The 55,144-nt window shown below is 43.1% G+C and carries 46 protein-coding genes; 19 read left to right on the top strand and 27 right to left on the bottom strand.

The window, feature by feature from the left end; translation table 11 throughout:
* Positions 1–609: 609 nt before the first annotated feature.
* The 4 genes from floA to ACUNWA_RS17860 form a co-directional block, all read right to left on the bottom strand.
* Complete coding sequence (gene floA, locus ACUNWA_RS17875; RefSeq protein WP_445593292.1) at positions 610–1,590, bottom strand: flotillin-like protein FloA; 981 nt, start codon at positions 1,588–1,590, stop codon at positions 610–612.
* Positions 1,590–2,063, bottom strand: a complete 474-nt coding sequence (locus tag ACUNWA_RS17870) for an NfeD family protein (RefSeq protein WP_445593291.1) — start codon at positions 2,061–2,063, stop codon at positions 1,590–1,592. The genes floA and ACUNWA_RS17870 overlap by 1 nt, the downstream gene beginning before the upstream one ends.
* A 10-nt stretch (positions 2,064–2,073) precedes the next feature.
* Positions 2,074–2,355 (bottom strand): ATP-dependent Clp protease adaptor ClpS, encoded by a 282-nt coding sequence (locus tag ACUNWA_RS17865; RefSeq protein ID WP_445593290.1) that lies wholly within the window; start codon positions 2,353–2,355, stop codon positions 2,074–2,076.
* A gap of 66 nt (positions 2,356–2,421) precedes the next feature.
* Entirely contained in the window at positions 2,422–3,735 is a 1,314-nt protein-coding gene (locus tag ACUNWA_RS17860; protein ID WP_445593289.1) for a tetratricopeptide repeat protein, read from the bottom strand.
* A gap of 163 nt (positions 3,736–3,898) precedes the next feature.
* Here ACUNWA_RS17860 and bcp point away from each other — a divergent pair, with 163 nt between their 5' ends.
* From bcp to thrC, 5 genes are all read left to right on the top strand, one after another.
* The gene (bcp, locus tag ACUNWA_RS17855; protein ID WP_445593288.1) at positions 3,899–4,366 is read left to right on the top strand and encodes a thioredoxin-dependent thiol peroxidase; all 468 of its coding nucleotides are present in this window, start codon (positions 3,899–3,901) and stop codon (positions 4,364–4,366) included.
* 2 nt (positions 4,367–4,368) lie between these two features.
* On the top strand, positions 4,369–5,391 hold the full coding sequence (recA, locus tag ACUNWA_RS17850) for a recombinase RecA (RefSeq protein ID WP_445593287.1): 1,023 nt from the start codon (positions 4,369–4,371) through the stop codon (positions 5,389–5,391).
* Between the two features lie 123 nt (positions 5,392–5,514).
* Positions 5,515–7,944, top strand: coding sequence for a bifunctional aspartate kinase/homoserine dehydrogenase I (gene thrA / locus ACUNWA_RS17845; protein WP_445593286.1), 2,430 nt, complete (start codon positions 5,515–5,517; stop codon positions 7,942–7,944).
* 84 nt (positions 7,945–8,028) lie between these two features.
* Positions 8,029–9,237, top strand: a complete 1,209-nt coding sequence (locus ACUNWA_RS17840) for a cofactor-independent phosphoglycerate mutase (protein ID WP_445593285.1) — start codon at positions 8,029–8,031, stop codon at positions 9,235–9,237.
* A 136-nt stretch (positions 9,238–9,373) separates the two neighbouring features.
* Positions 9,374–10,675: a threonine synthase gene (thrC, locus tag ACUNWA_RS17835; protein WP_445593284.1), complete on the top strand. Its 1,302-nt coding sequence runs from the start codon at positions 9,374–9,376 to the stop codon at positions 10,673–10,675.
* Between the two features lie 114 nt (positions 10,676–10,789).
* Here thrC and ACUNWA_RS17830 read toward each other — a convergent pair whose 3' ends face one another.
* Positions 10,790–11,371 carry a methyltransferase family protein gene (locus tag ACUNWA_RS17830; RefSeq protein ID WP_445593283.1) on the bottom strand — a complete coding sequence of 194 codons (582 nt, stop codon included), beginning with the start codon at positions 11,369–11,371 and terminating at the stop codon, positions 10,790–10,792.
* A gap of 2 nt (positions 11,372–11,373) precedes the next feature.
* Positions 11,374–12,705 (bottom strand): SO_0444 family Cu/Zn efflux transporter, encoded by a 1,332-nt coding sequence (locus ACUNWA_RS17825; RefSeq protein ID WP_445593282.1) that lies wholly within the window; start codon positions 12,703–12,705, stop codon positions 11,374–11,376.
* A 133-nt stretch (positions 12,706–12,838) separates the two neighbouring features.
* Between ACUNWA_RS17825 and ACUNWA_RS17820 the strand changes: the two genes are divergently transcribed.
* Complete coding sequence (locus tag ACUNWA_RS17820; RefSeq protein ID WP_445593281.1) at positions 12,839–13,327, top strand: cupin domain-containing protein; 489 nt, start codon at positions 12,839–12,841, stop codon at positions 13,325–13,327.
* A gap of 36 nt (positions 13,328–13,363) precedes the next feature.
* Here ACUNWA_RS17820 and ACUNWA_RS17815 read toward each other — a convergent pair whose 3' ends face one another.
* Complete coding sequence (locus ACUNWA_RS17815) at positions 13,364–14,776, bottom strand: NfeD family protein (protein ID WP_445593280.1); 1,413 nt, start codon at positions 14,774–14,776, stop codon at positions 13,364–13,366.
* A 145-nt stretch (positions 14,777–14,921) separates the two neighbouring features.
* Positions 14,922–15,449 (bottom strand): lipocalin family protein, encoded by a 528-nt coding sequence (locus tag ACUNWA_RS17810; RefSeq protein ID WP_445593279.1) that lies wholly within the window; start codon positions 15,447–15,449, stop codon positions 14,922–14,924.
* A gap of 414 nt (positions 15,450–15,863) precedes the next feature.
* Between ACUNWA_RS17810 and ACUNWA_RS17805 the strand changes: the two genes are divergently transcribed.
* The 4 genes from ACUNWA_RS17805 (at position 15,864) to ACUNWA_RS17790 (ending at position 17,915) form a co-directional block, all read left to right on the top strand.
* Entirely contained in the window at positions 15,864–16,355 is a 492-nt protein-coding gene (locus ACUNWA_RS17805; protein WP_445593278.1) for an RNA polymerase sigma factor, read from the top strand.
* A complete protein-coding gene (locus ACUNWA_RS17800; RefSeq protein ID WP_445593277.1) occupies positions 16,339–17,004 on the top strand; it encodes a hypothetical protein in 666 nt (221 codons plus the stop codon). The genes ACUNWA_RS17805 and ACUNWA_RS17800 overlap by 17 nt, the downstream gene beginning before the upstream one ends.
* Before the next feature lie 101 nt (positions 17,005–17,105).
* On the top strand, positions 17,106–17,558 hold the full coding sequence (locus ACUNWA_RS17795; RefSeq protein WP_445593276.1) for a hypothetical protein: 453 nt from the start codon (positions 17,106–17,108) through the stop codon (positions 17,556–17,558).
* 63 nt (positions 17,559–17,621) lie between these two features.
* On the top strand, positions 17,622–17,915 hold the full coding sequence (locus tag ACUNWA_RS17790; protein ID WP_445593275.1) for a hypothetical protein: 294 nt from the start codon (positions 17,622–17,624) through the stop codon (positions 17,913–17,915).
* Here the strand turns inward: ACUNWA_RS17790 and ACUNWA_RS17785 are convergent.
* Positions 17,896–18,606: a hypothetical protein gene (locus ACUNWA_RS17785; RefSeq protein ID WP_445593274.1), complete on the bottom strand. Its 711-nt coding sequence runs from the start codon at positions 18,604–18,606 to the stop codon at positions 17,896–17,898. The two genes, ACUNWA_RS17790 and ACUNWA_RS17785, sit on opposite strands and share 20 nt — an antisense overlap.
* Before the next feature lie 1,088 nt (positions 18,607–19,694).
* Between ACUNWA_RS17785 and ACUNWA_RS17780 the strand changes: the two genes are divergently transcribed.
* Together ACUNWA_RS17780 and ACUNWA_RS17775 are read left to right on the top strand one after the other, a co-directional pair.
* On the top strand, positions 19,695–20,345 hold the full coding sequence (locus ACUNWA_RS17780) for a hypothetical protein (RefSeq protein ID WP_445593273.1): 651 nt from the start codon (positions 19,695–19,697) through the stop codon (positions 20,343–20,345).
* 78 nt (positions 20,346–20,423) lie between these two features.
* A complete protein-coding gene (locus tag ACUNWA_RS17775) occupies positions 20,424–20,591 on the top strand; it encodes a hypothetical protein (protein ID WP_445593272.1) in 168 nt (55 codons plus the stop codon).
* A gap of 197 nt (positions 20,592–20,788) precedes the next feature.
* Here ACUNWA_RS17775 and ACUNWA_RS17770 read toward each other — a convergent pair whose 3' ends face one another.
* Positions 20,789–21,700 (bottom strand): glycerophosphodiester phosphodiesterase family protein, encoded by a 912-nt coding sequence (locus ACUNWA_RS17770; protein ID WP_445593271.1) that lies wholly within the window; start codon positions 21,698–21,700, stop codon positions 20,789–20,791.
* Positions 21,701–21,842: 142 nt separating this feature from the next.
* Positions 21,843–24,509, bottom strand: a complete 2,667-nt coding sequence (locus ACUNWA_RS17765) for a glycoside hydrolase family 3 C-terminal domain-containing protein (RefSeq protein ID WP_445593270.1) — start codon at positions 24,507–24,509, stop codon at positions 21,843–21,845.
* Positions 24,510–25,012: 503 nt separating this feature from the next.
* Here ACUNWA_RS17765 and ACUNWA_RS17760 point away from each other — a divergent pair.
* Entirely contained in the window at positions 25,013–25,831 is an 819-nt protein-coding gene (locus ACUNWA_RS17760) for a metallophosphoesterase (RefSeq protein WP_445593269.1), read from the top strand.
* A 170-nt stretch (positions 25,832–26,001) separates the two neighbouring features.
* Here the strand turns inward: ACUNWA_RS17760 and ACUNWA_RS17755 are convergent, their stop codons facing one another.
* From ACUNWA_RS17755 to ACUNWA_RS17745, 3 genes are all read right to left on the bottom strand, one after another.
* Positions 26,002–26,730, bottom strand: a complete 729-nt coding sequence (locus ACUNWA_RS17755) for an energy transducer TonB (RefSeq protein WP_445593268.1) — start codon at positions 26,728–26,730, stop codon at positions 26,002–26,004.
* Between the two features lie 341 nt (positions 26,731–27,071).
* Positions 27,072–29,192, bottom strand: coding sequence for a helix-turn-helix domain-containing protein (locus ACUNWA_RS17750; RefSeq protein ID WP_445593267.1), 2,121 nt, complete (start codon positions 29,190–29,192; stop codon positions 27,072–27,074).
* A gap of 545 nt (positions 29,193–29,737) precedes the next feature.
* Complete coding sequence (locus ACUNWA_RS17745; RefSeq protein WP_445593266.1) at positions 29,738–32,044, bottom strand: glycoside hydrolase family 20 protein; 2,307 nt, start codon at positions 32,042–32,044, stop codon at positions 29,738–29,740.
* 451 nt (positions 32,045–32,495) lie between these two features.
* On the opposite strand from ACUNWA_RS17745, the gene purB reads away from it, so the two are divergent.
* The 3 genes from purB to ACUNWA_RS17730 all read left to right on the top strand — a co-directional run bounded on the left by purB (position 32,496) and on the right by ACUNWA_RS17730 (position 36,592).
* Complete coding sequence (purB, locus tag ACUNWA_RS17740; protein ID WP_445593265.1) at positions 32,496–33,842, top strand: adenylosuccinate lyase; 1,347 nt, start codon at positions 32,496–32,498, stop codon at positions 33,840–33,842.
* 32 nt (positions 33,843–33,874) lie between these two features.
* The gene (locus ACUNWA_RS17735; RefSeq protein ID WP_445593264.1) at positions 33,875–35,698 is read left to right on the top strand and encodes an ABC transporter ATP-binding protein; all 1,824 of its coding nucleotides are present in this window, start codon (positions 33,875–33,877) and stop codon (positions 35,696–35,698) included.
* A 66-nt stretch (positions 35,699–35,764) separates the two neighbouring features.
* A complete protein-coding gene (locus ACUNWA_RS17730; protein ID WP_445593263.1) occupies positions 35,765–36,592 on the top strand; it encodes an alpha/beta hydrolase in 828 nt (275 codons plus the stop codon).
* A gap of 10 nt (positions 36,593–36,602) precedes the next feature.
* Here the strand turns inward: ACUNWA_RS17730 and ACUNWA_RS17725 are convergent, their stop codons facing one another.
* From ACUNWA_RS17725 to ACUNWA_RS17715, 3 genes are all read right to left on the bottom strand, one after another.
* The gene (locus tag ACUNWA_RS17725; protein ID WP_445593262.1) at positions 36,603–37,916 is read right to left on the bottom strand and encodes a glycosyltransferase family 4 protein; all 1,314 of its coding nucleotides are present in this window, start codon (positions 37,914–37,916) and stop codon (positions 36,603–36,605) included.
* 201 nt (positions 37,917–38,117) lie between these two features.
* Positions 38,118–38,309 (bottom strand): hypothetical protein, encoded by a 192-nt coding sequence (locus ACUNWA_RS17720; protein WP_445593261.1) that lies wholly within the window; start codon positions 38,307–38,309, stop codon positions 38,118–38,120.
* A gap of 367 nt (positions 38,310–38,676) precedes the next feature.
* Positions 38,677–39,405 carry a (Fe-S)-binding protein gene (locus ACUNWA_RS17715; protein WP_445593260.1) on the bottom strand — a complete coding sequence of 243 codons (729 nt, stop codon included), beginning with the start codon at positions 39,403–39,405 and terminating at the stop codon, positions 38,677–38,679.
* 368 nt (positions 39,406–39,773) lie between these two features.
* Between ACUNWA_RS17715 and ACUNWA_RS17710 the strand changes: the two genes are divergently transcribed.
* Both ACUNWA_RS17710 and ACUNWA_RS17705 read left to right on the top strand, forming a co-directional pair.
* Entirely contained in the window at positions 39,774–40,460 is a 687-nt protein-coding gene (locus ACUNWA_RS17710; protein WP_445593259.1) for a TrmH family RNA methyltransferase, read from the top strand.
* Positions 40,457–42,382: a dipeptidyl-peptidase 3 family protein gene (locus tag ACUNWA_RS17705; RefSeq protein ID WP_445593258.1), complete on the top strand. Its 1,926-nt coding sequence runs from the start codon at positions 40,457–40,459 to the stop codon at positions 42,380–42,382. Before ACUNWA_RS17710 ends, ACUNWA_RS17705 begins: the two co-directional genes overlap by 4 nt.
* On the opposite strand, the gene ACUNWA_RS17700 is transcribed toward ACUNWA_RS17705, so the two are convergent.
* Positions 42,369–43,229 carry a restriction endonuclease gene (locus ACUNWA_RS17700; RefSeq protein ID WP_445593257.1) on the bottom strand — a complete coding sequence of 287 codons (861 nt, stop codon included), beginning with the start codon at positions 43,227–43,229 and terminating at the stop codon, positions 42,369–42,371. The genes ACUNWA_RS17705 and ACUNWA_RS17700 overlap by 14 nt on opposite strands.
* A gap of 148 nt (positions 43,230–43,377) precedes the next feature.
* Entirely contained in the window at positions 43,378–46,953 is a 3,576-nt protein-coding gene (locus ACUNWA_RS17695) for a PAS domain S-box protein (protein ID WP_445593256.1), read from the bottom strand.
* A gap of 465 nt (positions 46,954–47,418) precedes the next feature.
* On the opposite strand from ACUNWA_RS17695, the gene ACUNWA_RS17690 reads away from it, so the two are divergent.
* A complete protein-coding gene (locus tag ACUNWA_RS17690; protein WP_445593255.1) occupies positions 47,419–48,588 on the top strand; it encodes an MFS transporter in 1,170 nt (389 codons plus the stop codon).
* Positions 48,589–48,641: 53 nt separating this feature from the next.
* On the opposite strand, the gene ACUNWA_RS17685 is transcribed toward ACUNWA_RS17690, so the two are convergent.
* The 8 genes from ACUNWA_RS17685 to ACUNWA_RS17650 all read right to left on the bottom strand — a co-directional run bounded on the left by ACUNWA_RS17685 (position 48,642) and on the right by ACUNWA_RS17650 (position 54,814).
* Positions 48,642–49,145, bottom strand: a complete 504-nt coding sequence (locus tag ACUNWA_RS17685; protein WP_445593254.1) for a YkgJ family cysteine cluster protein — start codon at positions 49,143–49,145, stop codon at positions 48,642–48,644.
* Entirely contained in the window at positions 49,108–50,034 is a 927-nt protein-coding gene (locus tag ACUNWA_RS17680) for a DMT family transporter (protein ID WP_445593253.1), read from the bottom strand. Before ACUNWA_RS17680 ends, ACUNWA_RS17685 begins: the two co-directional genes overlap by 38 nt.
* Before the next feature lie 59 nt (positions 50,035–50,093).
* Positions 50,094–51,521, bottom strand: coding sequence for a sodium:solute symporter family protein (locus ACUNWA_RS17675; RefSeq protein ID WP_445593252.1), 1,428 nt, complete (start codon positions 51,519–51,521; stop codon positions 50,094–50,096).
* Positions 51,521–51,742 carry a hypothetical protein gene (locus ACUNWA_RS17670; RefSeq protein WP_445593251.1) on the bottom strand — a complete coding sequence of 74 codons (222 nt, stop codon included), beginning with the start codon at positions 51,740–51,742 and terminating at the stop codon, positions 51,521–51,523. The genes ACUNWA_RS17675 and ACUNWA_RS17670 overlap by 1 nt, the downstream gene beginning before the upstream one ends.
* A 2-nt stretch (positions 51,743–51,744) precedes the next feature.
* Positions 51,745–51,960, bottom strand: a complete 216-nt coding sequence (locus tag ACUNWA_RS17665; RefSeq protein ID WP_445593250.1) for a hypothetical protein — start codon at positions 51,958–51,960, stop codon at positions 51,745–51,747.
* On the bottom strand, positions 51,957–52,820 hold the full coding sequence (gene ablB / locus ACUNWA_RS17660; RefSeq protein WP_445593249.1) for a putative beta-lysine N-acetyltransferase: 864 nt from the start codon (positions 52,818–52,820) through the stop codon (positions 51,957–51,959). Before ablB ends, ACUNWA_RS17665 begins: the two co-directional genes overlap by 4 nt.
* Positions 52,792–54,102 (bottom strand): lysine 2,3-aminomutase, encoded by a 1,311-nt coding sequence (ablA, locus tag ACUNWA_RS17655; protein WP_445593248.1) that lies wholly within the window; start codon positions 54,100–54,102, stop codon positions 52,792–52,794. The genes ablB and ablA overlap by 29 nt, the downstream gene beginning before the upstream one ends.
* 226 nt (positions 54,103–54,328) lie before the next feature.
* A complete protein-coding gene (locus ACUNWA_RS17650) occupies positions 54,329–54,814 on the bottom strand; it encodes a MarR family winged helix-turn-helix transcriptional regulator (protein ID WP_445593247.1) in 486 nt (161 codons plus the stop codon).
* Between the last annotated feature and the right edge of the window lie 330 nt (positions 54,815–55,144).

Here is a 55,144-nt window from a genome sequence, read left to right as displayed (position 1 = left end):
TGCTTACTGGGGGCAAGTAAAACAAGAACTGATTATTAAATTTGAAGAACGATGCCAACTAAAACTGTAATAGCAAAGAACACTACCAACGATTTTTGTTTTTCAACGAACTTTACGGGCAAGTAGTAGTTTGTGTTTACTTAACAGCTATGATTTGCTTTGATGTGGAGTTCAGTTTAGAGCAAAAAAAAGAGTAGATCTCTATCTACCCTTTTCTAACCTAACTAAACCAATAAAACTAATCAAACCTAAACTTATGAAATAAAATCTTCGACAAAGATATGTTGAAAAACACAAAGATGTGTTAAGTAAATATTAAAATTGTGTTAGAGAACATGTTTTTTAAGAAGTATTATTCGTAAGCGGGAATAAAAAAAAGAGTAGATCTTCATCTACCCTTTTCTAACCTAACTAAACCAATAAAACTAATCAAACCTAAACTTATGAAATAAAATCTTCGGCAAAGATATGTTGAAAAACACACTTGTGTGTTAAGCCAATATTAAAATCCATGCTGAAGAACATTTTTCAACTATTGGATTATTCAATAACAAAAAAGAGAGGCTGACTCAAACGAGTCAGCCTCTCTTTTTTACAGGCGTTTAGCGCTTATTTTTTTCGGCCTTTGCTCTTTTCGTCTTGAGCAAGAGAGTCACGCATGGATGTGTCCGCCATGATGTTCTTGTATTTCATGTAATCCATGATACCAAGGTTTCCGGAGCGGAAGGCTTCAGAGATAGCCAAGGGTACCTGGGCTTCGGCTTCGATTACTTTAGCACGCATTTCCTGTGCTTTGGCAATCATTTCCTGTTCTAAAGCAACAGCCATGGCGCGGCGTTCTTCGGCTTTGGCCTGTGCAATGTTTTTATCCGCATCGGCCTGGTCAATTTGTAGTCCGGCGCCGATATTTTTACCGATGTCGATATCTGCGATATCAATTGATAAGATCTCGAAAGCAGTCCCTGCATCTAGTCCTTTGTTTAGCACGACTTTTGAAATAGAATCGGGGTTCTCCAATACGGCTTTGTGAGTATGCGAAGAACCGATGGACGAAACAATACCTTCGCCTACACGAGCCAGGATGGTGTCTTCGCCGGCACCACCAACCAGTTGTTTGATGTTGGCACGAACGGTTACCCTTGCTTTGGCAATGAGCTGAATTCCGTCTTTGGCAACTGCGGCAACGGGAGGTGTGTCAATCACTTTGGGGTTTACCGACATTTGGACGGCTTCAAAAACATCGCGTCCGGCCAGGTCAATGGCTGTAGCCATGTTGAAAGTCAGGTCGATGTTTGCCTTTTCGGCTGAAACCAGGGCATGAACAACCATGTCAACCTTTCCGCCAGCCAGGTAGTGGGCTTCAAGTTTGTCGCGATCCAGCTTGATGCCGGCTTTGGTTCCTTCGATCAGGGCGCGAACAATTACCGAAGGAGGTACTTTCCTGAAACGCATCAGGAAAAGTTGCATAAGTGAGATACGAACACCCGATACTAAGGCGGAAAACCAGAGTCCGATCGGGATAAAATACAGGATAATAATGAGCAGGACAAAAATCCCTACAACTAATCCTAAAGTTCCAAAATATTCCATTATTCTTGATTTATTGGTTCAACGAGTACTTGTGTTCTGTAAACTTCAATGACCTTGATTTTGACATTCTGATCGACAAAGCCGGTTGCTGATTTTGCTTCCATGCTGAGGTTGTTAATTTTCACACGGCCGGTTGGAGCTAATCGCCCAAGGGTAATCCCTTCATCGCCAACCTGGATTAGTTGATCATCTATTTTTTCAACATGTCCGTCAATTTCCGAATTTAGCAGTAAACGCTTTCCGGACCGGCTTTGAAACAAGCGGTAGATGATGATGGGAACGACAATAATGACAAAGGCTAGTGTGATAATTCCGGCCAGCACTCCATAGGAGTCAAAGGCTAAATAAACACTGGCTCCAAGTAGGCCCACTCCGCCAATTCCGGCGATGGTAATTCCGGGAATAACAACAAATTCCAAAAGGAGGAGTAAGATTCCCAGAAAGATGAGAAACAGAATAATTAGTATGGTCATTTATTTTTGCTTAATCAATGGTTGCTCTTAATTCTCGCTCCACCAAGGCTTTCTTCATTGGACTAAGATAGGTAAAACTTCCCTTTTTGACATCACATTTCCCTTTATAATGTGTAATTAAGGTGCATTGTGTCGCTTGTTCCGGGGCGTGTTCGCATACATTCATCAAGGCTTCAATCACATAGTCAAAACTATGATGATCATCATTGTGAAGAATGAGAAAGCGTTCGTTTCTTGTTTTTTCTTTCTCTTCCTGATCCGTTTGTTTTTTGGTGTTCTCGTCCGCTTTCATGGCTTCCTTTTGTTTGCGTTATAAATGTACTACAGATTCACGCTTTTTCATGTCTTTTTCTCAGTTTTATTCGCCTGCAATTTGCCGTGCTTCCTCTAGCGGAATACGTTCACCGTCTTTATAGGCCGCAATAAACGCATCGCTGACTCCTTCGGTGCGCACTTGCGATTGCATTTGAAGAGCATCCTGGTATGATTTTAATTCACCAACAGTATAAACGGTTACGCCATTCTCGTCTGTATATTGATCAATCCGACGGATGATGGATAGTTTCTTGAAAAGACGCTGTACCCAGTCGGGCGGGGTTCGGCTGTAAGCACCAATCTGAATTTTATACACGATTCCGGTGTTGACGACTGCTGGTTCTTCCGGAATCAGATTTTTGACCAGATTATCGGGTAAGACAATCGGTTTTTGGGCTTCCAGCTTTTGGAGTCGCTTTGCCTCTTTGGCCTGCCGGATACTGTCTTCCATGGCTTGTGTTTTCTCGCTAAAGGAATGAATTGTTTCCGGGCTGGCTTTTTGCCAGTAATCTTTTTCGCCGAGCCGCGCTTCGGTGTAATTTTGGTTGATCTCCTGGTTCTTAGTGTACGCTTCTTTTTCAAGAAGAAGGATTGTATTGGCAATTTCCTGTTTCTCGTCAGCAAAAGCCGAATTGTACTTGGCTCGCAGCTGGCTGGTTTTTTCGGTTATTCCTTGCAGCTCCTGCTCGGCTTGCCAGGCGCGAACAAAGGCATTGAGTGAACTCGCATTTTTAAATTGGTCAATCTTCAGGTATTTAATGGTGGAGTTGACTTGAAATTGAATCAGGCTGTCTTCTAGCCCTTCCGGAATTTCTACTTCTTCGGGTTGAATCGCGATGGCTTCTTCGAGAGGTGTTGCCGGCATTTCTTCGGTTTGTTCATTCTCGACTGCAGTAACAGGTGCGGAGAATGGGTTGATCTGTTGCTCGCACAGGTTTCTCAGCTCCTCAAGCCTGGTGTCTCTTTTTTCCTTTTTGCGGGCTTCATCGTCAAACTGCTTGTAGTAGTTTATGGCCTCTAGAAAATTATTGTTTGCATGGAAGCATTGTGCCAAATAATAAAGACTTTTGACGGGCGTATCATTACCCAGTGACTTCTGTAAGGCTGTTTTGGCTTGTTCTGTCGGCTGTTCTGTTTCAACCAGACACATGCCCAAATAATAGTTCAAGGTTTTGTCTTCCGGATAAAGATGAACCAAATCCTCAAAGTACGGAATTGCTTCAGTGTATTGTCCATTCTCAACCATGTCTTTGGCCTGTTGTTCCGGATCATTTTGCGCATGAGCCGTTTTTTCGAATAAACCGGGGTTGAGCACAAACAATAAAAGAAATGCAGTTGTTTTCAAAAATAATGTCATGTTTTCGCGCATAATTGTTAAATCGTTTTCGATATAAAATTACAAAAATAGTTGAAAGCTAATTTTTCTTTAACTGTTTAGTTTTTGTTAGCTTTTCACGCGAAATTAGTCTGATATTTATCATTAATTCAAGTATATTTGTCTAATTAAACAAAAAAAATGTATGGGACTGTTGCAAAAAGGTGATGCGGCTCCTGGTTTTAAGGGGCTTAATCAAAACAACGAAACAATTTCATTATCGGATTTTAAAGGGAAGAAATTAATTTTATACTTCTATCCCAAAGACAATACTCCGGGCTGCACGGCTGAATCCTGTAATTTGAATGACAACTACGACGCCTGGATTGAGAAAGGTTATGAAGTGGTTGGGGTAAGCCCGGATGGGGTGGCATCGCACAAGAAATTTGCCGATAAGTTTGGCTTCAAATTTAACCTAATTGCAGATACTGAAAAGGAAATTTTGCAAGCCTATGGCACCTGGGGTGAAAAAAGTATGTATGGGAAGAAATACATGGGTGTACTTCGGACAACTTATGTGATTGATGAGCAGGGTGTTGTTGAGGAAGTTTTTGAGAAAGTAAAAACAAAAGATCATACAAATCAAATAATCAAATCGTTAGATTTAGGATAACTATGGCAAAAGAAGATTCGAATGTAAATAAAGAGAAGCTGAAGGCCCTTCAGCTTACAATGGATAAAATTGAAAAGAGTTACGGCAAAGGTTCAATCATGAAAATGGGCGAACGCGTCGTTGAAGATGTTCCGGCGATTTCTTCCGGATCAATTGGACTGGATATTGCCTTGGGAGTTGGTGGATTTCCTAAAGGACGTATTGTTGAAATTTATGGTCCTGAATCATCGGGTAAAACAACTTTGGCCATCCACGCCATTGCTGAGGCGCAAAAAGCCGGAGGTATTGCTGCTATCATTGATGCAGAGCATGCTTTTGATCCCTACTATGCCAAAAAATTGGGTGTTGATACGGATGAATTGCTGATTTCGCAGCCAGATAACGGCGAGCAGGCCTTGGAAATTGCCGACAACCTGATTCGTTCAGGAGCAGTAGATATTGTGGTGATTGACTCGGTAGCGGCCTTAACACCAAAAGCTGAAATTGAAGGCGAAATGGGGGATTCAAAGATGGGCTTGCAGGCCCGCTTGATGTCGCAGGCTTTACGTAAGCTTACAGCCAACATTAACCGGACAAAAACGTGCTGCATTTTTATCAATCAGTTGCGCGAGAAAATTGGTGTCATGTTTGGTAACCCGGAAACCACAACAGGGGGTAATGCCCTGAAATTTTATGCTTCGGTGCGTTTGGATATCCGCCGTATTGGACAAATTAAAGATGGCGAAGATGCCATGGGTAACCATACGCGCGTTAAGGTGGTGAAGAACAAAGTAGCTCCACCGTTCCGTAAGGCTGAGTTTGATATCATGTATGGTGAGGGAATTTCTAAAACCGGCGAAATTGTTGACTTAGGAGTAACTTTCAACATTATCAAAAAAAGCGGTTCATGGTTTAGTTATGGAGAAACTAAGTTAGGTCAGGGCCGCGAATCGGTGAAAAATATTTTACGCGATAACCAAGAACTCGCTCACGAACTGGAAACGAAAATTTTTGAAGCAGTGGCTACGGCTGCAGCGGAAATTTAAGAAATAGCATACAATGCAGTCATGTCTGGATGAGGCGCAAACTGCTTCATCCGGATTTTTTTTTGTGCTACTCGGAAACGGTTAAAATCAAGAATAGAATAGCAACTTATCAAGATATTAGGTATGAAAGTGTTGAAATTTGGCGGTACTTCAGTTGGAAGTGCCGAGAACATCCGAAGGGTGAAAGAGATTGTTAAAAGTCAGCAAGACGACGTGATCGTTGTCGTTTCAGCTTTAGGCGGAATAACTGACAAGATATTGAATGCAGCGAAAATGGCTGTCCTGGGGACGGAATATTTCAACACGGAACTTACCGAAATCACCGAGAGACATGAAGAAGTTGTAGAAGCTTTATTCTCCGGAAATCAAAAAGAAGAAGTCAAAGATGAAGTCAGTAATTTACTCGATGAGCTGTCTAGAATTATCCGTGGAGTTTCTATGATTGGCGAACTGACGCCTAAGACCATGGATAAAATTGGAGGTTTTGGCGAACGTTTGTCATCTTACATTATCAGTCAGTTTATTGATGATGCTCAATGGGTCGACGCTTCTCAGATGATTAAAACCGATAGCGCTTTTGGCCGCGCACTAGTTGATTTTAAATTGACGAATAAACGCATACAGCTTGCTTTGAAAGACTTCTCGGGAGTTTGCGTGGCTCCCGGATTTGTTGCAAGCAACAGTGCCGACGAATATACGACCCTTGGGCGTGGAGGTTCAGATTATACGGCCTCCATTTTTGCGGCTGCTCTGGACGCAAAAGTGCTGGAAATATGGACGGATGTGGATGGTTTTATGACCGCCGATCCGCGCGTAATCAGAAAAGCATACACCATTGAAACGCTAAGTTATTCTGAAGCAATGGAGTTGTCGCACTTTGGTGCTAAAGTTATTTATCCACCTACTATTTTGCCGGTTTATCAAAAAGGAATTCCGGTTCAGATTAAAAATACACTGAGACCTGAATCGGAAGGTTCGCTTATCCGCGAAAGCCAACCCAACGGAAAGGACCGACCAATTAAAGGGATTTCTTCTATCTCCAACATCAGTCTGCTGACGGTACAGGGATTGGGAATGGTCGGTGTTGCCGGTATCTCCATGCGTTTGTTTGGAGCGCTGGCGCGTGAAAATATCAATGTGATTTTGATTTCGCAGGCCTCATCTGAAAACTCTATTTCATTTGCTGTCGATACGCTGAAAGCGGAGATGGCAGAAGAAGCGATCAAAATTGAATTTGAGCGTGAGCTTGCCGCAGAGCAAATTAGCAATATTGAAGTTGAAAATGACCTGTCGATTGTGGCCATTGTGGGCGAAAATATGAAACATACCACCGGCATTGCTGGAAAATTGTTCCATACCATTGGTAAAAACGGAATCAACATCATCGCCATTGCACAGGGAGCATCCGAGCTCAATATTTCGTGGGTGGTGAATGATTCCGATTTGCGGAAAACGCTGAATGTGGTACACGAGTCATTCTTCCTGTCGGAAAATGTGGAGGTGAATATTTTTATGCTGGGCATCGGCCTGGTCGGAGGAAACTTACTGAAGCAGATTCAGCAGCAGCAGGAAAAATTGCTCAAGGAAAAGCACCTGAAATTGAAACTAGTGGGGGTGGCGAACTCCAGGAAAATGCTGCTCAATCGCGATGGCATTGCCATTGACGGATATAAGGAGCGATTAGATACCGAAGGGCAGACCTCGGGCTTGGAGGCCTATAAGCAAGCGGTGATTGACATGAATATTTACAACTCTGTTTTTGTCGATTGCACCGCATCAAATGATGCCGCTGACTTGTATGAAGATTTGTTGAATGCCAACGTTTCTATTGTTACGGCCAATAAAGTTGCCGCTTCTTCGGAATATGAAAACTATTTGAAACTGAAGAAGGTCGCCAAGCAAAAAGGTATTAAGTTTTTATTTGAAACCAATGTTGGTGCCGGACTGCCAATTATCAACACGTTAAATGATTTGGTGAATGCCGGTGATAAAATACTGAAAATTGAAGCGGTACTTTCGGGAACGCTGAACTTTATTTTCAATACCATTTCGGCAGAGATTCCGATGAGCCAAACCATCCGGATGGCTAAAGAGGAAGGTTATTCAGAACCTGATCCGCGTATTGATTTGAGTGGAATTGATGTGGTCCGTAAACTGCTGATTCTGGTTCGGGAATCCGGATACCGGATTGAAAAGGATGATGTCACTATAAATAAATTCATTCCGGATGAGTTTTTTGATGGGAGCATGGATGATTTCTGGAACGGCATTGCAGGATTGGATGCCGACTTTGAAGAACGCAGAAAAGTTCTTGAAGCGGAGAATAAATGCTGGCGTTTTGTTGCTAAATATGAAAATGGACAGTCGGAAGTCGGCTTGCAGGAGATTGGACAGGGACATCCGTTTTATGATTTGCAGGGCAGCAACAACCTGGTGATGTTTACCACCGAGCGCTATCAGGAGTTCCCCATGATCATCAAAGGATATGGAGCTGGGGCTGAAGTGACTGCCGCCGGCGTTTTTGCCGATATTATCCGGGTGTCGAATATTTAGTATCAGGATTATGAATTGAGCGTAAAGAGCCTCGATGTAAGGACACTGCACTTGGACCTTGAAACTCCAGACACGAAACTTTTTATGAAATATATAATCGTTTTAGGGGATGGAATGGCTGATGAGCCACTGGAAAATTACGGAGGAAAAACCCCACTTCAAATGGCTAAAACCCCAATGATTGACCAACTGGCCAAACTTGGATGTTGTGGGCAGTTGGTGACGGTTCCGGAGCACATGCACCCGGGAAGTGAAATCGCCAACCTTTCGGTGTTGGGCTACGATGTTCCTTGTGTTTATGAAGGACGTGGAACGCTTGAAGCAGCGAGTATGGGTGTGAAGCTTGAAGAAGGTGATTTGGCCTTGCGTTGTAATTTGCTGACCATCGATAATGAAACGATTAAAAACCATTCGGCAGGACATATCTCCAATGAAGAAGCGCACGAATTGATTGATTTTCTAAACGAAAAGCTGGGAAGTAAGCGAATCATTTTTCACAAGGGCGTGTCGTACCGGCATGTCTTGGTGATTAAAGGTGGTAAAAAGCAAATGGACTGCACGCCGCCGCATGATGTTCCGGGGCAGCCGTTCAAGAAACATTTGATAAAGGCGACTGACGACCAGGCAATGGAAACCGCAGACTTGCTGAATCAGCTCATTGCTCAGTCTATGGAGATTTTACCCAACCATCCAGTAAATCAAAAGCGAAAAGCGATGGGCAAGGAGCTTGCCAACAGTATCTGGCCCTGGTCGCCGGGCTATAAGCCTCAAATGCCAACCTTGAAAGGCTTGTTTGGCATTCAGAAGTCGGCGGTGATTTCAGCGGTTGACCTCATTCAGGGAATTGGAGTGTATGCCGGGATGGAGGTGATTAAAGTTGAAGGAGCCACAGGGTTGCACGATACCAATTATGAAGGTAAAGCCAAGGCAGCGATTGATGCTTTGGCTGATCATGAATTGGTGTACTTGCATATTGAAGCCAGTGATGAAGCCGGACACGAAGGTGATGTGGAGCTGAAAACGAAAACAATTGAATACCTGGATCAACGGGTGGTGAAATATTTGGTGGAAGAAACCGCCAAGATGGACGAATCGGTAGCAATTGCTGTTTTGCCCGATCATCCTACGCCTTGTGCCACAACGGTACACACGAAAGATCCGGTGCCATTTATTATTTACAAGCCAGGTGTTGAGGGAGATGGTGTAGAAGCCTACGATGAGTTTTCCGTAAAAGCGGGAAGCTATGGCCTGCTAAGAGGAAATGAATTTATGAAAGCGCTATTAAGTAAATAGCCGATTGGTTTTCATGTCGGATAGCTTAAAGTCACCTGACGCGTGCAATAACATCAATTATTAAATTAAGAAGATCCAATATTGAATAGGCAATACCTCGTGTGAAAATATTGGAACGCCTAACTCGCAAATCAAAATGAATTATTACAGTACCAATAAATCAGTTTCTGAAGTCTCACTGAAAGAGGCCGTAGTCAAAGGATTGGCCGATGACAAAGGCCTGTTTATGCCCGAGCGCATTGAGTCGTTTCCGAACTCCTTCTTTGAAAATATTCATCAATTATCGTTTCAGGAAATTTCCTTTGAAGTGGCTAAGAAATTCTTTGGTGAAGATATTCCTGAAGCAGACTTGAAAGCTCTGGTTTATGATACCTTGAATTTTGATTGCCCAGTGGTTCATGTCAATGACAACATCTATTCGCTGGAACTTTGGCATGGGCCAACACTTGCTTTTAAAGATGTGGGCGGACGATTTATGGCACGCTTGCTGGCTTATTTCTTAAAAGGCAAACAAGAGAAGGTAAATGTGTTGGTTGCTACTTCGGGCGATACCGGAAGTGCTGTTGCCAACGGTTTTTTAGGAGTACCGGGAATTCACGTTTATGTATTGTATCCCAAAGGCCTGGTGAGCGACATTCAGGAGAAGCAGTTTACGACTTTGGGGCAGAATATTACGGCCCTTGAAGTAGCTGGTAATTTCGACGATTGCCAACGTTTAGTTAAAACGGCTTTTCTGGATGATCAATTGAAAAACAGCCTGACTTTAACTTCCGCGAATTCGATCAACGTGGCTCGTTTCCTTCCGCAGGCGTTTTATTACTTCAATGCCTATGCCCGCATGCGGCAACGAGGAATGACTGAGGATATGGTGGTTTCGGTGCCTAGCGGTAACTTTGGAAACCTGACTGCCGGCTTGTTTGCCAAAAAAATGGGCTTGCCAATCAAACGATTTGTGGCTGCAAACAATGAAAACGATATTGTATATTCTTATTTGAAAAGTGGGAAATACGAGCCACGCGAGTCCATTGCCACCATTGCTAATGCCATGGATGTTGGTGATCCAAGTAATTTCGCCCGGATTCTGGATTTGTATAAGCATTCCCATTCCGACATTAAAGCTGAGATGCATGGCTATCGTTATTCAAATGATCAAATTCGGGAGGTGCTGAGCGAGGTTTATCACAAATATGGTTACCTGACCGATCCGCATGGAGCAACTGGCTACAAAGCTTTGGAGGAAGATTTATTGGATGGCGAACTTGGCGTATTTCTAGAGACTGCTCACCCTGCTAAGTTTACCGAAACGGTTGAACAAATTATTGGCAAAGGAAAAGTTCGCCTGCCCGAAAAGTTGCAGGAATTTATGACGCGGGAAAAACTGTCAGTGCCTATCAGCAAGGACTTTGAAGATTTTCGTGCCTATCTTTTGAATCAATAGGGTTTTATCGAAAGCTCCTTTATTGAAGTGAACAGCTCGTTCGCTTTTGGTCAAAAAACCACAGCCCTCTGCTTTTCAGGTGACCCCGGAAAGCAGAGGGCTGTGGGGTTTCAATCAAAGGTAGCGGGCTGTTTGGTTTTGGTACGTTTGATATTCGCTGCTGAAACTGGATGCCATGAATTTTTCTTCACTTAGAATAATAAAGTGGTGGATGATTAGTGAGAAGAGGCCTAATGCGGCTACCAATAGACTGGGAATAAGCAAAAAACAGGCGGTGAAAAAGAAAAAAAAGCTGGTGTACATGGGGTTCCGGCTGATTCGGTAAATGCCATTGGTTTGCAGCGCATGGTCTTTTGTAGGTAGTCCAACGCGTGTGAAAATGCTCATGGTATAATAGGCCGGAATGAGCAATAAATTACCCGCCAGCAGAAAAATCAAGCTAAGAAGTTGCTGCACTTCTGGAACCTCATGCTGAATGAGCCAGGGGAAATAATCGAAAAAAGTAGCCGATAAACTGGCTGGAAAAAGAATAAACAACAGAACGCCAGCGGTCAGTTTTGCCGGGTAAAAAAGCCAGGCGGTGATGCTGGGTACGCCCATTGCTCCCTGTCCGTTACGAAGAAGCTGGTAGGCCAGTAAGGCTGTTGACAGCAAGGGAAAACCACTTAAAAAGATCAGACCAAGTTGAATTAGCATGATTAAATTTCTCCTTTGTATTGATACCCAATTTCGGTAATAATCTTTTCAATCTCTTTTAAGTCGATTTTGTTGCCTTTAATTTTTACTTCGGAGGTGTTTTTGTCGGCAAAAACCTCATCTACGCCATCCAGTTTCGATAGGTTTTTGCTTACACTAGCTTCGCAGTGCGAGCAAGTCATTCCTTCTACTTTTAATGTTTTCAGATCCATTTGTGTCGATTTCTTTGATTTCTCAAAACGTTCGTAAAAATAACCAAAAATCAGTGATCCAATCAACAAGACCGTAGAGGAAATTTGTAACCACTTGGGAAGCATTTCATGTTCGCCATTGCCGTGAATATGCACCATTTGACTCATGATCAGGTCGGTGGGGATAAGCCAGTTGGTAAGCAGACCAAACAAAACAGCACCACCAATGATCGTTCCCAGGTAAACAAACAAAGACTTACGTCCCATGGTGTTGCCAATGACAGTCATGGTGGCAACATTGGTTGCGGGGCCTGCCATCAGAAAAACCAGTGCCGCTCCTGGCGAAACACCTTTCATCAGCAGTACTGCTGCAATCGGGATAGAGCCTGTGGCACACACATAAAGCGGAATGGATGCGGCCAGAATAATTAGAATTTCCAGGATGCCCCATCCTTGAAAGCGCATGAAGAAGTCATCAGGAAGAACAACGGAAATCAATGCGGCAAGCAGAAAGCCGATGATGAGCCATTTGGCAATGTCCTGAAGCAATTCGATAAAGGCATAGTGCGTGGCTCGCACAAGTGTGTTTCCTTTTGGGACCGGTTTGTCATGGCATCCGCACGAATCATCCTGACAGCTGGCTGCACTGGCCGAACCACCTTTTTTACCCAGTGCTTCCGTGTCTATTTTAAAGCCGGCAAACGGATTTTTAGGAGCGGCGGGTTTTTCCTTCACCAACCAGTTGGTTAAAATTCCTCCCATAATACCGGTTACGAAAGCTACAATTGGGCGTAGAATGGCAAATGGCCATCCCAACATCGAGTAGGTGGCAAAGATGGAATCAACGCCTGTTTGAGGGGTCGAAATTAAGAATGAATTGGTGGCGCCTTTCGAGGCTCCATTTCTGAAGAACGAGATTCCGGTTGGAATCACCCCACACGAGCACAGTGGCATCGGAATGCCCAGAAATGATGCATTTAACGCTGATTTGGTATTGGGTTTGCCCATGTACCGGACGACTTTATCTTCCGGGAAAAATACTTTCAGTAAGCCGGCAAATACCAGCCCCAGGATCAACCAGGGAGCCATTTCGTTCAATAAATAAATTACTTCTGACAGATAGTTAATTATAAAATCTTTCATCACTTTTTTCCTCTCTTTATAAAGAAAAACAAAATTAGAATTGTTTCTGTTCTTAAAGAACTAAATCACTAAAAACTTTAAGGTATCTAGCTATATCGTTATGTTGGAATATCCATTTAATGTTTGGTAAATTATGGTACGAATCTTTAAACCTTCCGGATTCGATTTCAAGGAAATTGATCCGTTTGAGAAGTTTAGGCTGGAGACGGCTGTTCCTCGCCTGTCTAGCCAGGTTGGCGCAAATCATCTGATGTTTGACTTACGACGGTTAAACCCGGGGCATTATTCTTTTCCGTATCACTTTCACCGAAATACGGAAGAAATGTTCGTGATACTGTCGGGTGCGGCAAGCTTGCGAGGCCCCGATGGAATTCAGGGTGTCCGCGCTGGTGAGGTCGTGTTTTTTGGGATGGGCGAAGAAGGGGCTCATCAGTTGTATAATCACGCGGAAGAACCCTGTCTATACCTGGATATTCGGACTTTGCGTGAAATCGATATCACCGAGTATCCTGATTCGGGGAAAATGAATCTCTTTCCGGAAGGGGAGATTTTTGTAAAACCAACGACTGTTGGTTATTTTCAGGGGGAAGAAGAGGTTGAAAAGAAATGGGAGCAGAGCTGATCTTATGTCGACAAGACCTGCTTCCCAATCGGTTCATTAAACTTTTTCAACGTATAATTGCGCTGATTCTGTTCGGATGACGACGATCTCGTCACCCCGGTCAATCATGCCCAAGCCAGAAACAGCATCGTAAATTTTACCATCAATCTTAACTTTTCCCGAAGGACGCAATACGGTGTAAGCTGTTCCTGTCTTTCCAACCAAATTGATGAAACTCGTGTCGACCCCAACAAAACCCTGTTCTTTTTCCTGGGTTGAATGCAGTGACAGGTTCTTAAAGGCTCCTGAGTTGGCGGTAAACAACTTTTTACTAATAAGCAGGCTGAGCAGAAACCCACCAAACAAAGCCACAATAACGGTGGTAAGTGCCGTTAGTATTTTATCGGGATGCACGCCTTCAAAATCGAAGTTGATGTTGTCAATCAAGCTCAGGACCAATCCGGTGAAGCTGAGTGTAATCCCCAGCAGGCCGGCAATTCCAAAGCCCGGAATGACAAATATTTCCAGCGCAATAAGAATAAGTCCGACAATGAAAATCATAATTTCCCAGTTGGCGGCAAGTCCTTCGAGGTAGAGTGGTGCAAAATAGGCAAAAGCTGCGGCAAGTGCGATGATCAGAGGGAAGCCAATGCCCGGGGTTTGCATTTCAAAATAAATGCCACCCAAAATGGCCATAATGAGTAAGCCCGAAACCATGGGATTGACCAGGAAGCCGATGATTTTCTCCATAAAGGTGGGTTGATATTCAACCAGTTCATAATCTGTTACACCTATCATTTCCAATACTTGCGGAACATTGTCGGCAATTCCTTGACAGTAGCCATGTTTCATGGCTTCGTTGGGGGTAAAGGTGAGCACCTTGCCGGTATCGATGATGCCTGGAATGTAAACGCGGTCATCAACCATGGCTTCAGCAATTTGTGGGTCGCGGAACCAGCGAAAGGTGGTGTCCTGTCCGCTAATAATGGTGTCGCCGCCATGAGCTTCAGCCGTAGCCCGCATGGTCGAGCGCATGTACGACTGGTATTTGTCAGGCATTTGTTGCCCTGTTTGGTTGACCACGGTGGCTGCGCCGATAGATGCTCCGCGACGCATGAAAATACTGTCGCAGGCAATGGAAATCAAGGCACCGGCACTGGCGGCATTGTTATCAATAAAGACGTAAACCGGAATGGGGCTGTTGAGTATTTTGGTTCGTATGGAGTCTGCATCCACCACCGTGCCGCCATACGTGTTCATGTGGATCAGAAATAAATCGGCCTCTAAGCTGTCCGCTTCCTGAAATGCCTGCTTGGTTTGGCGCCAGGTTGCCGGCATAATGTTTTGCATGATGTTGAGCTTGTAAACCAACTTTTTTGAATTTATCTGGGTCGAATCTGCTTCCTGTCCCCAGCTCCAGGTCGAAAGTGCGAAAAGCAAAATGAGCGTATAGAATAGGCCTGATCTCATGATTTTAGTTTTTTAGAGCGTGTTTTCAAAGTTAAGTAATTTTCGTTTGTTATGATTGGTTTTGTTTGGTGTTACCCGTGAGCTTGAGCCTCTTTTTATTTTTCTTTGGATGTCTTCAAGTCACCCAGGAAATAAGTTTGGTCGCTTACTTTTGCGGAACCTTGAAGAGCTTGCTGGTGTCGTATCCCCGAGCAGCTGCCTTGTCGACCAGCTGCTGGTAGGTTTTTTCATCGAGCTGCGGGCTGCGGCTTAAGATCCACAAATAGTCAGGCGTAGAGCTTCCAATCAAGGCGTATTGGTAGCTCTCATCCAATTCGAGCACATTGTATTCGGCATAAAAAAACAGGAAAAAAGCTACTTTTAGTTTTCCGGGCTGCTCGGGATTCGGAATTTTAGCTTTGCCGACAGCCTCTTTGTAGGGGCCATCCAGCGTGTTTTGATAACCGGCATTGACGACCTTAAGCTTCCCGTCGTCGCGCAGCGAGTAGGTGGCGGTAACGCCCACCAGGTCTTTTTCAAACGAATGCTGAAAGCGTGCAATTTCGTACCAGGTTCCCAGGTAGCGTTCCAAATCGAGCTGCTGAACCGTTGATTTGTCAATCATGGATTGCTTGGACTGACAGGAGAAAAGTAAAACGACTAAAAGCATAAGGCTGGGTATTTTGGCGTACATGATGTTTATTTTAGGGTTGCTTGAACTGGTATTAAATGTAAGAATTTTTTTTGTTTATTGTTCATCGGGCGATCTCAGCAAAGCCGATGAATTAATTTTGTCAGTTTAATTGGCCGGTATTTGTCCACTCACTTGCCCGACAGCGTTTCCGACTTCGGGTGTATTCGTCAATTATGGGGCCTAAGTCGTCGAAACCGACCGGATTTGACGCGTATGTAAGCTATAAGAGCTTAAAGAACATAAAAATACGCTTACCAAGGGGCGACACGATTTCCCGATTTAAGAACCATTGTCTATTTTTTGTATGCCGGCAAAGGAGTTGAGTATCATAGAATACCTACCGGCATTTTTTTATAAATTTAAACAAGGATGTAATAATTCAGGATTTAAGCCACCAACTAAAAAAAAGCAATATTGAGTAACGATTTTTATAAAACGTCTATTTGGCCTTTTTCGGGAATAATTATCAAGTTGTGCAGAGCGTATACCAACTCACAAGAAGATTTTGAAGATTATTTTCAGGAAGTCTGTTTGCAAATTTGGAGGAGTAAAGAAAACTTTCGAGAGGAATCGGAATGGAGTACCTGGGTTTATCGTATTTCATTAAACGTGTGTTTAACTTTACTGAAGAAGAAGAAAAATAATGGTCAGCAGTTTGTGTCCGATTCCCTGACTGCTGAAGAAACAGAAGATAGTCATGCTTTTAGCGACGAATCGCTGAACCTGCTTTATGATGCTATTCGAAGATTATCAGAAATTGACCGAGCCATTATTACGCTTTATCTGGAAGAAAAATCCTATCAGGAAATCGCTGATATTATAGGAACCAACCCCAATAATATTGGTGTTCGTGTCAAAAGAATTAAAACCCGATTGAAAAAGATATTAGATGGAAAAATCAATTGAAAATATCTGGAAAGAAGGCTTTCTTAAAAGCGATGCCCTCGTGGCCCCCACAATAGACAAGCTATACAAGCAAAAATCGAATCACATCATTGATAAATTTAAAAGGATGTTTAAGGTAAATTTGATTGCAATTGTAGCCTTTTCGTTTGTCTTTTTAGTGGTCTCGTTTTTGGCAGGAATACCCTTAATGGGGGCGATCTTTTTTGTAAGTCTTGCGGTTCTTGTTGTCGTTAATAAGCGCTTATTCGATGATTTAAAGAAAATAGATAAGGGGGGCAGTAGCTATGAATACCTCAAAGCCTTTAACCAATGGATTGAAAAGCAGGTAGCTATTAATAAGAACATGTCAACATTTTTGTACCCGGTTTTTTTTCTGTCATTTATTATCGGTTTTTGGTTTAAAAACACAGACGGTATTCCTTTAGGCGAAAAACTGCTGAAAGAAGTTCTGGTACGTTTTCCTGATGTCCATTTGTTCTATGGAATCCCACTAGTCGGACTGGTTGCTGTTCTTATACTGGTGGGTTTATTGGCTTTTTTTGGGGGCAGGATTTACCTGTGGGATTTGAACCTTATTTATGGCAGGGTATTCAAAAAATTGGAAGAACTCATGGCCGATATCGAAGAATTAAAAAACAGCACGTCCTAAAGCATGGTGTTTAAAAGCGTTTCAACTTTTTTTTTCGAAAAAAGAAGCTTGCATGTAATAAAATTGGCTCTCAGCCACTAACCAGGAAAATATGAACGATTATGACAATACAAGAAGCTTCTAATTTTTTAGAGCGTTTGAAAAACGAAACAACGAAAAAGGATGAAATCAAGCTGTGTGAAAAATTCCTGTACATGCTAAGCCAATTAGAATCCAGAGCATTCTCAAAAGATGAAATTCAATCCATCGAGACGGAGCTCGGGAATTTAAATTTGAAATCAGCTACTGAGAACAGAAAAAAGGACCTAAACAAAGCACTTCGTAAATTTGAAAAATACTTGAGGGATACCTTTTCCCTAACCCCCAAGGGGTATTATACCAATCTGGGTATCGGTCTGGGAACGTCGTTCGGGATTCTTGCTGGAATTGTGTTCTTATCAAGTTTTGAACGGTCTCTGGGCATATCGTTGGGGCTGGTTTTTGGAATGCTAATCGGCTTAATCATCGGGCGTAATATGGATTCGAAGGCTGAGGCCAAAGATCCGGTGCTCTAAATGACACCTTCCCTTACTATTCAAAACCTGCAAGCTTTGCTGGGCTTGTGTTAAAATCGTAATTTGAAGCAACCAATTTTGAATCAAGCCGTGGAATTTGAAGCCGGTCATATTTATCATGTCTTTAATCGTGGAAACAACTCGCAACGCCTGTTTTTTACACGCGGCAACTACCTGTTTTTCATTGAAAAGATCAGGACTTATGTGTTGCCACATGCTGACGTTTTAGCCTGGTGTTTGATGCCAACCCATTTTCATTTGATGGTGCATGTGAATGATTTGCATATGGAGCATATTGATCAGGTGACTCCAAGTCACCTGATCAATAGAATGACACTTACAATTCGGTTTCACTAAGGACTTCCTGGTTGTCTTTATCTTTGGGCTTGCCCGTTGGTGTGTCGTAAATAATGTAGTCGTTGTATTTGGCTTCGTTGGTATCTTCCCAAATTTGTTTGCCGGTATTGCAGTATTTTGCCAGCAGAGCATAAATTTCGTTGGCTCTTTCCACGCGGTTTTCGGTAGCAATGTCGCGGTCGGCAATGGCGTCTTCCTGGCTGCTTAGTGCCTGTTCGTAGGTGTCCACTCGGGAATTCAGTTCAGCCAAAATTTCCGGTGTCAGTCCTTCGCTTTCCAGCTGGGGCAACATGGTGCCGGCCACCCGATGTACCCGCCGGGCCACATAGCTCAGCTTGCCGCCGTCCAGATCGCTGACGCCCGAAACGCCAAACTTCCGGTAGTTACCCGATTGCGCGCCAAACTTGTTTTCCACACGCTGCATAATTTCCGCAATGGCATCGCGCAGCTGGATGGCCGCCTCGTCTTTTTCCTGGGTGGCACTTACCTGCACGCCTACCAGCTCATCGTCGGTCGGAATGTTGGCAAAGTCAGTCAGCATCGCTTTCAGGGCGTTCAGCTTCTCTTCGGTCACCCCGTACTTGATAAACTCGAGCAAATCGCGCATCATGAAACCGATTTTGGTCATGGCAAAGGTGTAAAGAGCAGAGAGTGCAATGTTGAAGTTTACGGTAACAGTCTTTTTTCTCATTTTTCTAAATTTTAGGTTTATAATTCGCTGGTCCGTGCGAACCGCTTTTTTCTGATCAAGTTTATCGGTGGGGTGTCAGTCAGTTGTGGCAGATTCCGATCCGCGAATGGGTTCCTGTATCATTTGTTGTGTTCCTTGAATGCTATCCCGGAAGCGTTGAACGTACCTGTGAATCCGATTGAAGGCCGTAGTTTTTAGTTGAAATACTGGGCCGACAGGTTCAAACACGTAACGGAGTCGTTGAAACACGCTGCCGGGCAGTTCAAGCACTTAGCGGATTTGTTGAAACATGCTGCCGCGCTGTTGAAATTCGTAATCGACAGCTTGAAACACAAACTCGAGCACTTGAAACATTCGGCGGAGTGCTTGAAACACATTTCCGGGCCGTTGAAACGCTCTATTTTTGCTCGGCTGAGCATTTCGGGTTATTTTTTGGATGTCCGGACTGCTTTTGGGAGTCTTCCAAGGACTTTTTCCAGTGGACAAACGGTTCGGACAGGCGTACCAAGCGCTTTTTAGCGTATTTCAATGAAAAGGCAAATCCGTTAAAGGAGTCTGTTTTATTATCAAAGAACTTTTTCAGCCGATTCAATTGCGTCCGGAGCTCTTTTTAGCCCTCCGATGGATTTTCAAACATCGGGTTATTGCATTTTTACAGATCGTTGCTGCTTTCGAGGTGCCCCGGAGGGGGAGCTTTTGGACGAGCCCAATCGGTTGACTAAAATTAAACATTATTGATAAAAAAGGGAATGGTGATATGCAATTAGGTTCAAAATAAATTTATGTTTCTCAGCATGATTTTGTTCAGCTGGCTGGAAAGATGCCACTGAAAAAGAAGGTACTAACCTATTTTGCTGTGCTGTTGTTAAGCCTGTGGAGTAGCCCTGGTAGCTCTCAAAGTATAAAATAATAAATAGATGAACTGTTTACTAGCAAAAACTAGTATCTTGAGGGCTACAAAAATAAAAGCCTTGGTAGCGAGGAAGCTTAGTGAGTGGAGTGGAGGCTTGGATCATGGTATTGTTATAAATGGCTACCACGCGATGCAATCTTCACGACAGCGTGGGGCAATTAAGAACTGAGCTGCAATGAAAAAAGTAAAGATTATTCTATTATTCGCGCTGGCACTAACAGCATTTTCTTGTCAAAACAAAGTTGGATTAGAAACGGATAATTTATTGACTGAAACGTTTAATGAAAATGAGATTAAAGGTTTAGAATTAATGGTTGAATATGTTGACAAAATGGTTTTGGAAAAAACAAATGAAACAAACATAAACAATGCGTACCATTTATTTTTTGAGAAAATGTCTAACGTGATAAAAGACAGTTCTAAATTTTTAATTCCGTTTAGAGCAAACGCAAAGTATGAATATTTGGAGAAAATGGATACTACTGTTTTTAATGCCATTTGGCACATGAGCACTCACACAAGAATGGTAAGATACCAAGATACGATTTATAGAGACCTTGAAAATTTTAAAAATCTTAAATTGAAACCTGTTGGGGATTATATGAATTATTTGGAGAAACTTGGAGAAAATGATGACTTCTTTAAGTCACTTCATGAAAATATAAATATCTCGGGAGATTTGCCTACTGGAACAGCGGTTTATTTCCCCAGAAATCATGATAAATTTGACTTCAATATTCCTAAAAACAGATTGTGGGCTGCGATTTATATTTTAAGAATTGAAGAGCCATTTGAAATGAAAATGAAAAGATATCTGAATAGATAAAATTCAACCTCCGCTGGCGCGGATTTGTAATCCGTGCCTTGGTTGGAATTTCTAAATAAAAACTTAAAAAATTAACTTATGACTATTATGCCTTTCATTCCGATTATCGTTTCTGCGATTGTTTATCTGTCCCTAATTGTTGGAATACTTTATTTGATTTACCGCTGGGTGAGTAAGTTTATCGCCTTAAGAGAAGAGCAAAATGACTTGTTGCGGGAAATTATCGATAAATTGGAATCGAAATAAACAAGCAGCCCCTGCTTCCGTACGATTCTATCGTGTGGTTTAATGATCTCTCTGCTGGCGCAGATTTAAGGTTGTAATCCGTGCCCTGGTTGCAAGGCCAGAGAAATAGTAACCGCTAAAACAAATCATCAATAACAATTCTAAACAGGAAATAAATGAGTTGGAAATACACGTTTCTTACTTTTATTTATTGGCATTTAAAAATTACGCCAACCATTCTTTTCCAGATACTGTACTAACTTTTCAGGATAATCAGTTTGGATAATATTGGCTCCTTTTTGAATTACCCAGCCCCAGTTTTCATCCGGATTTTCCAGCGCTTTCGCATCGGTATGCCCGGTGCAAAGACTGGCCCAAAGTGTATTGACCCATACACGTGCTCCATTGGTTTTAATAAAATCCGATTCGGCCATGACTAAATCATTTTTTCTCAGGATGAACTCAAATCCAACCGGATCGTATGCCTCCAGGTGTTCTCTGATTTTTGTGGCAACATTTTCCTGTGAACTGGATAAAATTGGCATGTAAAAAATCGGTTTATTGGCAAACGACAAGTCCGCGATCACCTGCGAAGCATCTTTCCCCCCTTTAAGAATTATGTGGTCGGTGGTTCCTGTTTTTTGCAGTATTGGCCAGATCTCGTTCATCAATCCATAGGCTTTATCCAGGTTAAGCATTACTTTTCCTTTTGCTGTCAGCAAAGCTTCTTCAAGGGTGGGGATTTTATACTGGGTGAGCGCCGCATCCGCGCCGCCCTGATTATTTTTTAAATAAAATTCTTGCAATTGCTGAAGCGAATAATCCGAAACTTTGCCTTTGCCGTTAGTCGTTCTGTCGATGCTTGCATCGTGCATCAAAACCAGCTGATTGTCTTTCGTTTTCCGAACGTCCACCTCCACAATATCTACTCCCATGGCAATGCAGTTTTTGATACCTTGCAGGGAATTTTCAGGCGCATGGTGCCAATCTCCACGATGAGCTGCTACCAGTACATTTTTACTTTCTGAATTATTTAATTCCTCAATTATGCTTGTGATGTGGGCCGGTTTTTCCTGAACACAACTTAATATGAAAAACAGGATAGCGAAACTCAATAATGCTTTTCTCATGCTAAGATTTTATCTTTTAAGTTGATTATTGTTGAGAGGAATAGCTGCCAGTTGAGCGATGTTCATTCTTGCTTGTACAGGCTATTCTCTCGTAGTCGTTTTTTTCGAACAGTATCGTGTTCAATAAAATTGAACCGGCTGACTATTCCACGGTTAAAATCCCTCTTAAGCGAATATCTTTTGAAGAAGCACCAATCATAATACGGAAATCGCCGGATTCAACGACTCGTTTCATGTGCTGATCTAACATGCTTAATTCCTTCGGACCCAATTGAAAATGGATTAACTTTTCTTCGCCGGGTTTCAGGCTGATGCGTTGAAATCCTTTTAGTTCCGTTACCGGGCGTGCTACTGAGGCCAGTACATCGCGAATATATAATTGGATCACTTCATCTCCCTCTTGCTTACTATTATTTTTTACGGTGCAGGAAACTTCAACCGTTTCGTTATTGCGGATCGTTTTCTTACTAAATTTTAGCTTGCTGTATGTAAACGAAGAATAGCTTAGTCCATAACCAAATGGGAACAGTGGTTGTCCGGTTAAATTGTAGTAATCGTCACCGCGGCCGGTAGGTTTGTGGTTATAATACAAAGGACATTGTGCTTCGTGAACGGGAAAGGTAACAGGTAACCTTCCTGCCGGATTTTCATCGCCAAACAGTACATCGGCCAGCGCATTTCCTCCATTTTCGCCGGGATACCAGGCCATCAGAATTCCATTTGCCTGATCTATCCAGTTGTTCATGGTAATCGCACTTCCGCCCACCAGAACGACTACCGTTGGTTTTCCTGTTGCAGCAACTGCATTTATTAATTCTTCCTGGTGACCGGGAAGAGCAAGAAAGGCGCGGTCTTGAAATTCACCTTCATGAATCCCGGCAACCACAACTGCTACATCGCTGGATTCTGCTGCTTCAACGGCATCGGCAATTTGTTTTTCCCACGGATCTTCAACAGTGGTATTCCAAACCAGCTTTAATTTTACATTGCCGGTTGATTCGAAAAATTCAATTTTTAGATCGTATTCCTTTCCGGCTGTGAAATTGAAATCTTTAAGAATGGTTTGGTATGACTTTTTTTGCCAGTTGTCAATCAGTAGCTTTCCATCGAGCCACAACCGATACCCATCATTGCCTTCCAGTCCAATTTTAAAAGTTCCTGTTTTTGGGGCTTTTAAACGTCCAGTCCACCGTACTGAGTACCAGTCGTAAGCTAAATCAGGATGTGGTGAGAAAAGAGTCCAGCCAAATTGTATTTGATTGTCAATTCTGTTTACTTGCGGTTTTCCTTCAAGTTTTATATTGCTGAAATATTCTCCTTTTAGGCCCTTTCCAGTTTGTCCTTCATTTGTAGTTGATAAATATTCAGATGCAATGGTTTCATAGTCTGTTGAATGCAGAGAAACACCTTCTGAAAACGTAACTTTTTCTTTGCCAATCTTGTTGCGTATTCCATCCAGCATACTTACAATATTATTTCCCGGACCACTGTAACCTCCTAAACGTCCGGCTTTAGCATCGTACCCGATTAGGGCGATGGTTTTGTTTTTGTTTAAGGGAAGTATGTTTTGTTCATTTTTCAGTAATACCATTGATTTGGCAGCTACTTCCCGTGTTAGTTCTCGGTGTTGTTTACGGTTGTTCCAGTAGGCGGCTTGTTCCGGATCAACATATGGATTTTCGAATAACCCGAGTTCGAACTTAGCCCGCAATACTCTGCGAACTGCTTCATCAATTGCTTTTTCATCGATCATGCCTTTTTCGTAAGCCTCCCAAAATAAAGGATAGTGGTTATAAGCAGTTTGAAAGATCACATCCAAACCTCCCTCTACCGCATCTTCAGTAGCCTCAGCATAGTTTTTGGCGGTAAAGTGTAATACATTGGCACCGCCTGTAGCACCCGCATCGGAAATGGTGAATCCCTTAAATCCCCATTCCTCTTTAAGTTTATTGTTTAATAGCCAGTTGTTGGATGTACATGGTGTTCCGTCGAGCGAGTTGTAAGAGGTCATTACTGAGCGGGCTCCGGTTTCTGTAAATACTGCTTTAAAGGCCGGAAAGAAAACTTCTTCCAACAGTCTTTCGTTGTAATGAATCGGGTAGCTGTCGCGGCCACCTGCACCAACATTTGCCACAAAATGTTTGGGAGTGGTGATAACTCCGTTTCTTTCAAACTGACCAATAAAGGCTTTGGCCATTTGAGTGGTTAAAAAGGGATCTTCTCCGTATGTTTCTTCTGTGCGTCCCCAGCGAACGTCTCGTGCAATGTTTAATACAGGTGACAATATTTGCCGAATACCTCTCGATTTGGTTTCCATGGCGATTGCTTTGGCCGCTTGTCCAATAAGGGTCGTATCCCAGGTTGCAGCCAGGGCTATGGATTGAGGAAAGGCTGTGGCTCCATCTCGAACTAATCCGTGCAAAGCTTCATCGAAAGGAATAATCGGAATACCCAGGGGCGTTTCTTCAATAAAATACTTTTGAATTGAATTGATACGTTCGGCTACTTCGCGTGCCGTGCCAGAAGGGCCGTATTCCAGTAGCTGTGCAGCAGCATTAGCCTGTTTCCCTTTGGCAGCAACCTGAAATCCGAAGATTCCATTTTCATATTTTTCTTTTCCATCGCTTAAATCACCGGGGATCATAAACATCTGCCAAAACTTATTTTCCAGGCTCATTCTGCCCAGCAGATCATTGACACGTTGTTCTATCGGCAATTGCGGATTTTTGTATGGGTATACTTCCTGTGAATTTGCTTGAAACGTTGTGACCCCTAAAATGGTCAGAAATAAGATGTAGATTTTACTCACAATAAAGATTTTTATAGTACGCTGTTTTGTTCTGTTCTGCTCACAAAAATACAAATATTATTGGAAGGAACATTTCTTATACTAGCGACTTTATTCGTTTGACTTTGTGAGTGAGTGAGTGAGTGAGTGAGTGAGTGAGTGAGGCTTATTTGTTGTTGCGTGATGAATATAGGGGCTGCCCCAAAAGAAGAATGAAAATAATGAAGTACTTACAATTTGAACGTTATTCAATCTAACAGACGCCTAATTCCTCCCCGGTGGAGCTTGGGTGGGGGCATATACTTATTCAATTGAAAGTGCTAAGTCCTAATCGTTTTACTTATGGGACAGCCCACACCTTGTTTTCCAACAAAGTTTGCAAGCTTGTTTGGATTTGTAATTCGTGCCCCGCTTGAATGGATGCTCAAGAGTTTAAGCTGACATACTATTTTGTTCGAAAATAATGGATGAAGCCGTAAAATAGGTGATCTTTGTTATTCGTATATAAACCTAAAAATAATACCATGATTGCCCGATTCCAGAACTTTCTCTTACTTGCCCTGTTTGTCTTTGTTGTTTCCTGCACCGGAAAAAAGCAGCAGCCCTTTTCGTTTGTTCAGCTATCCGACACCCAGCTGGGATTTTACGCGGAGGGGTATGAACAGGATGTGAAAAAATTTGAACAGGCGGTCAGGCAAATCAATGCGCTTAAGCCTGACTTTGTAGTGATATGCGGCGACCTGGTCAATATGGCCAACGACAGTTCTTTTTCCGATTTTAAAGAAGTTATGGGTGGCTTTACAATGCCCTGCTATGTGGCTCCCGGAAACCATGACGTGGGAAACACGCCCACCAGCGCAAGCCTGAGTTATTACCGGGAAACGATTGGAAACGATTATTTCGAATTTGAGAACAAAGGTTATTCATTTATTGTCACCAATTCGCAATTGTGGAAAGCAAATGTGGAAGATGAATCCGACAAGCATGACCTTTGGTTTAAAGAAACGATGAAAAGCCAAGGCCTTAAAAAGCAAGCGGTGGTGGTTATCGGGCATTATCCGTTATACACCAAAACGCCCGAGGAAGAAGAGGCTTATTTTAATTTTCCACTGGAGAAAAGGCAGGAGTTGCTGGCCTTGTTTCAGCAAAACAACGTTCGTGCTTACTTGTCGGGACACACCCACCAGTTAACCATTAATCACTACGAAAACATTCAATTGGTTAGTGGTGAAACAACCAGTATCAATTTTGATAAAAGGCCTTTCGGATTCAGGCTTTGGCAGGCTACACCCGATACCTTAACACAACGTTTTGTGGCCTTGCAAGCTGAACTTGCGCAATAAGACAGGCCGGTTCCGCCAATAAAGCTGGCACCAATAGCCCCGCTATCGAATGATTTTGATCGCGTGGTGTACTGATCCATTTAGGTTCAAAACGAAACAACATGAACCTCCGGTGTGGAGATTCATGTTGTTAACTTAAATGTGAACATTCAAATTTGAAGCGATAAGGCTTACTTGTCAAATTCAGCAAGTAGTTCAGCATATCCTTCAAGGTCATTGTGTTTTTTTGCGATTTCTTTTAACGTGTCAATGTTTGTTTTTTCTTTAACAATTTGCCAGTCTTCAATTGCACCATCAAGATCATCCAGGGCAAACTTAGCATAGCCACGCAAAACCAAAAGGTTGGCGTCGTGAGGAAGATATCGGATTCCTTTGTCGAAATTAGCCAATGCTCTGCGTGGGTGATGGTTGATGTACAATAGCTTACTTCCTTTTTTAAAGTGTTTTGTTGCCTGTTCTTTAAAATCAGTCAGATAACCTGATCCATTGTCAATTTTAATTCTGCAAGCAACAGAAATTTCGCGCTGCATATCAACGTAGCCATCGTTGTTTGATCCAGGAATCCACATGCCGTTTGTTAATTTCAATACGCGAATAAGCTCATCATCAACGTCTGCAGATACACTGTTGATAACCCGAAAGTTACTTAGAGTTCCGTCGGTGGTTACGGTAAATTCAATGACTTCAGTTCCTTCGTAGCTGCTTTTAACAGCCGTTTCCGGATAAATCATATTCTCGGCAACAAAATCATTCAGACTAACTTCTTTGTCAGCCAGATTTACCGGTGTTGCTTTAAACAGTGGTGGCCTTACCTCAATTTCACTTTCCATTTTGTGATACTGAGCTGATGCTCCCAGCGAGAGCACCATAATTAGTACGAATAAAATACTTGTTCTCATGGCTTTTAGTTTTGCGTTAATACAGGGGGTGTTTGCTTTCTTTTTACAATTTGAATGTTCAGGAATTAATCTGATACAAAGTTAATTGGGGTGAAAGTCCAAAGCATAGTAAGCATGTTCTGATTAACTTAAAATAAAGCCAAGGGCTATAATTATAGCCAGTTCAGTTTAGTTTATGTTGAAATTCTCTTTTTGCGGGGATTTATAACGGAAACGAGGTATTGTTGACTGTGACTAAGAGGATTAAGAAACCCGCAGGTGAAAGTTTTGATCAGTCGGGAAAGGCTTTCAGGCAGGAGGGCTTTCCATTAACAGGGATGTTAGCTGGTAGCTAAAGCAAATTATTGCTGAACAATTCCTTTTTCGCGTAAAAGATCTCCGGCGCGTTCGTGTTCCTGCAGGTAGCTGGCTTCCATGTCGGCCAGTATCTGGCGAAATTCGGGTTCCTGCCGAAGGTTATCAAGCAGGGGCCAGTACTTCATGCTGACTACAAACAAGCGGGAACATGGTTTTTGATGGTCTCTTACCTGGCGTAAATATTCCAGGGCTTTTTCCGTGTTGCCCATGGCCGAATACACGCAGGCTAAAGCGGCGTGGGAGAAATAGATCTGTGCAAAAAAGTTGTTTAGTTTTATTTCATCCTGGCAGATTTTCAAGGCCTTTTGATAGCCTTCCTGCGCTTCTTTATGCATACCGTTTTTTTCGTAAACAAAAGGCAGGATCATGGCACTTTCGCTATTGATGTATTTCCCCCCGTATTTTAACAGATACTTGTAGGCCGCAGGATAGTCGCGAAGCCAAACGGAGTTGATCATCATGTAATACAGGTTATCGGTATGGGTTGAATCTTTTTCATAGATGCGCAGGCAGTAGTTCATAGCTGGTTCAAAATTCCCCGACATGGTCTCAATTTCGTTCATCGCTTTGAAGTATCTGATCGAGTCGTTGTAAAGATGAAGCATTTGCCGGGCATAGTTTCTTGCCACTTCGGGGTAACCTACGTAGGTTAAGATCCAGCCAACTTGCACCAATATTAACGGTCGCATGGCCATTTTGTCCGGCATCACTTCATTGTAGCCCAAAAAACTCTTGAGGGCATTGTAGTTATCTCCGGTGCTCAGGAAGTGCGAGAAGGCGAACTCGTAATATTCGCTTAGGTTTTCTTCGTTTATGGGTAGTTCCTGAAATAACTCGTTAGCTTTTTCAGGCATTCCCTTCAGCAAATAATACCGACCCTCCAAAGCCAGGGCATTCCAGTTCTTGTCGTCGTATTTCAGAGCCTTATTTATCATTATCAAGCCCGAGTCAAGGTATTGATCTTTTAAATAGATGTTGCCCCAATAGGCAATATTTCGGATATAAAAATCACCAAGTTGTGCCCATGCATCGGCAAAGGTTGAGTCCAGTTGAACAGCCTGCTGAAATAACTGTTTGGCTTTTAGGCGTTCTTGCCAGGATTGTTGCAGCGGCTGTAACTCAAAAAGTCGTTTATAGTCCAGGCCCCGCAAGTATAAATTATAGGCCGTGGGGTTGACTGTTGGGATTTTACGGATCTGTTTTTTCTCATCTTTGGTGATTACGGCATCCAGTTCATTAGCAACCAGCAAAGCCAGTTCGCTTTGAACCTGGAAAATGTTATTCATGGTTACCTCCCGTTCAAAAGGCTTTGACCAGAGGTGCCTGTCGGTGCGGGTTTCAATTAATTGAAGCCGGATTCGAATGGTGTTTTTGATGGTCTGTGCGCTACCTTCCAGAATGTAATTTACTTTGAGTTCTTTCCCGATTTCCCGACTGCTTTTGGGCGAGTTCCGATAATGTTCAGCCGAGGTTCTTGAAACCACGCGCAAATCGCTGATTAAACAAAGCTTGTTTAGAATTTCTTCCATCAATCCTTCCACAATGTAGCTATAACCCGCTTCGGGACTGTCGTCGATAAATGGCAGCACAACAATCGATTTTTCGATGTTTTGCTTTTGAACCAACAAGGGCATTACGACCAGACCTCCCAGAATTGCGAGGAGAAGGATGCCTACTGTTGAAACTATTCGCTTACGATTCCGGCTGGCCCAAGTGCCAGTGTTCGGCACCTTATCCAGGGTGGCAAAAGGGGTAGGGGCAATTGTTTCTTGAAGTTCTGTTTCACCCGGAGAGAACCCGTAATAGTCGTGAAAACACTTGATAAAATAGTTTGGGCTGCTAAAACCAACTTCGTAAGCTGTTTCGGAAACATTAAGTTCTCCATTTTTCAAATATTTGAGCGCTTTTCGAAGCCTTATTTCCCGGATAAAACAGCTAACCGATTTGTGAGTGATCGAATGCACTTTCAGATAGAGGTTTGAGCGGCTCATGCCCATTGCTTTTGCCAACTCGGATACCCCAAAATGTTCATCTTTCAGTTTTTGCTCGATTGTTTCGGTTAAACTGTTTATGAATGACGAATCGGATGTATACCTCTTGCTCATGGTTGTTGAGCTTGTTAGTTGATTTCTTGTTTTTTAGGGGACTTGCCATTGAAAAAACAATCTTTGAATTTTACGGATTTGCCTGCAATTGGTTGGGCAAAAAAAGCAATGTTTTATACCTTCCGACACCTCGTCAGCGCTCTTGCTTTTCGTCGCTCTCGTGTTAACGGCTACAAGAGAGCAACTGACAGGCATTTGCAGCTGCAGGTGTTCAATCAATGAGATTTGTTAACGTTTTTTGGCTCACTGTTTTGTCCATTAAAGGGAAGTCGAATACATGTTTTCGCTATTCTTAACGGTTAGCCTAAAGCGGCTCCAATCAGAATTCTTTTCTTATTTGGGTATGCGGTTTATTAGGGAGGCAACAGCTCTTAGGCTTTATGGAGGGAAATAAAAAAGAAGCTGTTTAAAACAACATGATGTGAGTTATGCGAGATGAAACCGGGTTTGATTTTAAAATCATTCCGAGGTTTAGTTACATCGCATTACTCACATCATTGGTTGTTACTCCTTATGCAAATGATCCATTAGGGGTGGGGTGGAGCTTATTCCACGATAATTTCATCAATGAAAATAAAAACGCCCTGGTTTTTCACCCTTTGGTAAGGAGCTTTAACCCGAATATATTGACAGTCGGTTGGGGCAAAGTTCAGTACAAAGGTTTCTGTTTTAATATCGGGAGTTTTCGGAATAGTTGCTCCTCGGTTATTCTCCCAGGTTTTTAGCGTTTTGAAGTTTTTTCCATCGCTTGATACGGCTACTTCCATTCCTGCCGGGAAATAGATGCCCGCTCCGGTTTCTTCAATGCAGCTCATGGCAACTTTCGAAATGGTAAGGGCTTCTTTCAGGTTAATGGTTGCCGAAAAATCACGGCTTAAAATACCCAGCCATTTGCCATTACCCCATTTATCACCGCCAAAGTCGGCATCCACCAGCGTGTAACCTCCCTGTGCTTTGTAATTGCCATAGGGTTCAGAATCCAGCGTGACTTCGGCACCGCATGCCTTGTGCAAAATAGCGTCCTTGGTTTCTGTGCTTACCATTTTGTTGCCATCTTTTATGGCAATGGCTTTTGTGGGAGTTGATTTGTCAAGCGTGAATGGCTGCGTGTAGTGTATTGCCGTTTGTTGATTTGGTTCAGAGCCATCAAGCGTGTAATAAATATCCGCATGGAGCTCAGTCTCCAGTTCAACGTTTAGCTTTTTGGATTCTTTATCTAACTGAAATTTAATTTCGGGACGGTAGGCGCTGGGCGCATAGTTTACATCCATGGCGCTGTAGCGTTCAATCATCCGGTTCATTTTGTGCTGAAAATGTGTCCAGTCTTTCTTGTCCGGAGCTTGCCAGGCAATTTCCGATAAGGCGGCAATACGTGGGAAAAGCATATATTCCACCTGGTTTTCATCTGGCATGTATTCGGTCCAGAGATTGGCCTGAACGCCTAATATCCGGGCCCGGGTTTCGGCATCAGCTTCCGCAGGGATCGGTTCGTAGTTATACACTTTCTTTAGCGGCGCATAACCCCCAAATGCTTTGGGCTCGTTTTTGCTTAAGCTTTGGTAATGATCAAAATATAAGTGAGAACCGGTTGTGAGTACCATGGGGTGCCCTTTTTCTAAGCTGGCAGTAACACCGGCTTCTCCTCCCCAGTACATAATGGTGGCCGATGGCGATAATTCCCCTTCCAGAATTTCATGCCAGCCAATCAATTTCCGGCCTTTCGATTTGAGGTATTCATCAAAGTGGTTGACAAAATGACTTTGAAGTTCGTGAGGCGTGTAGCCGTTTTTCTTCATCGTGGCCTGACATTGGGCACAGGCTTTCCAGTTGCTTTTGCCAACCTCGTCGCCTCCAATATGGATGTATTCTGAAGGGAATAATTCGAGCACTTCATCCAGGACATCTTCCAGCAGTTGGTAACTATCCTGATTGCTGGCACAGTAAACGCCAATGTTTTTAAGGCTTTTGCCGTGTTTGTCCTTGCAAAGTAAATCGGGGTAGCATTGCATAACAACTTCCGAGTGGCCGGGCAACTCGATCTCGGGCAATACGGTAATCTGTCTTTCTTTGGCGTAGGCTACAAGCTCTTTAATTTCTTCTTGCGTATAGTAGCCGCCGTATTTGGGCCTTGAATCTCCGGCTTTCCAAACTTCATAGTCTTGCCAGGGTTTTTTACCCTCTTTTACAACCCGCCAGGCGCCGATATCGGTTAGTTCCGGATGCGATTTTATTTCAATTCGCCAGCCAATGCCGTCAACCAAATGCCAGTGAAATACATTCAATTTATGCATGGCCAGGTAATCGACGTACTCTTTTACAAAATCCAGAGGCATAAAATGCCGGGAAACATCAAGGTGTACACCACGCCAGCCAAAGCGAGGACTGTCGATGATGTTGGCAGCAGGCACAGCCAATTGTTGAAGTGGCTGTGCCTCCAGTTCTTCCGGAAGCAGTTGGCGTAGGGTTTGCACAGCATAAAATAATCCCTGAGGACCGGCCGAGCGGATTCCAATTTTATTTTTAGCGATTTGAAGCTGGTAGCCTTCCTGGCTTAATGAGTCGAGTCCGGCGTCGTACTCAAAAACAACGGCTGATTTTGGTTGGCTGTTTTCGTCCCAAACAACCGCTAATTGTTTATGAAGAATTTCCTGCAATAGGCTTGCCGCAGGCAGCATGGTCGAGTCGTTGATAACGATGGATGTTTTCTCCTTGAAAACAAAAGCTGGCTGATCCTCAGCTTGTATCGATAGCGGCTCAGGAATAACTTGAATTGGCTGAGTTTCTATCTCTTTTTGGCAACTATACAGAAGAAGTATAATTGCAACGAAAACAAAAGGTTTTGTAGTAATCATAGTCGTATCTTATCGCGTGAATTTATAGATTGAAGTTCTTTTGGCACAAAAGAATGGAATTTATTCCAAATTAGGAAACTTAAGAAATGTGCTTGTTTTTGAACCTTGCCGACAAGCGCTACAAAAGTTGAATAAGTGATTCGTGTCCGGTAAAAATAAACAAACCGGGCTAGCGCTTCGGAAAGTCATTGCAGGCTTGTTGGTCAACGCTCGCAAGTTGTCCCATTAGGGTGCATCGGGTTTGCTGCCAGGCGTGTGAAAATCTGTGTGTCCGGCTACTACTCTAATGAACTCCAAGTCATCCGAGCAGTAAGACCCACCGCCTGCCAATCGGTCTTAGCCCGCTATTTTTTTGGTTTGTTAGCAAAATGTTTCGAATCCTTTTCCAATGGTTTTTGGTGAAAAGTCACTCAAAATATTTGCTACCTTTGTAGCTCGAAAAATTATAATCATGGAACTGAATTTATTGACTGCAATTACACCTATTGATGGTAGGTACCGATCGAAAGTAGAGAACCTGCAAAACTATTTTTCCGAGTATGCCCTGATCAAATATCGGGTACTGGTTGAAGTGGAGTATTTTATTGCCTTGTGCGAGTTGCCACTGCCACAGTTGGCTGACTTTGACCACCAACTGTTTGGAAAGTTAAGGCAAATTGCCGCCGATTTTTCGGTTGAAGATGCCCAACGGGTTAAAGATATTGAAAAGGTGACCAACCATGATGTAAAAGCAGTTGAGTATTTTCTGAAAGAAGAATTTGATAAACTGGGCATTCAGGCTTTTAAAGAGTTTATTCACTTTGGCTTGACCTCTCAGGACATTAATAACACGGCCGTTCCAAAGTCGATTCAGGATGCATTGGATAACGAATATTATCCGGCAATCAATGATTTGGTTGCTACACTGGATGAGCAGGCTGATGAGTGGAAAGACGTTTCGATGTTGGCAAAAACACACGGACAGCCGGCTTCGCCAACCAATTTGGGTAAAGAAATTCGTGTTTTCTCTGAGCGTATAAAGATTCAGTTGGAACAGTTGAAAGCGGTGAGCTGCGATGCTAAGTTCGGAGGAGCAACCGGTAATTTTAACGCCCACCAGATTGCTTATCCTGAAATTAGCTGGAAAGCTTTTGGAAATCATTTCCTGAAAAAATACCTCGGACTGGAGCGCGCGCAATACACCACGCAAATTGCGAATTACGATAATCATGCCGCTATTTTCGACGCGTTGAAACGCATCAACTCCATTGTCCTGGATTTGGATCGCGACCTGTGGACGTACATTTCCATGGAATATTTTAAGCAAAAAATTAAAGAAGGTGAAGTCGGTTCTTCGGCCATGCCCCATAAAGTGAATCCAATTGATTTCGAAAATTCGGAAGGAAACATCGGAATTGCCAACGCTTTGTTAGAACATTTAGCGGTGAAATTGCCTGTTTCACGTTTGCAGCGCGATTTAACAGACTCTACGGTTTTACGTACCATTGGCATGCCTTTGGGACACACCTTGATTGCAGTTAGCTCAACCTTGAAAGGTTTAGGTAAGTTGTTGCTCAACGAAGAGGCGATTGATGCTGATTTGGAAAAAAACTGGGCGGTAGTAGCCGAAGCTATTCAGACGATTTTACGTCGCGAAGCTTATCCAAATCCGTATGAAGCTTTACGCAACCTGACTCGTACTAACAAGAAAATGAGTCAGGAAGTTATTCACGAGTTTATTGATACGTTGGAAATCAGTGATGAACTGAAAGCTGAACTCAAAACAATTACACCTCATAATTACACCGGAATTTTTTAGTTAATTCCGGTAAATCCAAATGATCTTATAACATGAAAGACCTTTACGGCCTGCTCAAACGGTTTGTTCCGCCTTATAAAGGAAAGGTGCTTCTGAATATCCTGTTTAACTTTTTAGGCGCCTTATTTGGTGCCTTTTCATTTGCTATGCTTATTCCAGCACTCGGAATCCTGTTTCGGACACAGGAACTAGTGACTGAAAAGCCAGTGTTGGATTCCTTCAGCCTCGATGGAGCACTGGATTTGTTCAACTATTTCATCAGCCGGGTGGTTATTTCATCGGGCAATGAGCGTGCACTGATTTATATTGGGATCTTCATTATTATTATGGTGCTGTTGAAAGTAGGCTTTACCTATTTGGCCAGCTTTGTCATGGTTTACTTGCGAAATGGCGTGGTGCGCGATATTCGGTCGCAGATGTACCAGAAAATCTTACAGCTACCACTGGGCTTTTTCTCTGATGAACGCAAAGGGGATATTATTGCCCGCATGACAGGCGATGTGCAGGAAGTTGAGAATTCAGTCATGAATTCTCTTGAAATGTTGTTTAAGAATCCCGCCATCATTATAATTTCCTTGTTGGCCATGGTGTACATGAGCTGGTCTCTTACGCTTTTTGTATTTGTTTTGCTTCCCATTGCTGGCTATATCATTGGTCGCGTGGGCAAAAGCCTGAAAAAAACAAGTATGAAAGGGCAAGATAAAATGGGCGATATTTTGTCGATCACGGAGGAAGATATCACCGGACTAAGAGTGATTAAAGCCTTCAATGCCGAAGAAAAAGCCTATACCCGTTTCGACAGGGAAAATGAAGCCTACCTGCATATCATGAATAAATTGATGTGGCGGCGTTTTTTGGCGCACCCCATGAGTGAGCTGCTGGGAACAACGGTAATCATCATTGTATTGTGGTATGGGGGAGCACTTGTTTTAAATAATGAAAGTGCTTTGTCGGCCCAGGCGTTTATTGGTTACCTGGTCTTCTTTTACAATATTATAAATCCGGCCAAAGCCTTTTCAACAGCGCTTTACAGTGTTGAGAAAGGACTTGCATCGATGAACCGGATTGACCGGATCCTGAGTCAGGAAAATACGATTAATGATAAGCTTGAAGCGGTTGAAAAGAACGAATTCAACAAGACGATTGAGTTCCGGGATGTTAGCTTCAAGTATGTGAATGAGAACGTACTCAATAAGGTAAACCTGAAGGTCACAAAAGGACAAACCGTTGCGTTTGTAGGAAAGTCCGGTTCGGGGAAAACAACTTTGGTCGATTTGCTGCCTCGCTTTTGGGATGTTTCTGAAGGTTCTATTCTGATTGATGGAACGGATATTCGGGATATCAAATTGCACGATCTGCGCAGTCTGATGGGGAATGTGAACCAGGAGCCAATCTTGTTTAATGATACGTTCTTCAACAACATTGCTTTTGGTGTTGAAAATGTGACAGAAGAAGATGTGATTAATGCGGCTAAAATTGCCAATGCCCACGAATTTATTGTATCGACAGAAAAGGGCTACCACACCAATATTGGAGATCGGGGAGATAAACTTTCTGGAGGTCAAAAACAACGGGTGTCTATTGCCCGTGCCATTTTGAAAAACCCACCGATCCTAATTCTGGATGAAGCCACTTCGGCTTTGGATACGGAGTCTGAAAAGTTGGTGCAGGAAGCGTTGGAAAACTTGATGAAGAACCGAACTTCGTTGGTGATTGCTCACCGCTTGTCGACCATTAAAAATTCCGATGTTATTTGTGTGCTTCACAAAGGACAAATTATTGAAATGGGAACTCATCAGGAACTGTTAGAAAAAGAGGGCCGCTACCACAAACTTCACCAGATGCAAGTGTTTTAGAGCTGCAAGGATGTTTCGGGACGAAAAAGGCTATCTTTGACGTCCTAAATGTTTAATTGAATCGTTATGAAGTTATTAAGATTTTTTACGGTCTCATGCAGCTTATTTATTATTTTCAATTTAACAGCGGCCGCACAGAAAACGAATACCTATAAATCAGAAGAATCAATTTTATATCGCGAAACTGGTGAGCTGACTCCTTATATGAAGGAGCGCTGTCAGTTGGAGCTGTATTACCCTGAGGATATCGATGATTTTACAACCATTGTGTGGTTTCATGGTGGTGGGCTGACTGCTGGTGAAAAATTTATTCCGGAGCAGTGGAAAAACAGAGGGGTGGCCGTTGTGGCGGTTAATTACCGCCTGGGACCAAAGGTTAAAAATCCGGCATATATTGACGATGCGGCAGCTGCCGTAGCTTGGGTGTTTAATCACATCGAAGACTATGGCGGTTCTGAAGATGCCATCGTGGTGTCGGGGCACTCGGCAGGAGGGTATCTGGCAAGTATGATTGGGCTGGATAAAAAATATTTGGCCGACTATGCTCAGGATGCCAACCAAATTGCGGCTTTAATTCCATTTAGCGGACATACCATCACACATTTTACCATTCGCTCCGAGCGTGGTATTTCGGGCACACAACCTATCGTTGACGAATATGCGCCTTTGTTTCATGTTCGTAAAGATGCCTCGCCTCTGTTTTTGATTTCGGGTGACCGCGAGTTGGAGATATTGGGACGTTATGAGGAAAACGCTTACATGTATCGCATGATGAAGGTAGTGGGGCATGCAAGTACCTTCCTTTATGAGTTGGATGGTTTTGATCATGGAGCGATGGCTGTCCCTGCTTTCGAACTGACCCTTCGGATTCTGAAAGAAATTGGCTTGAACTAGCTTGTCTGCATTAAATTGCTTTTGGCAGGCCGCTTACTTTAACCCGAACCAGATCGTGATAGATGGTTTGGATTTTAGCGGCCGCCTGTTCCCATCGAAGTTGACCCGACTCTTGTTTGCCAAGCTTAGTCATCATTTTAGCGATTGCTGGATAACTCAACAGGGCATGAATGGCATCGGCCATGGCATGAACATCCCAAAAATCGACCTTAATGGTGTGTTTGACAATCTCTGAAACTCCGCTTTGTTTAGAGATAATGGTGGGAACCTCATTTTGCATGGCTTCGAGCGGACAAATTCCAAAGGGTTCAGAAACGGAAGGCATGATAAAAACATCAGACAGTTTCATCATACGACACACTTCTTTGCCTTTCAAAAATCCGGGAAAAAAGAAGCGATCGGCGATGTGGGAGCAGGCTACTTTGCGGATCATTTCGTGGTGCAGATCGCCGCTGCCCGCCATAATAAAGTTGACATTATTCATTTTACTCAACACCAGTTCTGCGACGCGAATAAAGTATTCAGGTCCCTTTTGTAAGGTTATTCGACCTAAAAAAGTGACGATCTTGTTGTTGCCCTTTGAGCCTGGAGAAAGCTGGTTGCTCGATTGACTGAATTCAACACCATTATAAACTGTTTGTGTTTTCGATGCAGGTATTTTGTATTTATCAATCACCGTCTGGCGGGTTCGGTTGCTGACACAAATGATGCAGTCGGCCTGGTGCATGCCCTTTTGTTCAATCTCGAAAACCTGAGGATTAACCTTGAAGCCGCTTCGGTCAAAATCGGTTGCGTGAACATGAACCACTAAAGGTTTGCCCGATACTTTTTGGGCTGCGATGCCTGCCGGAAAGGTCAGCCAGTCGTGTGCATGAATAACATCAAATTGGACTCTTGAGGCAATGTATTCGGCAATAATCGAAAAGTTATGAATTTCAGCCATTAAGCCCGATCCATAGCTTCCGGTAAATTGGATTGCCGGCGAGTGGGAGGATGTGGACTTGCTGCTTTGTTTTTCGCGCGATGACCGATATTGCCTTTGGTATTCCTCCGGGGCGGTATACGGAATCATTCGCGACTCGACACCCAGGCAATCAATAGGAAGAAACAAGCGCTCGGTGTGAATTTTACTTTTGATTAAGTCTACTTGATTGGCTCCAATTAACTTGACTTCGTGATGAGGTTCGTTGCCATAAACTTTTGGAATAACAAAGGTTATTTTTGTGTCAAGTGCTGCTAAACTTTTGGTTATCCCGTAACAAGCTGTTCCTAAGCCACCCGAAATATTTGGAGGAAATTCCCAGCCAAACATTAATATGTTCATGCTCTTCGTTTTTGCAAAATCAAGTAAGTCTGTTAGTGGCGTACTGTATTTGCGGTATGCCCCCGAAAGCAGACAAGTATAGTTCCGAATGAAGGTCTTCGAAAATCAAAGAATCAACGGCTAGCTGGTTAGAAGAGTGAGTCTGATAAGATGAGGTTTCTGTGGATATAAACCACAACAGGGAGAGAGCGTTGATTCTTCTTATTTTTCAAATAGCTCTTCGTGAATTTCCCATTCGACTACATAGTCAAACTTGTCACCATCGCATTGTAAGCCTTTTTCGCCTGGGAAAGGTTTGTATTGACGGTTATTATCCGTGTCGCGAAAACTGATCTTCGTGCGGTGTTCCTGAATGAACAGGCTTTTATTTTTTTTAATGTCTGGTGTTTTCATTGAGTCTTTTCTTGAATGACTTTTAAAAGTGTGTTTTTTACGTAAGTAAGTCATCGAATTATCCATGCTGAGATAAATTCCGTTAACAAACATTTAGAGAATTAAGCGCATTGGTTGTGGTCTTATTTAAACTCACCACTACATATAGACTACGAAAGAAGGGCGGTAATTGTTCATGGGAAACCGGATAGTTTTGAACTTTATTGAACGGGTATCAATTTAATTGTGAGTTGTTTATTGAAGGTCTGTTAATTGTTGTAAATCGGAGTTAAAGTTCCCTAATTTAAGAGGATCACTTTGAAGCATACCAATTCAGTCCAGCATGGAGAATGCCGGTAGCTATAAGATTTAATTTTGATAGAAAATACTATTCTTCCCAGCCACTGGCAAGGATATCAGCAATATGGATTGGTTTAATGGGGAGCTTATTTTTCTTGATGTGAGCCTCAATGTTTAGCAGGCAGGATGACTCGGTGGAAATAATATATTCGGCTCCAGTATTCAGGGCGTGTTGAACTTTTTGCTCTGTCATGGCCGAGGAGATGGCTTTGAATTTGGTAACAAATGTTCCCCCAAAACCACAGCAGGTTTCTGTTTCTTCCATTTCAACCAGTTCCAGTCCTTTTACCTTGGAAAGCAGCAAGCGTGGTTCCCGTTTAATTCCATACTCGCGCAGGGCAGTGCAGGCGTCGTGGTAGCAAACCTTGTGCGGGAAACGGGCGCCAAAATCTGTGAAATTAAGCTCATTCACCAAGAAGTCGGTCAATTCAAACAAGCGTTTCTTAAGCGCTAAATGCAGCTCGTAATCCTGATCTTCTTTATGGAACAGGTCGGAATAGTAATTTTTGATGAAGCCTGTGCAGGATGCCGAAGGACTTACAATGAGCCGGTCGCCCGGAAAATCTTTCACAAACTTATGAGCTAATTTTTTGGTCTCATCCCAATAGCCACTGTTGTAGGCTGGCTGTCCACAGCATGTTTGCTCTGGATTATATTCTACGTTAAGGCCTGCTTTTTTCAGCAATTTAATCATGTTAAATGCGGTGTCCGGATAAAGCTGGTCGATAAAGCAAGGGATAAATAAATCTACTGTCATTGTTGATGAATAGGGTTTAGACAAAGATAGCAGCTTTTCTATTTATAAAAAAAGTGACGGCAGGGGCTCACTCATTTTTTAGTATTATTTATGCTTGTCTGCTTTGAAGGAGAGGTTTGCCTGGTGCTTTGTAATTTTATTTATGCTTTAACAGTTGCCGATCTGGTATAAGTTGGTTCGTATTCTGAATAGGCTGAAATCGTGTGGCTTGCATGCTGAATGGAGAGTGAACTCCGCCTTCTCGGAGGTGGCAGAATGAAGCGTGTTTCTCAGATCATCTGCTATTCACTTATTCATCCGGTAAAAAATAGCTATTTTTAGCGGCCAAAGGCCTTCGGTCTTCGCCAAATTTCAAGTTTTATCAACCTATGGATTATCAACGAATAGCATACCTTTCGGAATGTCTTACTCCGGAACGAAAAGAATTGTTTGAGCGTGTATTGGAAGACCGAACCCGTTATTTAACGGTTGTTTTAGAAGATATCTTTCAACCTCAAAATGCCAGTGCAGTCTTACGTTCTGTCGACTGTTTTGGTGTTCAGGATGTTCATGTCATTGAAAATCGAAATGAATTTACGGTGGACCGGGAAGTAGCCATGGGGGCATCCAAATGGCTTTCGGTTCACAAATATGCAGGGCAGGAACACAACAGCCTGAATGCCATCCGGCATTTGCGCGAGCAAGGCTACCGGATTGTGGCAACTACGCCGCATGAAGGAGATACCAACCTGGAGGAATTTGATTTGGAGAAGGGGAAATGTGCTTTGATTTTTGGAACTGAACTTACCGGAATATCCGAAGTAGTGCAAAATGAAGCCGATGAGTTTCTGAAGATTCCCATGCATGGGTTTACCGAGAGCTTTAATATATCGGTTTCAGCAGCCATTATTTTACACCATCTGACTTACCTGATGCGCGGTAATCCGGCCATCGACTGGAAGCTGTCAGAGGAGGATAAAGCAGCTATCAAATTGAGTTGGATCAGGCGAACTTTAAAGCGTTCGGAATTGTTGGAGCAACGTTACGAGAAATTGAAAAAGGAAGGAAATTTATGAAAGTTTTTGTAGAGAAATTTGCAGACATTAAAATATTACGATACGAATTGACCGGGTTTGAAAACCTGAGTCTTCAACAAAAACAGTACATCTACTACCTGGGGCAAGCGGCGCTTTGTGGGCGCGATATGTTGTGGGATCAGAATAACCGTTACAACCTGCGCATACGGCAACTTCTGGAAACAATCTACCAAAGCTTTAGCGGAGATCGGCAAAGTGATTTGTTTCAGAAATTTCAGGTCTACCTGAAGCGGGTTTGGTTCGCCAATGGCATTCACCATCATTATTCCATGGATAAGATTCAGCCTGAATTTTCAGCACAAGAGCTTAAGGCTCTGATTGCGCAGGTAGATTTAGCCGGATTCGCCTATTTGGCAGATTTGGATGAGTTGGTAGATGTTATTACAAACCCAACACAGGAAGCTAAAAGAGTGAGTCTGGATTCTTCGGTTGACTTGCTTAACGCTTCGGCTATGAACTATTATCAAGGCGTTTCTCAGTCCGAAGCGGAAGCCTTTTACAAAGCTAAAAATCAAGCTGCAGGGGAAAATGCACCTCCGTTTGGATTAAATACGCAGTTGGTGAAGGAGAATGGTGAGCTTAAAGAGAGGGTGTGGAAGGCGGATGGCTGCTATGGAAAAGCCATTCAGCAAATCATCTTCTGGTTGAAGAAAGCGCTCCCGTTTGCTGAGAATGAACTTCAGCAGAAAACCATCAAGGAACTGGTAACCTATTACGAAACAGGCGACCTGAAAGCGTTTGATGACTACAGTATTTCGTGGGTTAAAGAGCTGGAAGGGCAGGTTGATTTTGTGAACGGCTTTATTGAGGTGTATGGCGATCCGCTGGGAATAAAAGGAAGCTGGGAATCGATCGTCAATTACAAAGACCTGGAAGGCACCAAGCGGGCGACCATTCTCTCGGAACAGGCCCAGTGGTTTGAACAGAATTCTCCCGTGGCCGAGTCGTTTAAAAAGAAAGAAGTGAAAGGAGTCAGCGCCAAAGTGATTCATGTGGCCATGCTTGGTGGCGACTGCTATCCGCATACACCCATCGGGGTTAACCTTCCCAATTCGGAGTGGATTCGCGAAGAATATGGTTCCAAGTCGGTAACCATCGAAAATATCACCAAATCGTACTTTTTAGATTCCTTGGGGAATGGCATGCTGGAAGAGTTTGCTGCCACAAAACAGGAAATTGAACGGGCACAAAAGTATGGCTACCTGGCCGGAAACCTGCATACCGATTTGCACGAATGCCTGGGCCATGGATCTGGCAAAATGATACCGGGTGTGAAACCCGAAGATCTGAAAAACTATTATTCGACCATCGAAGAAACGCGGGCCGACTTGTTTGCTCTATACTATGTGATGGATGAAAAGTTACTTCAGCTGGGATTGATTCCTTCCATGGAATCGGGCATGGCCGAGTATGATTCGTACTTGCGCAATGGCTTGATTACTCAGCTTACCCGCATTGAGCCTGGAAAAGATTTGGAGGAATCGCATATGCGTAACCGCCAGTTGATTGCCCAATGGGCTTACGAGCATGGGCAGGCAGAGTCTGTGGTGGAGTGGGTGACGCGTGACGGCAAAACGTATTTGCAAATCAATGATTATCAGAAATTGCGGAAACTGTTTGGTGATTTGTTGGCTGAAGTGCAACGAATAAAATCGGAAGGGGACTTGAAGGCTGCCGCTGAACTGGTTGAAACCTATGGAGTAAAGGTTGACCAGGACTTGCATCATGAAGTGTTGGAGCGTTTCAAGCGGTTAAATATCGCGCCTTATGCCGGTTTTTTAAATCCGGAATTGAATCTGAAAACAGATGCCGCTGGCGAAGTTGTTGATGTGGAAGTGACTTACGCCAAAGACTTCACCGGGCAAATGCTTTCTTATGCCAAAAAATTTAGCTTTTTGTAGCCTGAAGAATTTGCCTGATCTCGTTCATCAGACTGTGGGTTTTATTTTTACTTAACGAAAGAAAGTCCAGTAAGTCAGGATGATCCAACAGCTGTTTGCAGGTGACAATGTTTTGATCTAAAAGTTGTTGTTTCTGATTTTTAGTGAGGTGATTCAGTACAGTCAAGGGATAAATCTTTTCTCGGTCGATCAGGTCTTTCAATCCGTTTCCAACAGGATAATCCCAGCTTAGCAGATGCAGCCCGCTGCATCTGCCATAGTCAATGGCATCTGAGGTGAAACGGGTGTTGGTAACGACCCAGCCGTGAAAGGAGAAGTCCTGATATTCGCCTGATTCCTGGCGTTTTTTGATCAGGTCGTTCACCCGAGAGCGAATGTATAGCGGAACTTTTACATTTTGTATGCGATCCGGACTTTGGCCATATTTGCACTCCATAAAATGTTGCTCTTTTCCTCGGGTAGCTACTACATCGACTTCGTGGGTAACACAATGTCCGGGCAATACTTGTCCAACTTCAACCGTGAAGCCCTGGTGCTGCATAATTTGGCCGACGAAATGCTCGAAAGGATACCCTGTCGGCCCAAGTTCCATAATGCCCTTTTTGAGTTTGTAGCGCGATGCCGACAGTTTTTCCTTTTTTCGCAGCATCGAGAACGCCCGCGCATAAATTTGATGCGTGCTTACTCCATCATAAATCCATGCTTCGATGTCGCTGCTTATTTCCTGAATAATATCTTCTTCAGCGCCTGCATTGCGTAAAGAACGGATAAGCTTGTCAATGGCAAAGGCTTCTTGTTCGCCTGAGGCTTTTTTTATAGAAATGACTTGGGTGTGGTTTGATTGCATAGGTCGTTGCCTGTTTGAATTTACAAAGGCCAAAGGATGTTGTGATGCTTGGCTTTTTTCAATTCTAAATATAGCTAAAATATGCTGCTGGCAGGCTTATTTTTACCAAGATTGTTTTTTGTTTAGTCGAAACGCAGACAAACCATTTTTAGTTTGTATCAATCGGAATACGGAAAGTGAAGGTGGTGCCTTGCCCAACTTCCGACTTTAGTTGAATATCGCCTCCCATTAAGTCAACGATCTTTTTGGAGATGGATAAACCCAATCCGGAGCCTCCGTAGATCCGTGTAAGCGAATCATCGGCCTGTCGGAAGCGGTCAAAAATGCTGGCTTGTATTTCCTTGTTGATTCCAATGCCCGTATCGGAAACAAAGAAGCTAATCATTTGGTCGGATTGCTCTGCAATACCAAACTGAATATCTCCTTCGACGGTAAATTTAACGGCATTGCTCAGCAGGTTCATGAAAATCTGGTTGAATCGGACTTTGTCGGTTCTTAGCTGTAATGTTCCTTTAGGTGCTAAGCAGCGAAATTGAATGTTTGTTTTTTCATGTTCTACCAGCCGCTGTTTAAATATGCTGTGAAGTTCCTGGAGCAGCGGAATGACATCAAACTGATCTGGGTAAATGGAGAGCTGCCCGGTTTCCAGTTTCGACAGGTCCAGAATATCGTTGATGATTTGCAGCAAATTGGCACCACTTTGCTTCAGGATAGCGGCAAATTCCCTCTTGGTGTTCTGATCCAGATCCTCTTCTTCAACTAAGATATTGGTAAAGCCAAGGATCGCATTCAGCGGCGTACGGATTTCATGACTCATATTGGCCAAAAAGGCGGTTTTCAGTCGGTCACTTTCTTCCGCTTTTTCTTTGGCTCGCTGCAAATCGGCCATGATTTTCTTTTTCTCTGTAATGTCTTCTTTGGCTGCGACGAGGTGGGTAATTTCTCTTTGTTCGTCCAGAATGGATGATATGGTCACACTTTCCCAGTAGAGGTCTCCATTCTTTTTTCGGTTTTGAAATTCTCCCTGCCATTCTTTGCCACTTAGGATGGTTTGCCAAAGTTGGGTGTAAAACTCAGAAGAGTGATATCCCGATTTCACGATGGCTGGTGTTTTGCCGATGAGCTCTTCGCACTGGTAGCCTGAAATTTCTGTGAATTTAGGATTGACATATTCGATGATGCCTTGAGGATCCGTAATGACGATGCTTACCGGACTCTGTTCTGTGGATTTACTCAATAGCAGTAGTTGGCTTTCGGCTTCTTTTTTTTCCGTTATGTCATGAATAATAGAGTGGAGATAGATTTTGTCTTTAAACCTGATTTTGCTGGTATAAACTTCTACATCTTTGATGGACCCATCAGCTAGTTGCTGTTGGTATTCAGTATGCTTGTTTTTAGACGTACGGGCAATCGCCAGCTGCTGTTCAAATTCGCCTTCGGCAAACTGGAAGATTTCCTGAATATTCATTTGTTTTAATTGCTTACGCGAATAGCCATAAAAACTCTGCGCAGCTCGGTTAGCATCAACAATGTCGCCATTGTTCATGTCAATGAGGAGCTTGATGGCCGAGTCATTTTTAAATAGGTTTTTGTAGCCTTTCTCACTTTTTTTCAGCGCATCGTGGTTTTTCTTCGATTCTGTAATATCAAGATTAATTCCCCGCATTTTAATCAGCTTGTCATCTTGAAACTCCGGTATGACCCGGTTCATGATCCATTTCTTTTTTCCATTAGGGAGTAGAATGCGAAAGCGGATATCAACCGTTTGCTTGCTTTCCACTAGGAGCTTTTCTCCCGCGTCAAGTTCAGCGAGATCTTTCGGAACGATAAAGCTTCGGAAGATTTTATAGGTTGGGGTCAGCTCATAGGGCTTCAAGCCAAACAGCCGGTAGCAGTTTTCAGACCAATACGTTTTATTTTTGATCAGATCTTGCTCCCAGTGGCCCATGCCCGCAATTTCCTGTGCTTCTTTCAGCGATTTTTCACTTCGAATTAAAGCATCTTTGGCTTTCTTCTGTTCCGTGAAATCCTGGTAGATTGCCAGAAATTCAGGCTGACCATCCCAATCAATTAGTTTTCTGAAGACATGTAAGTTTCGGACATCACCGTTTCTATGGGTAATTTCGATATCATATTCTGGCTCAACAAAAAGCTTGTTTTTACGCTTTTGTTTGCGCTGCTCGTGTTCTATTAAGCTCTGTGCAGAATACCGCTGACTCAAAGGGGTGTCAAAATACTCTTGCATATCCTTGAGTCCATAGATTGACAGCAGCGCCTGGTTGACATAGAGGGTTTCTCCGGAGTGGGAGACGATGCGCATCCCATAAGGAGACTCATCGATTGTTTGCTGGAAGTTTTCGCGCGATTGAATCAATGCTTTCTCCGCTTGCTTCCGCTCGGTAATGTCTATAATTGTTCCGATATAGCCCAACAGTTCACCTTCCGGTGAAAGCTCTGGCCCGGTTTCATCCAGAACCCAGATTACGCTGCCATCGGGCTTTAAAAAACGGTATTCAAGCTTGCTGTGTTTCTCCTTATTGGTGCTGTTTGCCCAGCGTTGAGTAAGTAGAGGTCGGTCCTCTGGGTGTATGGCTTTCAGCCAACCATGGGCAAGAGCTTTCTCGCGGTCTAAGCCACTAAGTTGGCAGCACTTGGGATTGATGTAGTTGACATAGCCATCGGAGCGTGTCCTGAAAATTCCTACGGGAGACTGGTCGGTAAGGGTGTGAAACAAGTGTTCACGTTCATGAAGTTGCCGCTGAAGTTTGTGCTCTTCTGTTTGGTCTCTAAAAACCAATACAACACCGGTAATGTTACCCTGTTCGTTTCGGATGGGCGCGCCACTGTCGGCAATTGGCCGTTCATTTCCTTGTTTGGTAATTAAAAGTGTATGGTTGGCCAGCCCGACAATGGTTCCTTGGTCAAGTACTTTTTCTACCGGGCATTCCACTTTAAGCCTAGAGTGTTCGTTGATAATTTGAAATACCAATTTTACAGGTAATCCAACCGCATCCTTTGCGTTCCATCCTGTTAGTTTGGCAGCAACCGGATTTATAAAGGTAATGAGACCTTCATTGTCCGTTGTAATGACGGCATCGCCAATACTGCTTAGGGTCGTTCGGTAACGCGCTTCGCTTTCTCTGATCTGTGATTCAGCTGCAATGCGTTTGATCTCATTTCTGAGTAATAGGCCGATTAACAGTGTGGTTCCCGGAAAAATAAGTATGATGGGGAGCCAAATTCGGGCAATGACTTGAAGTGCGGTATCCCAAGGCAGAATTAACTGGCAGGAAAGCATAGCCACATGGGTCAGGAAGCCCATGCCAAGTAAGAGTAAAGGTTTTATATTTTCTGGTTTGTTGTTATGGTATCGTCGAAAAGCCAACCCAATTAATGCCGATACGATAATGGTGGCGCTGCCTGCCCAGATCCCAATTCCTCCCAAAATCATTCTGTAGGTTACCGCAATGATAGTTACGATGCCGGCAACGAAGCTTCCTCCGAAAAGCCCTGCAAGCGCAAGAATAATAGATCGTCCATCGAAGATAATGCCGGGCTGGAAATGGACGGGCATATTCATCCCAATAAGGGCTATTAATCCAAACAGGAGGCCCGCAAGTGTTCTAAATCCATAACCTTCAGATTTTTTTATTCTGATGAGAAAACTGTATGAAACAGTCAATGTTATAAGTAGCGTTGCATTTTGAAGCAGGTCCGTAATCATCGTTTTTTGTTTGCTCTCTTAGCTTTAGCTGGCCTGGTTTTTCTTTAGAAGGACAGTTGTAATTTGAGGTCCTAAAGATAGTATTTTTACAATATAAAGGGCGGCCGCCAACGAACAGCATTACCAAGTGTGACATGTAGAGTAAACGATGCTCGATTTTCCGAATTATAGAATCTGGAGGCCTCTAAAATATTTCGATATGATCTGTTAATAACTCAATTATGAGGGTGTTGGTCGATGATGTGTGGTTTCTTAATGGGGACTGAAGACCTGCAACAGGATAAAAAAAATGATGTTGCTAATCCATATTTCCAGACACGTTTATTATCTTGTGGCGCATTTGATGAAAAAACGGAATTGACTGACTAACAAAACAAACTGGTTTGAGCTGGATAATGGCTATGGGGTTTTTCCGTTTTTTTTGAATGAGCATTAACCAAACGACTAACTAAATTTTTTTACACGATGGAAAATAAAACGTCTTACGCGAAGATACTTCCCGTACTTTTTGGATTTTTTGTGATGGGCTTTTGTGATGTTGTCGGTATTACTTCGGCACACGTAAAAGAAGATTTGCTGGGGGCATACAGCCCTGCTTTCCGCGATACCTTGTCGAATATGATTCCGGTGGCTTTGTTCTCTATGTTTCTGATTTTCTCTATTCCTACGGGAATGCTGATGAATCGGATTGGTCGAAAGAAAACGGTGATTTTGAGCAATGTCATCACCATTGTCGCCATGTTTATCCCTCTGATTGAATATACTTTTTTTATGTCGCTGGTAGCTTTTGCGCTGCTTGGAGTTGCCAATACTATTTTGCAGGTGGCTCTCAATCCACTTTTAACCAATGTGGTGAAAGGCGACCGGCTGACTAGCAGCTTAACTGCCGGACAGTTTGTGAAAGCCATTTCATCATTTAGCGCACCGTTTATCGCTGCTTTTGCTGCTTTGCAGTTCGGTAACTGGCAGTATATCTTTCCCATTTACGCTGTTATCACCCTGTTGTCAACTATTTGGTTGATGGCTACTCCCATTCATGAAGAGCCAATTGTGGTACAGGCTAATAGTTTTGGCAGTGTGATGAGCATTTTAAAAGATAAAACCATTTTTCTGCTTTTTCTGGGTATTTTATTTGTTGTCGGGGTTGACGTGGGGGTGAATACTGCTGCGACCAAAATTTTGATGGAGCGTGCCGGCCTAAGCTCCATCGAAGCAGGTTATGGTCCTAGCGTTTATTTCGCGCTGCGTACCTTAGGTACCTTTTTAGGAGCTTTCTTGTTGGTGAAGTTTTCGTCGTCTAAATTTTATAAAATCAATATTGTTATTGCTGTTTTGGCTTTGGTGGCACTGATCTTTGCGGGAGGGAAATTTCAGATTTTTGCTTTATACGGAGTTATCGGGTTTACCATTGCCAATATATTCCCCATTATTTATGGAATGGCTATCCAGTCGCGGCCCGATAAAGCGAACGAGATTTCCGGATTAATGATTACGGGTGTTTTTGGAGGCGCTATCATCCCCTTTTTTATGGGACTTCTATCTGATGCTATCGGCTCCCAAGTGGGATCGGTACTGGTTATTTTAGCGGGTGCACTCTATCTACTCTATGCTGCATTTGCTATCAAAGTGTCGTAAGGGCGTTTTGTATTGAAATAGTATCGAAGAGTTTCCTTGTCGTGCTTGGTGACTTACCAATCCATTTTGGTTAGTTCATCGGTAATGGCAAAAACTATCGGACAAACTTCACAGTTTTTATGCGTCAGATTTAGAATCTGATAAAAACGTTTGCGGTCGGTATGCGGATATTCACGACAGGCACGGGGCCGGCTGTCATACGCACAACAGTAGTTGTCGCCCATCAGAAAAGGGCAGGGCGTTTGCTGAAAAACATAGTCCTGATCTTCGTCTATGTAAAGGTGCTGGCTGATGAAATCAGCTGTTTTTATTTTCTGACTTTTAGCCAGCCGTTCCGCATCTTTATTCGTTACGATAGGGCTTATGCCGGAGCAGCAGTTGGCACAGTCGAGGCAGTCAAATTGATCAAAAGCCTCGTTGTGCAAGGCATGAACAATTGCGTCCAGGTTTTTGGGCTTTTTCTTTTTTAATTTCTGAAACAACATGCCAAATTCCTGTTTCCTGTTGGCAGTCATGTGTTTAAGCTCTTCTTTTTTGTAGTGTTGAATAGGTTTCATTGCTGCGTTTTCTACGTTTGAACTGAGCCAAAAATAAACCGGAAATTACAATAGTAATGCCCAATATTTTTTGACCATTAATTTCATCTCCTAACATGAAAAAAGAAAAGAAGGCTACAAACACCGGAATCAGGTTGATGAACATGTTGGATTTGTTGATGCCAATGTGTCGGATGCTATAGGTGAAGAAAATGAATCCGAGAATGGACGCAAAAATGACCAGCTTGACAATGGCCGTGAAAGCGGTCAACGAAAAGGGAGTGGCCAACGCTCCTTCGGCTTCAAAAACTCCCCAAAAGGGTAGAAACATGAATGCGCCAATCAGGTTTTGATAACTGATGATGGTGTAGCCATTGTAATGCGCTACCATCCTTTTTAGAACTACCGCATAGCCAATGGTGGAAAGGACAGCGATAAATTCGAGCCCCACACCAAGCGGTGAGGCCATTAAGCCGGAGGACCTGTCGAAGACCACCAGACTAACCCCGGCAAATGAAATCACCAGCCCGGTAAGGTTGGCAGTGTTCAACTTTTCCTTGAAAAAATACCAGGCCGCAAAAGGGGTAAACAAGGGGACGGTTGCTACAATAACGGCGGCAACTGTTGGCGAAACGTATTTCAATCCAAAACTTTCGCCCATGAAATAGAGAAAGGGTTCAAAAAAAGAGAGCAGAATCAGCCAGCTCAGGTCGCCTTTGCGAAGCGTTTGGAGCTTGCCCAACAGTCTGGCCACGACGAACATAATGACTGCCGACAGACTGAGTCTGATAAGGACAACGGTCATCGGATCGTAAGCTTGGTAAGCCACTTTAAACCAGACAAACGAAAAGCTCCAAAAAAACATGGCCAGCAAGGCTGCCCCATAATACTTCAATGTTTTATTCTTCATGACATCCCTCGCGAATAAGCGGCAAAAATAGGGATAAATTTGATGATCTAAAACAGTTTTTAATACCGGAGTGCTTGTGGCTTTTTAACGGCGGCAGTGAGCAGGAAGACAGCCAGCGAACTGGAGATGCCAAATATTATCGGATCCAATCCGAAGGGAAGCTCCGGGTTAAGAATTATTAGGCTGAGCGAAGTTCCTCCTCCCGCAATCATGGACCAAAAGGCAGCTGCCGGATTATTTTTTGTTTTGATCAGCGCAGCAATGACCGGAATAAACAGTCCGGATACCATAAACGTATAGGAATGAAGCATGAGCTCGAGCACATTGGGCATTTTGAGTGCGATGAGCAAGGCTGCTACTCCCATCACAAGCGTTAGTAGTTGCGAAAATCGTAGACTGGAAGGGTGATTATGTCCGCGGAAGATGTCGGTCAGCACGTTTCCGGAGGCTGCCATCAGGCAGCTGTCGGCGGTTGACATGATGGCTGAAAAATACGCCGATAATACAATTCCTGTGAGCCCCATAGGAAGAACGGTTTTAAGCAACAAGGGAAGTCCCATCTCCGAGTCGATTGCACTGCCCGCAGGAAATCCTGCTCCGGCAAGCATCCCGTTTTCGAATGCCACTTTAGCAAGTAAGCCCAAAAGTACGCCGGAAAAAGCCATCAATGGATACTCGAATAAGCCGGCAATAAACCAGGCTTTTTGTGCTGACTTGGGCGTTCGCGAGGCATAAATACGCTGATAGAGGGTCATGCCAATGAACCATATCGGAATCACCGTTGCCATCCAATTTAAAAACTGTTGCCAGCTGATGTTGCTGAAGCTTAAAAATGAAGCAGGTAATGTTTGTTGAATGGCTTCAAAGCCTCCAACCGCATAATAGCACAGGGGGAGGGCCACGAAAATTAGTCCACCCATCAAGATGATCCACTGAATGGTATCGGTGTAAATCACCGCTTTCATGCCTCCAATAACAGTGTAGATAACGGCAATGGCTCCCATGACCATAAGGGCCATGTTAAATGATAAGGCCGCGAAAGTGGCAGCTGCCAGCTTGGCGCCGGCCAGAATTTGAGAGCTAGTGAATCCGAGGTATCCAATAGCCGATATGATTCCTGCAATTAGCGCTACTTTTTTGCTGTAGCTGTTTTGGAGGAACTGTGGGAATGTTAAGAGGTTTTGACGTTTGGAGAGGCGGTGAACTTTAGGAACCAGCACAACGGCTGTTAGCCAGGCTCCAACGAGTCCGGAAAACAGCAGCCAGCTTCCCGAAAGGCCCATAACGAAGCCTAGTCCACCCAGACCGATAGAGAATCCTCCGCCAACATCAGTTGCCACAACCGACAAGCCAATATGCAGGCTGTTCATTTGGCGTCCGCCTACAAAATAGTCGTCGGTATTTTTGTTTTTGCGCAGGAAGAAAAAACCTACGCCTAACATGAACATCAGGTAGACCACGAAAATGGTCAGGTCAATCCAATGCATTATTTAAGGTCGATGTTTAGGGTGTAGTAGGGTGCTTTTTCTGTGTTGCTCACCCAATTCTTATCTAAAAGTGAATTGAGGTATTCATGACCTCGCTGGTAGCTCAACTTTAGTTTCATTAAAATATCACCCATCATGAACTTTTCGTTTTCACTTAGTAGTTTAATAATTTCTCGTTCTGTTTGATCTTCTATTTGTGCCAATTCAATTTGTTCTCGCATAGTTATTTTTGTTTATAAGGTGTTGCTTCTGCTGGTACTTCCAGTCCTTCATCTGCCAGTTTGAAACGCTCGCAGTTTTTCCAACCTTTGAAACCTCTGTTGCAGAATACATTTTTAATCAAAAAGGATGAAACGCGTTCAATCTTCAGTTCTTCCTGATAGATTGGGCATTCTTTGGAATAGGGACATAGTTTGCCTAAGTGTCGTTGATTCATCATTGTTCAATGGTTTTGTAATACACATTCATGCTTTCAATCTGACCGGAAATATTGGTGTTATTTTTTAGTACACCCGAGAAATGGTACCCATGATTAATAAAAGTCTTGTTCATTCCCGGTGAATTCAATCGGGCAATTGTGTATAATGTTTTGTATTTTTTTGCTTTAAGATTCTCTTCCATCATGTCGAGCAGGAAATAGGCCAGTTTATGACCACGATAGTCCGGTAAAACAGCAAAATCGGTCATCTCGGCATTCTTGTTTTCCGGATCTACTTCGGCTGACGAAATACCTACCAGTTTGCTCTGATCCCACACGCCAAAATAAATGACGGAGCCATCCTGCATTGTCTCACGAATGTATTCGGGCTTGGTGACCGGGAAGGGGTAGGTGGCAAAAACCTGTTCGAATATTTTGGCCATTTCTGGTGCATGTTCCGAAGTTAGTAGTCCTAACTTAAAACGATCCGCGGGCGAATCGCCATTTTTGCTTGGCGTTTCAGACAGCAGGTCTGCCAAGGTCGAAAGTGCCTGGTTAGGCGTTGCTTTTCGTTCTTCGCTTAAAAACTTAGACATGAAAAAAACATCGCCCTTGTCTTTGTAAAAGGCCGGAATAAAGGCTTCCTGGGTAAATCCGTCCTTCAAAAATACAGGTTGTGCGGCAGCCGGAATCTTGGCAATGATTTTGGTGTAACCTTTAGTCAGTGCCAATTCGTTGAGTTGCTTGGTTATGTTTGCACGGTCATTCGGATGGTACTTCAGCAGGAAAATCCGGTTGCTGAATTTCCCATGATGTACAACCGAATGGCCAAGTTTTTCAATAATGTCCATCTTAGTCCTCTCTTCTGTTATAGCGTTCATTATTTTCTGGGATCAATGAAATCGAATCATTGGAGTCAGCCAATAGTCGTTCGATTCCGAGTGATTCCATTTCATCACTTTCTTGTAACTTAAGATCCAAATTGCAGTTCTCGCAATCGCGATCGCAGAATATGTTTTCGTAATGGTCAGGTTCCTTGTAGGTTGTGATAACGCCTTCGTAGTTTCGTAGCACGACTTTATGGGTTGACCATGAAATGATGTAATTGGGCATAACCGGAATTTTACCACCGCCGCCGGGCGCGTCAATGACATAGGTTGGACGGGCAAAGCCGCTGGTGTGTCCGACGAGACTTTCCATGATTTCAATGCCTTTACCTATGGGGGTCCGGAAATGTGATAAGCCTTCTGACAAGTCGCATTGGTATAGGTAGTATGGGCGCACCCGATTTTGCACCAATTTATGAACCAGGTTTTTCATGATTCGTGGGCAGTCATTCACATTGGCTAGCAATACACTCTGGTTACCCAGTGGGAATCCTCCGTCAGCCAGTTTGCGTACCGCTTCCTTTGCCGAAGCAGTCATTTCCCGTGGATGATTAAAGTGCGTATTGATCCATAGTGGTTGGTATTTTTTCAGAATCGCAACCAAATCATCGGTTATCCGATAGGGAAGTACGACGGGCATTCTAGTTCCTATACGAACAACTTCGACGTGTGGTATCGCGGTGAGTTCACTCAGAAGCCAGTCGATTTTACTATCGGACAGCATGAACGGGTCTCCCCCGGAAAGTAGGACGTCTCTGACTTGTGGCGTTCTTTTTATGTATTCAATGCCTTTTTGTAATTGTTCTTTCGACGGGATGAAATCAATATCACCAACTTTTCTCTTTCGCGTACAGTGCCGGCAGTACATGGCACACGTATTACTGACATGAAACAATACGCGGTCTGGGTAGCGGTGTGTGATTCCTTCTTCCGGACTGTCCCGGTCTTCAGATAGTGGGTCTGCCAATTCAGTGTCAAGAACATTTAGTTCGTTAATGTTAGCGAAGGATTGCTTGAAAACCGGATCATGCTTGTAATTTTCTTTTGAGATGAGGGAAGCATAATATGGCGTAATAGACAAGGGAAACTTATCTGTCGTTTGTTTGAGTTGTTCTTTTTCCTCATTGTTGAATTGGATTCCTGTCAATTTTTCGAATTGCTCAACAGTGCTGATTGAATTCTTTAGCTGCCATTTCCAATCTCGCCAATTGGACAGTGTTGAAGTTTCATTGATTTTGTTTGCAATCGCTTGTTGGGCGCCATTAAAAATATCCATAGTATGATTATTGGTTTCTATAGGAACAAAAATAGGGTTTTAGGCGTCAATAGCCAAATGTAGCGGGTTTTTACCTGCAGTTGCTGGAGGGTGATACTAAGGAAAATAATTGACTGTTAGTCTCTTGTAGCGTTTATTTAAAATGAAGATAAATGAATGGCAAGGACAGAACATTCCCATGGCGGGAAGTTTAGGCTCTATTAGCTTGTACTATTTAATGGTGTGCTTACGACTTATTTCCCTCAATTGGTTCATCGCTGGTCAGCATTGGGGAGGCTTCTATCTGTCCAATATTGAGGAGGTTTACAAGAATTTGTAAGCTTTCTTGTATTTGCTGCAACTTGAGGCTTGGCAGCGCATCCAACTTTTCAGTAAGTCGGTCGTGTAGGAGCGGTGGAATGCTGTTCAGTAATTCGGAACCTTTGGAGGTTAAGGCAATGTTGACTACGCGTTTGTCGCCTTGTTTAGGCAAACGTGCTAAACACCCCTTATTCTCAAGCCGATCAATGATTCCACTGGTCGTGCTTGAGTTCAGGTTCAGGAAGCGTCGGATTTCACCTTGAGTCGACTGAAAGTTTTTAGATGCGTGAAGGTAGCTCAAACATAGAATTTGAGGAATGCTAACGCCATATTCCTTTTGAACCTTCTTGGATTCCAGGTTGATTGATCGGACTATTTTCCGAATGGTAATTAATATTTCAGTCGTATCCATGTAAATTTGTTTCGGTACGACAAAAATAGATGAGATTTCTATATTTTCAAAGTGTTATTCTTCAATAGTTACTTGCTTAGATGTATGAAATTTCCACAAGGAAATGAATATGGTCGCAATATTTTTGCTCTTGAGCATTCTTAGGAAAGGCTCATCCGTATCGGGAAGTCCTGAATAATGACTGGAGCATGAAAAACGTTGGATATAAGTCTTATGTCTTTGTGTGAAGTGGGTGGATTGTTCAGTTTGGAACTGGAGTTGCTACATTTGATTGGACGGTAGGTTAAGTATTATTTTATTTACCTACATTATGAGTCGTATGAGAAAGAA

The organism is Sunxiuqinia sp. sy24 (assembly GCF_052677165.1).
Note: the sequence above shows the minus strand (reverse complement) of the source record. Positions and strands in the feature narration are given on the sequence as shown.

Excerpts from the sequence above, each read along its gene's own strand:
- ACUNWA_RS17825 (WP_445593282.1), bottom strand. The coding sequence starts at position 12,705 with ATGAAAGATTTTATAATTAACTATCTGTCAGAAGTAATTTATTTATTG.
- recA (WP_445593287.1), top strand. The coding sequence starts at position 4,369 with ATGGCAAAAGAAGATTCGAATGTAAATAAAGAGAAGCTGAAGGCCCTT.
- ACUNWA_RS17755 (WP_445593268.1), bottom strand. The coding sequence starts at position 26,730 with ATGAGAACAAGTATTTTATTCGTACTAATTATGGTGCTCTCGCTGGGA.
- ACUNWA_RS17770 (WP_445593271.1), bottom strand. The coding sequence starts at position 21,700 with ATGAGAAAAGCATTATTGAGTTTCGCTATCCTGTTTTTCATATTAAGT.
- ACUNWA_RS17775 (WP_445593272.1), top strand. The coding sequence starts at position 20,424 with ATGACTATTATGCCTTTCATTCCGATTATCGTTTCTGCGATTGTTTAT.
- ACUNWA_RS17820 (WP_445593281.1), top strand. The coding sequence starts at position 12,839 with ATGGTACGAATCTTTAAACCTTCCGGATTCGATTTCAAGGAAATTGAT.
- ACUNWA_RS17680 (WP_445593253.1), bottom strand. The coding sequence starts at position 50,034 with ATGAAGAATAAAACATTGAAGTATTATGGGGCAGCCTTGCTGGCCATG.
- ACUNWA_RS17730 (WP_445593263.1), top strand. The coding sequence starts at position 35,765 with ATGAAGTTATTAAGATTTTTTACGGTCTCATGCAGCTTATTTATTATT.
- ACUNWA_RS17810 (WP_445593279.1), bottom strand. The coding sequence starts at position 15,449 with ATGTACGCCAAAATACCCAGCCTTATGCTTTTAGTCGTTTTACTTTTC.
- thrA (WP_445593286.1), top strand. The coding sequence starts at position 5,515 with ATGAAAGTGTTGAAATTTGGCGGTACTTCAGTTGGAAGTGCCGAGAAC.
- ACUNWA_RS17715 (WP_445593260.1), bottom strand. The coding sequence starts at position 39,405 with ATGACAGTAGATTTATTTATCCCTTGCTTTATCGACCAGCTTTATCCG.
- ACUNWA_RS17795 (WP_445593276.1), top strand. The coding sequence starts at position 17,106 with ATGACAATACAAGAAGCTTCTAATTTTTTAGAGCGTTTGAAAAACGAA.
- ACUNWA_RS17710 (WP_445593259.1), top strand. The coding sequence starts at position 39,774 with ATGGATTATCAACGAATAGCATACCTTTCGGAATGTCTTACTCCGGAA.
- ACUNWA_RS17690 (WP_445593255.1), top strand. The coding sequence starts at position 47,419 with ATGGAAAATAAAACGTCTTACGCGAAGATACTTCCCGTACTTTTTGGA.
- ACUNWA_RS17735 (WP_445593264.1), top strand. The coding sequence starts at position 33,875 with ATGAAAGACCTTTACGGCCTGCTCAAACGGTTTGTTCCGCCTTATAAA.
- ACUNWA_RS17725 (WP_445593262.1), bottom strand. The coding sequence starts at position 37,916 with ATGAACATATTAATGTTTGGCTGGGAATTTCCTCCAAATATTTCGGGT.
- ACUNWA_RS17665 (WP_445593250.1), bottom strand. The coding sequence starts at position 51,960 with ATGATGAATCAACGACACTTAGGCAAACTATGTCCCTATTCCAAAGAA.
- ablA (WP_445593248.1), bottom strand. The coding sequence starts at position 54,102 with ATGGATATTTTTAATGGCGCCCAACAAGCGATTGCAAACAAAATCAAT.
- ACUNWA_RS17685 (WP_445593254.1), bottom strand. The coding sequence starts at position 49,145 with ATGAAACCTATTCAACACTACAAAAAAGAAGAGCTTAAACACATGACT.
- ACUNWA_RS17695 (WP_445593256.1), bottom strand. The coding sequence starts at position 46,953 with ATGATTACGGACCTGCTTCAAAATGCAACGCTACTTATAACATTGACT.
- ACUNWA_RS17870 (WP_445593291.1), bottom strand. The coding sequence starts at position 2,063 with ATGACCATACTAATTATTCTGTTTCTCATCTTTCTGGGAATCTTACTC.
- ACUNWA_RS17780 (WP_445593273.1), top strand. The coding sequence starts at position 19,695 with ATGAAAAAAGTAAAGATTATTCTATTATTCGCGCTGGCACTAACAGCA.
- floA (WP_445593292.1), bottom strand. The coding sequence starts at position 1,590 with ATGGAATATTTTGGAACTTTAGGATTAGTTGTAGGGATTTTTGTCCTG.
- ablB (WP_445593249.1), bottom strand. The coding sequence starts at position 52,820 with ATGAACGCTATAACAGAAGAGAGGACTAAGATGGACATTATTGAAAAA.
- ACUNWA_RS17840 (WP_445593285.1), top strand. The coding sequence starts at position 8,029 with ATGAAATATATAATCGTTTTAGGGGATGGAATGGCTGATGAGCCACTG.
- ACUNWA_RS17705 (WP_445593258.1), top strand. The coding sequence starts at position 40,457 with ATGAAAGTTTTTGTAGAGAAATTTGCAGACATTAAAATATTACGATAC.
- ACUNWA_RS17720 (WP_445593261.1), bottom strand. The coding sequence starts at position 38,309 with ATGAAAACACCAGACATTAAAAAAAATAAAAGCCTGTTCATTCAGGAA.
- ACUNWA_RS17750 (WP_445593267.1), bottom strand. The coding sequence starts at position 29,192 with ATGAGCAAGAGGTATACATCCGATTCGTCATTCATAAACAGTTTAACC.
- ACUNWA_RS17815 (WP_445593280.1), bottom strand. The coding sequence starts at position 14,776 with ATGAGATCAGGCCTATTCTATACGCTCATTTTGCTTTTCGCACTTTCG.
- ACUNWA_RS17675 (WP_445593252.1), bottom strand. The coding sequence starts at position 51,521 with ATGCATTGGATTGACCTGACCATTTTCGTGGTCTACCTGATGTTCATG.
- ACUNWA_RS17700 (WP_445593257.1), bottom strand. The coding sequence starts at position 43,229 with ATGCAATCAAACCACACCCAAGTCATTTCTATAAAAAAAGCCTCAGGC.
- ACUNWA_RS17760 (WP_445593269.1), top strand. The coding sequence starts at position 25,013 with ATGATTGCCCGATTCCAGAACTTTCTCTTACTTGCCCTGTTTGTCTTT.
- ACUNWA_RS17830 (WP_445593283.1), bottom strand. The coding sequence starts at position 11,371 with ATGCTAATTCAACTTGGTCTGATCTTTTTAAGTGGTTTTCCCTTGCTG.
- ACUNWA_RS17785 (WP_445593274.1), bottom strand. The coding sequence starts at position 18,606 with ATGAGAAAAAAGACTGTTACCGTAAACTTCAACATTGCACTCTCTGCT.
- ACUNWA_RS17800 (WP_445593277.1), top strand. The coding sequence starts at position 16,339 with ATGGAAAAATCAATTGAAAATATCTGGAAAGAAGGCTTTCTTAAAAGC.
- ACUNWA_RS17745 (WP_445593266.1), bottom strand. The coding sequence starts at position 32,044 with ATGATTACTACAAAACCTTTTGTTTTCGTTGCAATTATACTTCTTCTG.
- ACUNWA_RS17650 (WP_445593247.1), bottom strand. The coding sequence starts at position 54,814 with ATGGATACGACTGAAATATTAATTACCATTCGGAAAATAGTCCGATCA.
- thrC (WP_445593284.1), top strand. The coding sequence starts at position 9,374 with ATGAATTATTACAGTACCAATAAATCAGTTTCTGAAGTCTCACTGAAA.
- ACUNWA_RS17865 (WP_445593290.1), bottom strand. The coding sequence starts at position 2,355 with ATGAAAGCGGACGAGAACACCAAAAAACAAACGGATCAGGAAGAGAAA.
- bcp (WP_445593288.1), top strand. The coding sequence starts at position 3,899 with ATGGGACTGTTGCAAAAAGGTGATGCGGCTCCTGGTTTTAAGGGGCTT.
- ACUNWA_RS17860 (WP_445593289.1), bottom strand. The coding sequence starts at position 3,735 with ATGACATTATTTTTGAAAACAACTGCATTTCTTTTATTGTTTGTGCTC.
- ACUNWA_RS17670 (WP_445593251.1), bottom strand. The coding sequence starts at position 51,742 with ATGCGAGAACAAATTGAATTGGCACAAATAGAAGATCAAACAGAACGA.
- purB (WP_445593265.1), top strand. The coding sequence starts at position 32,496 with ATGGAACTGAATTTATTGACTGCAATTACACCTATTGATGGTAGGTAC.